The 49,686-nt window shown below is 58.7% G+C and carries 41 protein-coding genes, 6 tRNA genes and 1 pseudogene; 30 read left to right on the forward strand and 18 right to left on the reverse strand.

Annotated elements, in window-relative coordinates; genetic code table 11:
* Positions 1 to 331 precede the first annotated feature (331 nt).
* The 5 genes from PM2_RS25790 (at position 332) to PM2_RS25810 (ending at position 774) form a co-directional block, all read left to right on the forward strand.
* Positions 332 to 407 (forward strand) — tRNA-Asn (locus tag PM2_RS25790).
* A 4-nt stretch (positions 408 to 411) separates the two neighbouring features.
* A tRNA-Pro gene (locus tag PM2_RS25795) sits at positions 412 to 488 on the forward strand.
* Positions 489 to 494: 6 nt separating this feature from the next.
* Positions 495 to 570 (forward strand) — tRNA-Lys (locus tag PM2_RS25800).
* Positions 571 to 616: 46 nt separating this feature from the next.
* Positions 617 to 693: transfer RNA gene (locus PM2_RS25805), tRNA-Pro, on the forward strand.
* A gap of 5 nt (positions 694 to 698) precedes the next feature.
* Positions 699 to 774 (forward strand) — tRNA-Lys (locus PM2_RS25810).
* A 116-nt stretch (positions 775 to 890) separates the two neighbouring features.
* Here PM2_RS25810 and PM2_RS25815 read toward each other — a convergent pair.
* The 4 genes from PM2_RS25815 to PM2_RS25830 form a co-directional block, all read right to left on the reverse strand.
* Positions 891 to 2,186, reverse strand: a complete 1,296-nt coding sequence (locus tag PM2_RS25815; protein ID WP_028699900.1) for an NAD(P)/FAD-dependent oxidoreductase — start codon at positions 2,184 to 2,186, stop codon at positions 891 to 893.
* Between the two features lie 84 nt (positions 2,187 to 2,270).
* Positions 2,271 to 2,444 carry a DUF3094 family protein gene (locus PM2_RS25820; protein WP_013970765.1) on the reverse strand — a complete coding sequence of 58 codons (174 nt, stop codon included), beginning with the start codon at positions 2,442 to 2,444 and terminating at the stop codon, positions 2,271 to 2,273.
* A gap of 132 nt (positions 2,445 to 2,576) precedes the next feature.
* Positions 2,577 to 3,206 carry a DUF1780 domain-containing protein gene (locus tag PM2_RS25825; RefSeq protein ID WP_013970766.1) on the reverse strand — a complete coding sequence of 210 codons (630 nt, stop codon included), beginning with the start codon at positions 3,204 to 3,206 and terminating at the stop codon, positions 2,577 to 2,579.
* Positions 3,207 to 3,261: 55 nt separating this feature from the next.
* The gene (locus PM2_RS25830) at positions 3,262 to 3,693 is read right to left on the reverse strand and encodes a hypothetical protein (protein WP_028699901.1); all 432 of its coding nucleotides are present in this window, start codon (positions 3,691 to 3,693) and stop codon (positions 3,262 to 3,264) included.
* An 86-nt stretch (positions 3,694 to 3,779) separates the two neighbouring features.
* Here PM2_RS25830 and PM2_RS25835 point away from each other — a divergent pair, with 86 nt between their 5' ends.
* Complete coding sequence (locus PM2_RS25835; RefSeq protein WP_028699902.1) at positions 3,780 to 4,487, forward strand: energy-coupling factor ABC transporter permease; 708 nt, start codon at positions 3,780 to 3,782, stop codon at positions 4,485 to 4,487.
* A gap of 53 nt (positions 4,488 to 4,540) precedes the next feature.
* Here PM2_RS25835 and yacG read toward each other — a convergent pair whose 3' ends face one another.
* Genes yacG through PM2_RS25855 form a run of 4 tightly spaced genes read right to left on the reverse strand, consistent with a single transcriptional unit; the run spans position 4,541 to position 7,438 of the window.
* The gene (gene yacG / locus PM2_RS25840) at positions 4,541 to 4,741 is read right to left on the reverse strand and encodes a DNA gyrase inhibitor YacG (protein WP_016484797.1); all 201 of its coding nucleotides are present in this window, start codon (positions 4,739 to 4,741) and stop codon (positions 4,541 to 4,543) included.
* Positions 4,738 to 5,361 (reverse strand): dephospho-CoA kinase, encoded by a 624-nt coding sequence (gene coaE / locus PM2_RS25845; RefSeq protein WP_016713386.1) that lies wholly within the window; start codon positions 5,359 to 5,361, stop codon positions 4,738 to 4,740. The genes yacG and coaE overlap by 4 nt, the downstream gene beginning before the upstream one ends.
* Positions 5,361 to 6,227 carry a prepilin peptidase gene (locus tag PM2_RS25850; RefSeq protein WP_016713385.1) on the reverse strand — a complete coding sequence of 289 codons (867 nt, stop codon included), beginning with the start codon at positions 6,225 to 6,227 and terminating at the stop codon, positions 5,361 to 5,363. Before PM2_RS25850 ends, coaE begins: the two co-directional genes overlap by 1 nt.
* Positions 6,228 to 6,229: 2 nt before the next feature.
* A complete protein-coding gene (locus tag PM2_RS25855) occupies positions 6,230 to 7,438 on the reverse strand; it encodes a type II secretion system F family protein (protein ID WP_028699903.1) in 1,209 nt (402 codons plus the stop codon).
* A gap of 217 nt (positions 7,439 to 7,655) precedes the next feature.
* Between PM2_RS25855 and PM2_RS25860 the strand changes: the two genes are divergently transcribed.
* From PM2_RS25860 to PM2_RS30870, 6 genes and pseudogenes are all read left to right on the forward strand, one after another.
* Positions 7,656 to 8,066, forward strand: a complete 411-nt coding sequence (locus tag PM2_RS25860; protein ID WP_016713383.1) for a pilin — start codon at positions 7,656 to 7,658, stop codon at positions 8,064 to 8,066.
* Positions 8,067 to 8,137: 71 nt separating this feature from the next.
* A tRNA-Thr gene (locus tag PM2_RS25865) sits at positions 8,138 to 8,213 on the forward strand.
* Between the two features lie 164 nt (positions 8,214 to 8,377).
* A complete protein-coding gene (locus PM2_RS25870) occupies positions 8,378 to 9,706 on the forward strand; it encodes a tyrosine-type recombinase/integrase (RefSeq protein ID WP_028699904.1) in 1,329 nt (442 codons plus the stop codon).
* Between the two features lie 945 nt (positions 9,707 to 10,651).
* Positions 10,652 to 11,621 (forward strand): annotated as a pseudogene (locus tag PM2_RS25875) (integrase domain-containing protein).
* Between the two features lie 510 nt (positions 11,622 to 12,131).
* On the forward strand, positions 12,132 to 13,175 hold the full coding sequence (locus PM2_RS30865) for an FRG domain-containing protein (RefSeq protein ID WP_154670343.1): 1,044 nt from the start codon (positions 12,132 to 12,134) through the stop codon (positions 13,173 to 13,175).
* 167 nt (positions 13,176 to 13,342) lie between these two features.
* The gene (locus PM2_RS30870) at positions 13,343 to 13,948 is read left to right on the forward strand and encodes a hypothetical protein (RefSeq protein WP_141745110.1); all 606 of its coding nucleotides are present in this window, start codon (positions 13,343 to 13,345) and stop codon (positions 13,946 to 13,948) included.
* Positions 13,949 to 14,742: 794 nt separating this feature from the next.
* Here the strand turns inward: PM2_RS30870 and PM2_RS25885 are convergent.
* Positions 14,743 to 16,287 (reverse strand): SIR2 family protein, encoded by a 1,545-nt coding sequence (locus PM2_RS25885; protein WP_028699907.1) that lies wholly within the window; start codon positions 16,285 to 16,287, stop codon positions 14,743 to 14,745.
* Between the two features lie 1,176 nt (positions 16,288 to 17,463).
* Between PM2_RS25885 and PM2_RS25890 the strand changes: the two genes are divergently transcribed.
* Positions 17,464 to 18,168, forward strand: coding sequence for a hypothetical protein (locus PM2_RS25890; protein WP_028699908.1), 705 nt, complete (start codon positions 17,464 to 17,466; stop codon positions 18,166 to 18,168).
* Positions 18,169 to 18,808: 640 nt separating this feature from the next.
* On the opposite strand, the gene PM2_RS30365 is transcribed toward PM2_RS25890, so the two are convergent.
* Entirely contained in the window at positions 18,809 to 19,642 is an 834-nt protein-coding gene (locus tag PM2_RS30365; RefSeq protein WP_080694027.1) for a DUF4393 domain-containing protein, read from the reverse strand.
* A 671-nt stretch (positions 19,643 to 20,313) separates the two neighbouring features.
* Here PM2_RS30365 and PM2_RS25895 point away from each other — a divergent pair.
* The gene (locus PM2_RS25895; RefSeq protein WP_080694028.1) at positions 20,314 to 21,669 is read left to right on the forward strand and encodes a type II toxin-antitoxin system HipA family toxin; all 1,356 of its coding nucleotides are present in this window, start codon (positions 20,314 to 20,316) and stop codon (positions 21,667 to 21,669) included.
* Entirely contained in the window at positions 21,666 to 22,157 is a 492-nt protein-coding gene (locus tag PM2_RS25900) for a helix-turn-helix domain-containing protein (RefSeq protein WP_028699910.1), read from the forward strand. The genes PM2_RS25895 and PM2_RS25900 overlap by 4 nt, the downstream gene beginning before the upstream one ends.
* Before the next feature lie 139 nt (positions 22,158 to 22,296).
* On the opposite strand, the gene PM2_RS25905 is transcribed toward PM2_RS25900, so the two are convergent.
* Positions 22,297 to 23,373 (reverse strand): helix-turn-helix transcriptional regulator, encoded by a 1,077-nt coding sequence (locus PM2_RS25905; protein ID WP_027609773.1) that lies wholly within the window; start codon positions 23,371 to 23,373, stop codon positions 22,297 to 22,299.
* A 130-nt stretch (positions 23,374 to 23,503) separates the two neighbouring features.
* On the opposite strand from PM2_RS25905, the gene PM2_RS25910 reads away from it, so the two are divergent.
* Both PM2_RS25910 and PM2_RS25915 read left to right on the forward strand, forming a co-directional pair.
* The gene (locus tag PM2_RS25910; RefSeq protein WP_027609772.1) at positions 23,504 to 23,872 is read left to right on the forward strand and encodes a hypothetical protein; all 369 of its coding nucleotides are present in this window, start codon (positions 23,504 to 23,506) and stop codon (positions 23,870 to 23,872) included.
* 46 nt (positions 23,873 to 23,918) lie between these two features.
* The gene (locus PM2_RS25915; RefSeq protein ID WP_016713378.1) at positions 23,919 to 24,467 is read left to right on the forward strand and encodes a hypothetical protein; all 549 of its coding nucleotides are present in this window, start codon (positions 23,919 to 23,921) and stop codon (positions 24,465 to 24,467) included.
* Between the two features lie 143 nt (positions 24,468 to 24,610).
* Here PM2_RS25915 and PM2_RS25920 read toward each other — a convergent pair whose 3' ends face one another.
* Positions 24,611 to 25,996 (reverse strand): GntP family permease, encoded by a 1,386-nt coding sequence (locus tag PM2_RS25920; protein ID WP_028699911.1) that lies wholly within the window; start codon positions 25,994 to 25,996, stop codon positions 24,611 to 24,613.
* A gap of 387 nt (positions 25,997 to 26,383) precedes the next feature.
* Between PM2_RS25920 and PM2_RS25925 the strand changes: the two genes are divergently transcribed.
* Positions 26,384 to 27,313 (forward strand): malate dehydrogenase, encoded by a 930-nt coding sequence (locus tag PM2_RS25925; protein ID WP_016713376.1) that lies wholly within the window; start codon positions 26,384 to 26,386, stop codon positions 27,311 to 27,313.
* A gap of 235 nt (positions 27,314 to 27,548) precedes the next feature.
* Here PM2_RS25925 and PM2_RS25930 read toward each other — a convergent pair whose 3' ends face one another.
* Positions 27,549 to 28,370 (reverse strand): amino acid ABC transporter permease, encoded by an 822-nt coding sequence (locus PM2_RS25930; RefSeq protein WP_025754705.1) that lies wholly within the window; start codon positions 28,368 to 28,370, stop codon positions 27,549 to 27,551.
* Positions 28,367 to 29,188 (reverse strand): ABC transporter substrate-binding protein, encoded by an 822-nt coding sequence (locus PM2_RS25935; protein WP_016713374.1) that lies wholly within the window; start codon positions 29,186 to 29,188, stop codon positions 28,367 to 28,369. Before PM2_RS25935 ends, PM2_RS25930 begins: the two co-directional genes overlap by 4 nt.
* Positions 29,189 to 29,306: 118 nt before the next feature.
* On the opposite strand from PM2_RS25935, the gene PM2_RS25940 reads away from it, so the two are divergent.
* The 9 genes from PM2_RS25940 (at position 29,307) to PM2_RS25980 (ending at position 39,046) form a co-directional block, all read left to right on the forward strand.
* Entirely contained in the window at positions 29,307 to 30,191 is an 885-nt protein-coding gene (locus PM2_RS25940; RefSeq protein ID WP_028699912.1) for a homocysteine S-methyltransferase family protein, read from the forward strand.
* Positions 30,192 to 30,361: 170 nt separating this feature from the next.
* On the forward strand, positions 30,362 to 31,633 hold the full coding sequence (locus PM2_RS25945) for a cystathionine gamma-synthase family protein (protein WP_028699913.1): 1,272 nt from the start codon (positions 30,362 to 30,364) through the stop codon (positions 31,631 to 31,633).
* 143 nt (positions 31,634 to 31,776) lie between these two features.
* The gene (locus PM2_RS25950; protein ID WP_026020391.1) at positions 31,777 to 33,216 is read left to right on the forward strand and encodes an amino acid permease; all 1,440 of its coding nucleotides are present in this window, start codon (positions 31,777 to 31,779) and stop codon (positions 33,214 to 33,216) included.
* A 46-nt stretch (positions 33,217 to 33,262) separates the two neighbouring features.
* Positions 33,263 to 34,147 carry a LysR substrate-binding domain-containing protein gene (locus PM2_RS25955; RefSeq protein ID WP_028699914.1) on the forward strand — a complete coding sequence of 295 codons (885 nt, stop codon included), beginning with the start codon at positions 33,263 to 33,265 and terminating at the stop codon, positions 34,145 to 34,147.
* 24 nt (positions 34,148 to 34,171) lie between these two features.
* Complete coding sequence (locus tag PM2_RS25960) at positions 34,172 to 35,560, forward strand: threonine synthase (protein ID WP_016713369.1); 1,389 nt, start codon at positions 34,172 to 34,174, stop codon at positions 35,558 to 35,560.
* Positions 35,557 to 35,994: an Lrp/AsnC family transcriptional regulator gene (locus tag PM2_RS25965; RefSeq protein WP_016713368.1), complete on the forward strand. Its 438-nt coding sequence runs from the start codon at positions 35,557 to 35,559 to the stop codon at positions 35,992 to 35,994. Before PM2_RS25960 ends, PM2_RS25965 begins: the two co-directional genes overlap by 4 nt.
* 209 nt (positions 35,995 to 36,203) lie before the next feature.
* Positions 36,204 to 37,247 (forward strand): homoserine dehydrogenase, encoded by a 1,044-nt coding sequence (locus PM2_RS25970; protein WP_028699915.1) that lies wholly within the window; start codon positions 36,204 to 36,206, stop codon positions 37,245 to 37,247.
* A gap of 12 nt (positions 37,248 to 37,259) precedes the next feature.
* Positions 37,260 to 38,696 (forward strand): aldehyde dehydrogenase family protein, encoded by a 1,437-nt coding sequence (locus PM2_RS25975; protein WP_028699916.1) that lies wholly within the window; start codon positions 37,260 to 37,262, stop codon positions 38,694 to 38,696.
* Entirely contained in the window at positions 38,693 to 39,046 is a 354-nt protein-coding gene (locus PM2_RS25980) for a RidA family protein (RefSeq protein WP_016713365.1), read from the forward strand. The genes PM2_RS25975 and PM2_RS25980 overlap by 4 nt, the downstream gene beginning before the upstream one ends.
* Positions 39,047 to 39,069: 23 nt before the next feature.
* On the opposite strand, the gene PM2_RS25985 is transcribed toward PM2_RS25980, so the two are convergent.
* From PM2_RS25985 to PM2_RS25995, 3 genes are all read right to left on the reverse strand, one after another.
* A complete protein-coding gene (locus tag PM2_RS25985) occupies positions 39,070 to 40,023 on the reverse strand; it encodes an arsenic resistance protein (protein ID WP_016713364.1) in 954 nt (317 codons plus the stop codon).
* Between the two features lie 114 nt (positions 40,024 to 40,137).
* Positions 40,138 to 41,391 (reverse strand): serine hydroxymethyltransferase, encoded by a 1,254-nt coding sequence (gene glyA / locus PM2_RS25990; RefSeq protein ID WP_028699917.1) that lies wholly within the window; start codon positions 41,389 to 41,391, stop codon positions 40,138 to 40,140.
* A gap of 180 nt (positions 41,392 to 41,571) precedes the next feature.
* Positions 41,572 to 45,402, reverse strand: coding sequence for a sensor domain-containing protein (locus PM2_RS25995; protein WP_028699918.1), 3,831 nt, complete (start codon positions 45,400 to 45,402; stop codon positions 41,572 to 41,574).
* Between the two features lie 248 nt (positions 45,403 to 45,650).
* Between PM2_RS25995 and PM2_RS26000 the strand changes: the two genes are divergently transcribed.
* The 3 genes from PM2_RS26000 (at position 45,651) to gdhA (ending at position 49,527) form a co-directional block, all read left to right on the forward strand.
* Positions 45,651 to 46,058: a hypothetical protein gene (locus PM2_RS26000; protein WP_016713361.1), complete on the forward strand. Its 408-nt coding sequence runs from the start codon at positions 45,651 to 45,653 to the stop codon at positions 46,056 to 46,058.
* 240 nt (positions 46,059 to 46,298) lie between these two features.
* On the forward strand, positions 46,299 to 47,966 hold the full coding sequence (gene ettA / locus PM2_RS26005) for an energy-dependent translational throttle protein EttA (RefSeq protein ID WP_025754696.1): 1,668 nt from the start codon (positions 46,299 to 46,301) through the stop codon (positions 47,964 to 47,966).
* A 220-nt stretch (positions 47,967 to 48,186) separates the two neighbouring features.
* The gene (gene gdhA / locus PM2_RS26010; protein WP_016713359.1) at positions 48,187 to 49,527 is read left to right on the forward strand and encodes an NADP-specific glutamate dehydrogenase; all 1,341 of its coding nucleotides are present in this window, start codon (positions 48,187 to 48,189) and stop codon (positions 49,525 to 49,527) included.
* Positions 49,528 to 49,566: 39 nt separating this feature from the next.
* On the opposite strand, the gene PM2_RS30370 is transcribed toward gdhA, so the two are convergent.
* On the reverse strand, positions 49,567 to 49,686 hold a 120-nt coding region (locus tag PM2_RS30370; protein ID WP_162181830.1), incomplete at its 5' end, for a GreA/GreB family elongation factor.

Consider the following 49,686-nt stretch of genomic DNA (forward strand, 5'->3'; position numbering starts at 1 on the left):
CCGCTAACCTATACCGGCCCCAGTAAAATCGGGGTTTCGCGGATATTTTGGATAACCTGCTGAAATTTTTGAAATTTTTGCTTGCATCAATTTCCGAGTGCCCCTAATATACGCCGCGTTGTCAGGCACTAAGCGAATCACCAGCAACATCGGTGACCGCAAAACAACTTACAAATCAGTAAGTTGACTGAAAAAAAGTGGTTGACAAGCAAAACGAAGAATGTAGAATAGCCGGCCTCAGCAGCGACAACGCGAAAGCGAAGAAGCCAAAGAGTTCGAGGCGAACACAGTCTTCGGAGTAGCAAATCGGTAAGTTGTACCGAAGTTCAGTTCCGCGATAGCTCAGTCGGTAGAGCAAATGACTGTTAATCATTGGGTCCCTGGTTCGAGTCCAGGTCGCGGAGCCAATCTCGGGGTGTAGCGCAGTCCGGTAGCGCGCCTGCTTTGGGAGCAGGATGTCAGGAGTTCGAATCCCCTCACCCCGACCATTTTCCGGGTCGTTAGCTCAGTTGGTAGAGCAGTTGGCTTTTAACCAATTGGTCGTAGGTTCGAATCCTACACGACCCACCATGTAAAGAAGGGCATCTCAAAGAGATGCCCTTTTTTTTGAAAGACCCGGGGTGTAGCGCAGTCCGGTAGCGCGCCTGCTTTGGGAGCAGGATGTCAGGAGTTCGAATCCCCTCACCCCGACCATTTTTGGGTCGTTAGCTCAGTTGGTAGAGCAGTTGGCTTTTAACCAATTGGTCGTAGGTTCGAATCCTACACGACCCACCATGAACAAAGGGCATCTCGAAAGAGATGCCCTTTTTCTTTTGCCTGGCGAAAATGCTTGGCCAACAGCTGGTAAACGAGCAAAAAGAAGGGCCGCATCAGCGACCCTTGGCTTTCAATCAGTGCAGCTTCAGCCGCGGCTCGGTTCCCCGGCCAATCTTGCTGCCCAGCATCATCAACGCCGTACGGAAGAACCCGTACAACGCCATCTGGTGCATGCGGTACAGCGACACGTAGAACATCCGCGCCAGCCAGCCTTCCAGCTTCACGCTGCCCATCAGGTTGCCCATCAGGTTGCCCACCGCCGAGAAGCGCGACAGCGACACCAGCGAGCCGTAGTCCTTGTACGCGTAAGTCGGCAGCGGCTTGTTCTCCAGACGCGCCTTAAGGCTTTGCGCCAGCATCGAAGCCTGCTGGTGCGCGGCTTGGGCCCGTGGCGGCACATTGCGGTCGCTGCCTGGTTGCGGGCAAGCGGCGCAGTCGCCGAAGGCGAAGATGTTGTCGTCGCGGGTGGTTTGCAGGGTAGGGCGCACGACCAGCTGGTTGATGCGGTTGGTTTCCAGGCCATCGATGTCTTTCAGGAAGCCCGGCGCACGGATACCGGCCGCCCACACCTTCAAGCTGGCCTGGATCACTTCGCCGTCCTTGGTTTTCAGGCCGTCTTCGGTCACTTCACTGACGGCAGCGTTGGTCATCACCTTCACGCCGAGTTTTTCCAGGGTCTTGTGCACCGGCACGCTGATGCGCTCTGGCAGCGCTGGCAGCACGCGAGGGCCTGCCTCGATGAGGGTGATGTGCATATCCTTGGGCTGGATGCGGTCCAGGCCATAGGCTGCCAGTTCGTGTGCGGCGTGGTGCAGCTCGGCCGCCAGTTCCACACCAGTAGCACCCGCGCCGACGATGGCGACGCTGATTTTTTCACTGGCCACATCACCGGCATGGGCGCGCAGGTAGTGGTTGAGCAACTGTTGGTGGAAGCGCTCGGCCTGCTTGCGGGTGTCCAGGAACAGGCAGTGCTGCGCCGCGCCCAGGGTGCCGAAGTCGTTGGTGTTGGAACCCACGGCAATGACCAGGGTGTCGTAGCCCAGGGTACGCGCAGGCAGTAGCTCGCGGCCCTCTTCGTCGAGGGTAGCGGCCAGTTGAATCTGTTTGCCTTCACGGTCCAGGCCGCTCATGCGCCCCAGTTGGAAGTTGAAGTGGTTCCACTTGGCCTGGGCCACGTAGTTCAGTTCGTCTTCCGAGGAGTTCAGCGAGCCGGCAGCCACTTCGTGCAGCAGTGGTTTCCAGATGTGCGTGAGGTTGGCGTCGACCAAGGTAATTTCGGCCTGCTTGCGCTTGCCTAGGCTTTTACCCAGGCGGGTCGCCAGTTCCAGGCCGCCGGCGCCGCCGCCGACAATCACGATGCGATGAGTCATGGGGATATCTCATAAGGTTTACGGAATTCGTGGCCCAGGGGGCCGGCCGCAAACTGCACGAGGGGAGGGCGAGCGCGAAGCAGCTCATAGCACCAGTCCACTCAGCAGGCGGCTGATGAGACCCAACCCGATGGTCACGGCCACCACCAGCACAAGGAGCAGCCACGGCCGGAAGGGCCTGCGCTCGACTTGGTGCTGGGGGGCTCGCAGATACTCATCGACACGACGCTGATCTTCCGGATTCAGGCGGCTGGTCATGGTGGGCCTCGTCAGGTAGACGTTTGTGACTGCGCAAACGCTACAGCGTTCGCGCAAGCGCTTGAAACAAATGATAATGCTTTCTATCCCTGGCGCCGAGTGTACGCCATCGCAAACATTCGCTGCACTGGATCAAAGACTGATGCCCACGTCGAACACGATGCTGCGGCCCAGGTTACCGCGCAAGAAGTCTGGCGCGTCTGGGTGGGCGAACAGCACCCGGGCAAAGGTCGGCCCCACCAGCGACAGTGAGCGCCAGCCCTGGCGCAGGTATTCGGTAGGCGGCGGGAAGTGGGTGTTGAGGTCGAGCACTTCGCGCTTGAGGCTGGCGAAGGCGATGATGTCCAGCTCGTTCAGCTCCAGCCCGCGTTCCCGATAGTTGTGCGCCTTCTTGCGCAAGGTCGGCGCCAGGCGCCCCAGCAACTCGGTGGCACTGATGCGCCGGGGGCGCGCTTCGCGGCGCACCAGCTGCGCCAGGGAAAACGCACTGCGCCGGCGTTGCAGCTCTTCGCGCCATTCATCGTTCAGCCGGCGGCCTTCGTCGAGCACGAAAAACACCTCGAACGCCGCATCGCGGAACAGTACGTCTGGCGGCTCTTGGCCGGCCGGGGTGAAGTCTTCGCTGCGGTAGGGGATGTTCAGCCCCTGCAACAGACGCTGGCACACCCAACGCTCCCGCTCCCACTTGCGGGCGTTGGAGAGAAAGGCATTGGCTTGTTCGGCCTGGATGGTAAGCAGGCGCAGGTAGTCTGAGTCATCCATGCAGACAAGCTTAGCCGTTAATCGATGACGGTAAGATGCTGTTTAAGCGCGGGAATCAGCCCAGCACTGGCCACTGCTGCACCAGCCCGACCAGGTGCACCAGGCCGAAGCCCAGGCAGATCAGTGAACTGACTACGATAAAACGCTGCGAACGCCCGGTGCCCGCCAGCAATCTGGGCCCCAGCAGGCCGCGCAGCAGGTACACCAGGGTGATGAGGCAGATGGCTGGCAGCAGCAACGGCAGCCGCCCGATTGCCCCGGCAGCCGACAGCGCATAGGCCGACCAGGCCAGCAGCACGCAGGCGATGGCGGCAGTGACAAGTGCCGGGTACCAGCGGCCCTTCTCGGCGGCCACCGCCATACGTTCACCCGCCCCGAACAAACGGTACCAGCGTGGCCCAACGGCGATCACCGCCAGGTGAAGTAGGCCAATGATGGCGTTGAGTGCCGCTGCCAGCAGCAGGGTAGGGTTGATTCCTTCCGGCATGGCCAATGCTTCCCGCATCGAATGAGGGCGCCAGCCTACCGCAGCCGAATGAAACGGAGAATGGGTGTAGACTCGGGTTTATCCACATGGCTGCAAAGGGCATTGTTCAGGTGATCAGCGCGCAGGTGTTGTCCGGTACCACCCTTACCCTTGGCTGGCTGGGTTATGTGCCGTTGCTGGTGTGGGCGGTCAGCCGGGTGCGCTGGGTTGAACTGTTCACCGACCGGCGCCGGCAGCATCTGTTGTTTGGCACCGTGTTTTGTCTGTTTGCGTTGTGGCTGGTGAGGCGTGATTTCGATACCGGGGTGTCGTACCACTTCATCGGCATGACGGCTGTTACCCTGTTGCTGGACTGGCCGCTGGCGGTGCTGGGTGGGTTCATGGCTCAGCTCGGTTTGCTGGCGCTGGGGCGGCAGGATTTGGCGGCGCTGGGGGTGAACGGCTTGTTGCTGATTGGCTTGCCGGTGCTGATTACCGAAGTGTGCGCGATCGTGGTCGAGCGCGCTCAGCCGCGAAACCTGTTCGTTTATATTTTTTGTTCAGGGTTCTTTCCTGCGGCGCTGACTGTGCTTGTTTGCGTGCCTGCGGCGCTAGGGGTGTTGTGGCTGGATGGGCGTTTTGCCATGCCGGAATGGCTCAGCGACTTTGTGGGCTACCTGTGGCTGATGATGTTCCCCGAGGCGTTCATCAACGGCATGGTGATCAGTGCGCTGGTGGTGTTTTGCCCGGAGTGGTTGGAAACCTTTAACCGCACAAGGTATTTGCAGGCGCCCTGGAAGGAGGATGAGCGGTGAATGTGTGGTGGCCGTGCCGGCCTCTTCGCGGGCACAGCCACCTTGAAATCCGCTTAGTGCCGAGGCTCCAGGTCCCCCGAATACAGCTCATCCTCAGATTCTTCAGCCCCCGGAATCTTGTGTTCCTCAGCCGCCCAGGCCCCCAGGTCGATCAGCTTGCAACGGTCCGAGCAAAACGGCCGGAACGCGCTTTTCTCGTTCCATTCCACAGGTGCGCCACAGGTCGGGCAGTCGACGGTCAATGGCTGGCTCATGGCTGGCCTCCTTTCAAAGTCAGGTAAAAGTGGTGCAGGCGGTCAATCTGCTGATGCAGCGCGGCCAGGTCGCCGTCATTGACCACCACGTCATCGGCATGGCGCAGGCGATCCTCACGGGCCAGTTGGGCCTGTAAAATGGCCTGCACCTGCTCGGCACTGGTGTTGTCCCGTGCCAGGGTACGGGCTATTTGCAGTTCCTGCGGCGCATCGATCACCAGCACGCGCTGGGTCTTATGGTATTGCCCCGACTCGATCAGCAGCGGCGACACATATACCGCATACGGCGACTGGGCCTTGGCCAGGTAGCTGAAAATCTCTTGCCCGATCAACGGGTGCAGCAGTTGCTCCAGCCATTTGCGCTGCGCCGGGTCGGCGAAGATCAGCTGGCGCAGGGCGGCGCGATCCAGCTGGCCGTCGGCCTGCAGCACACCCGGGCCGAAGCGCTCGACAATGCTGGCCAAGGCCGGACGGCCGGGTTCGACCACCCAGCGCGCTGCCTGATCGGCATCGACCAGGTGCACGCCAAGCTCGACAAAGCGCTCGGCAGCGGCGCTCTTGCCGCTACCAATGCCGCCGGTAAGGCCGAGAATCCAGGGGGTAAAGGCTGCAGTGGCCATCAGTATCCAAGCAGTTGCATGTAAGAGGCGACTATTTCATCACCCCAGAGCACGGCAATCCACCCCGCAATCGCCAGATAAGGCCCGAACGGCATCGCCGTGCCCATGGCATGCCGGCGCAAACGCAGCAGGCACAGGCCAACCAGCGCACCCACCACCGATGACAGCAACAACGTCAGCGGCAACACCTGCCAGCCACCCCAGGCCCCGATCAGCGCCATCAGCTTGAAGTCGCCATAGCCCATGCCTTCCTTGCCGGTGACCAGCTTGAACACCCAGTACACCGTCCACAGGCTGAGGTACCCGGCCACCGCGCCCCACAGCGCGTCGGTTAGCGGGGCGTACAGGTTGAAAGCATTGACGATCAGCCCCAGCCACAGCATCGGCAGCACCAGCACATCCGGCAGCAATTGGTGTTCTGCATCGATCAGGCTCAGGGCCAGCAGGCACCAGGTCAGTGGCAGTGCCAGCAACGCCTCTACCGAAGCGCCAAAACGCCACGCCACCACCAGCGACAGCAGCGCGCTGGCGATTTCCACCATCGGGTAGCGCGGGCTGATACGGGTTTTGCAGGCTGAGCAATGCCCGCGCAATGCCAGGTAACTGATAACCGGAATGTTCTCCCACGCGCGAATCTGATGCGCGCAATGTGGGCAGCGGGAGGCGGGCAGGCACAGGTCGAACCGTTCGTGCTGCGTAACCGGCAACCCCAACACTTCTTGTGCCTCACGCTGCCATTGCCGCTCCAGCATGATCGGCAGCCGATACACCAGCACATTCAGAAAACTGCCCACCAACAGGCCGAGCAGCGTGGCCAGGGTGAGGAAGTACGCCGGCTGCTCTGCCAGCAAAGTCCATAAAGTCATGTTCAGATCAAGCTACCCAACTGGAAGATCGGCAGGTACATCGCCACCACCAGGCCACCGACCAGCAGGCCCAGGATCAGCACGATGGCCGGCTCCAGCAGGCTGGTCAACTGGTCCAGCGCCTGGCTGACCTGTTCCTCGTAATGGCTGGCGGCCTTTTCCAGCATCTGGTCCAGCGTGCCGCTGGATTCACCGATGGCCGTCAGTTGCACCAGCAACGGTGGAAACAGCGGATCACCCGCCATCGCCTGGTTCAGCCCCTGCCCATTGGCCATGCCCTGGCGCAGCCGCAACACCGCCTGCTCGTGCAGATCGCCACCGGTTACCCGGGCCACCGTACCCAACCCATCCAGCAACGGCACCCCGGCGCTGTAGGACGTTGCCAGGCTACGCGCAAACCGCGCCAGCGCCGCCTGCCCCAGCAATTTGCCGAACACCGGCAAACCCAGCACCTGCCGAGATATCCACAGGCGCGCTGGCGCATGCTGTCGGTACACTTGGCGCCCGGCAAAACCTAACACCGCAGCGATCACCAGCAACAGCGGCGCAAATCGACTCAGCCCTGTGGACAAGTCGATCACCCACTGGGTAAATGCCGGCAAGGCTGCCCCTACACCCGCAAACAGGCTCTCGAATTTCGGAATAACCTCTAGCAACAAAATGGCCGACACCCCCAGCCCGGTCAGCAACAACAGAAGCGGGTAGATCATCGCCTTGCGCACCTTCTTGTGCAGCGCCCGCCGCTGTTCCAGCATGCCCGCCAGCTGCTCCAGCTGCCGGTCGAGCGTGCCAGACTGCTCACCCACCCGCACCAGGTTGCAATACAGCGCATCGAACCATGCCGGGTGGCGCTGCAACGCATCCGCCAACCCCAGGCCCGAGGCCACATCCTGTTTCAATCGCTCCAGCAACGCCGCCTGCGCCGCATTGCAGCCACTGCGCCCCATCACCTCGAACGCCTGCAAAAGCGGCACACCCGCCTTGAGCAAGGTCGCCAACTGCCGGCTGAAACCTGCCGGGTCGGCCTTCTCGCGGCGCTTCGGCAAACTGACCGTCAGCCCGCTTGCCGGCCGTAAACTGGCCACCATGATGCCCTGGCGAATCAGCCCGGCCCGCACATAAGCCGGGCTGCGCCCAGGTGTTTGGCCACTGACCGGCGTGCCGTTGGCGTCGGTGCCATGCCAGCTGTAGAGCGGGGAAGATGAAGTCATGCAAAGGTCCTTTTTTTTGCCCGTGCGACAAGCCTGGAAACAGCTTGCCGCGTCCATGCAAGGGCGCGCGTCCGTGATGCTCACTAGAGTAGTTCAGCGAAGATGACGCCCAAGCGGGCAGGGGTGACAAAAGGTGTCTGTTCAGGCCTACTGCGCCGCTGCCGGTTGGGGCGCAACCGACCTCAACGTGTAAGCGAATGAAAAAGGAAATACGTTCATGAAAGGGCAACGCGGTATCACCCTGATCGAACTGATGATCGTTGTCGCGATCATCGGCATTCTGGCGACCATCGCCTTACCGATGTACACCAACCACCAGGCACGCTCCAAGGCGGCGGCCGGGTTGCTGGAAATCAGCGCGCTGAAGACGGCGATGGACCTGCGCCTGAATGACGGGAAAGACGTGGGAGGCGTGGCCGAACTGGGTGGCCAATCTGCCACGACGCATTGTGCGATCACCGCCGGAGGCAAGGCGGCGGATGGCAGCGGGAAAATTGAATGTACGCTGGTGGATGCGCCGGCCAATGTGGTGGGTAAGGCACTGACCTTGACGCGCTCGGCCAGTGGGTGGGTGTGTACTACCGACATCGAGGAAGACCTGGCGCCCAAGGGTTGCAAGGGGGCTTGAGGGTAAGGGATTAAACTAGCGGAAACAGGGGTTTGCGTTGCGGGTGTGAGCAGTGGTACGTTGCGCTACACGCCGGTGTAGCTCAGTCGGTAGAGCAGCGCACTCGTAACGCGAAGGTCGCAGGTTCGATTCCTGTCTCCGGCACCACATCCAGCTCCACTGCATTCCACGGAATGCTTTGGAAGCCCTCTAAACCGGCCTTTTGGCCGGTTTTTCATTTCCACGACCCTCCGTCGGGAACCAACAAAATCCCCAATAACCGGGGGTATTTTTGGGGTACAGCGTCTTTCCTGAATGGAGAACGTACCCCTATGCCACGCCTAGCCACTCCGCTCAGCGACCTCAAATGCCGAACGGCCAAACCGCGTGATCGCGCCTACAAACTGTTCGACGGCGGGGGCATGTACCTGTACGTCGCACCCAGTGGCTCGAAGACTTGGCGGCTGCGGTATTTCAAACCCAACGGCAAGGAGGGCACGCTGATCATCGGTAAATACCCCATCGTTTCGTTGGCCGTCGCGAGGACCAAGCGAGATGAGGCTAAAGCTCTGTTGCTCGACAACCTTGATCCGATGGAAGAAAAGCAGAAGGCCAAGATCGCCGCTCAGCGGGCGAGTCTTCTATTTGAAACCGTCGCTCTGGAGTGGCATGTCGAAATGTCCCGACGCTGGACAGAGGGCCACGCGAAGACAGTGCTGAGCAGGTTGCGCACCCATGTATTTCCACTGATCGGCCAGCGGCCTATCGCTGAACTCGACACCCACGATCTCCTTGAGGTCACCCAGCGAGTCAAAGATCGCGGCACGATGGATGTTGCGCTGCGTGTGCAGAACTACTTATCTACTATCATGCGGGGCGCTAAGCGAGCGCGACAGATCACTCAAAATCCGGCACTCGATCTGGCCGGCTCGATTCAAGCGCCGCGAACTGTGCACCGTCCAGCTCTCTCGCTAAACCGCCTTCCTGAATTGTTGAGCCGAATAGACAACTACACCGGTCGCGAACTGACCCGGCTCGCAGTGCTACTGACGCTGCATGTGTTCGTGCGCTCCAGCGAACTGCGCTTTGCACGATGGGATGAATTCGACCTACAACGGGCGATGTGGGAGATCCCCGATACCCGTAAGCCAATTGAAGGCGTCCGCTATTCCACACGCGGGACCAAGATGAGTGGAGACATTCAGATAGTGCCGCTGTCGCCTCAAGTCATCGAAATCCTTGAGCGGCTACGCAGCTTGAATCGGTTCTCTGAACTGGTGTTGCCCGGTGACCACAGGTACTGGAAACCCTTATCGGAGAATACGGTTAACCAGGTGCTGCGCAATATGGGGTACGACACCACCAAGGACGTGTGCGGCCATGGTTTCAGGACCATGGCTTGTAGTGCCTTGCTCGAATCAGGGCTGTGGACGGACGCGGCGATTGAGCGGCAGATGAGCCATCAAGAGCGTAACCGCGTGCGCGCCGCTTACATCCACAAGGCCCAGTTTCTGGAGCAGCGTCGGTTGATCATGGCGTGGTGGAGTAACTACATCGATGCCAACAGATCGGGCCATGTCACCCCGCATGAGTTTGCCCATCCGGTAGGCGACAACGTCACCGCCTTGCCAAATGGCCATGGCGCATTCAATCGCGGGTGAGCCTGCAAGATCAGCGCTGGCTGCTCTCTCACGCGGGTCCATCCAAACAGGACTGCAAAGCAGCCCTGTTTGGATGGACCTCACTTTGAAAAGCTAAAAGCCACGACATTGTCCGGGAGTTACCACGGAATACCACCGGTGGATAACCGCTTTTCACGTCCCCAAGAGCACTGAGTTTCGGCCCTTGACCGGGTTTATCCACAGGCGTAGAACTGGCCATGCAAGCGCTGTCGATGACAGCACCCCAGGTGACCCGAGCCTTCAAGGTCACGCCGCTCCCGCGGTGGTTCTTCCCAAGGGCGATTCGCATCCGGCAGCTCGCCCGGTCACTACCCATGTGATGGATGCTCTTACACATATAGCGCTCGTGCGCCAGATACACCGTACCTCGCTGTCCTGCAGCAACCTATCCGCTTGGCTGAATATTGCGCCAACCTGTGCCCGTCTCTTTCTTATGGAAAGAGACGGGCACTTCTACCACTGCTGCAGCCCTGATCGCACATGGCTTTGCGGCTTTCCCCCTCGTGACAATCGGCGTGACAAACGCCGATGTCACCAGCAACAGCCTTGTAGATGATGGTGCTGCAGATCAAGGAATGGACTGCACCTGACTGACAGTCAGGCATGCCCCGGTCATCGCATTGCTGCTTGCACCTGGCTCAGGATCTTCAGGCGCTGGTCTCGTCAGCCAGTGCTGCCTCCACCCGCCCACCGGTAACGGTGTTCAGGAGGCCAGATCATGAGATGCCCTGGCTCCCGGACGTAAGGAGCCGCCAGTCCCGCGTTAGAGGACGTCCCCACAGGTCGCAGGGGCCTTGATCCCTGATAACACTCAGCATTCTTGGCGGGATGACGTGGGGCGAGGATTGGAGATTGGAAGATGAGGTGATCGATATGGCATTGGTAGGTAGACGCGAAGGTCGTAATTTCGGTTACGGCAGGTAATTGAGCTACGCAGGACTGCAGGCGCTTAAAGACATGTTCGGCGGCGGCCACTACGGCACGGTCAAAGCGCACTGTGGTCGGTGGCAGGCATTCGTGAAGTGGTGCCGCTCCGAACAAGGGCCCGGTATCAATGATGCGCGGCACATTGATCGAAAGGTGTTGGCCGACTATGCGGCGTACCTACGCGATATGGTTGGGCGCGGTGATCTCGCCGTCAGCACCGCACAAAATCGGCTGTCCAGCGTGATCAGTACCATGGCGGCGCTTCGGTGATCAGCACGTGAAATTGCCCAGTCCGAGCAAGGTGTTGGGTATGCAGCGCAACGGGGTTCGGCACTTGGTGCCCCAGGGCCAAGACCGCGAACAGGTTAGGCAGATCGTCGATACGCTATGCAGCCGTGATCAGAGGCGGGCCGCAGCGATCGTTCTGTTGGCCCGAGCTACCGGAATGCGCTTGCGTGAGGCCGTCTTGGCTGATCTGCCACGGCTAAGCAGAGAGGGTAACGAACTCGGCAAGATTAACATTCAGGATGGCACCAAGGGCGGCCGCTCCGGGGCCTTAGCGCCACGTTGGATTGGGGTGGACGACCATGTTCGAGGAGCACTTGGGCTTGCAAGGCAGGTGTCGCCTGTGGGTAGCCGCAACCTGATTGCGCCACACGAAAGCTACCTGAGTCTTCTGCAAGAAATCATTCGCCCTGCGCGGGAAATCCTCCATGCCCACAACCTTAAAGGCTTCCATGAGCTACGAGTGGCGTACGAATGTGAGGGTTATGAGCAAATCATCCAACACCGTGCGCCCATCAACGGCGGCCAATGTCGCCGGGTAAATAGGCACCTTGATCTTGAGGCCCGAAGCCAAATCGGCTGTAAACTGGGGCATGGTCGAATCGACGTGGTCGCTGTTTACGTTGGGGGTCGGACACAAGTAAGTCATTGGATCTGGAGTTATTCTTGGCTGGCGCGCTGACGGGTTCGTACTCGACACGGAAACGCCATTTGCGGCAAGTGAAGACCATCCAAGCTGAAATCGCCGAGCGCTAGCAGCGGGTCACCCCCAGTGCCTGGCAGCGAAAACATTTAGCTTGATTTTTGGAACATTGTCTTGCCGGGCGAAGTGAGGAAGCTAAGTATTAATATTTGCTAACCGTACATCTGCTCGCAAGTCGATAAAAAGGCATGGGTATTTAATTGCTAGTTGAAGATTTTGTGCTTTTTAGGGTGATTAAACTCAGTTCTCTATGCTGTATTTAAAAGTCGGAAAATACCCCGGCATGATACTTTGCGAGTGGCTTAATCAGTCAGCAGAACGCTAGGGATATTTTTTGGTAATGGGAAGTGATGGTGAAGTTGGGTAATAATCTAGTTCCAGTTTGTTGAATGCCTCTAAGGGTTGTAGATTTCTGGTGTGTCGAAGTTTTGTGTGTTATGTTTTGCCGGGTGAGTTTTGTGAGAAATCGTGGAAAGGAAGCAGCTAAAATTGAATAAAAGAGATGAAAGGTTTAGAGGGCTTTTAGAAGCTCGTGGTGTTTGTGATGAGAAGATTGTTGACGTATTGGAGTCTGGGTATACGCTTGGAATGGTTCCTGGAACTATAAGCGATCAGATGTATGGGAATAAGATGTTCTCAAGCTGCTTTGGTATTCATGAATTTGTTGAGTATGTCAAAGGGAAACATGAATTTCAAAAGCTCCCTGGGTTTGTAGAGTATGTCGCAAAAAATATAGATGATATAAAAGGCGTACTGCTTGATGCTCGACGACAAAGGTACATGCGTGATGGGATTTTGTCCTTCCGAGGTCAAACATCTCAGTATTATTATAAGCGAAAGGTTCCGAGCCCTGTTCGGGCTAATGAGCGAGGTGAAGAGTTATCCATATTTCCAGGGCTGTTCAGGCAAAAAGGTGAGTACTATACATTTTATGATGTGCCTAGCGAGCAACGTACCCTGGCTTACTTCCTTCATGAGCTAGAACCTAATAATGCTGAAGTTTACTTGGATAGCTCGCATGCATACGATATGATTCGCGTTGAACAGCACTATGCGACTCAGACTTCCGGGTTGGATATATCATTCGATATCGAGACTGCAATTTTCTTTGCTACATATAAAATGAAGCGTAATTCTTCTGGTGTTGCCTATTATGAGAAGATAAAGAAGGGTGAGCACAAGGGAGTGATATACGGATTCTGTTTTAGAGATCCTTTGGTGAAAAGCGCCGAGTATCTGATTTCTGAGTTTGATCTCTTCAGAACATATAAGCCGCAACGAGTGTTAAGGCAGAGTTGCGGGCTTCCTCTATTTGGGTCTCATGAGCGAAATATCGCAGTGACTGACCTGGATTTCGTGATTAAGCTAGATAAAGACTTTGATTATGAAGGGCTTAGGATGCCAGAGTATATGTTTCCTAATGTGCTGGAGGATAAATTCTATGGAAAACTTTTAGAGCTTAAAGATCGTTATCCGAAAGAGCTGTCAAATATCGTAGAATATCAGGGGAGTAGAGGCGGAGTTACAGGCTGATTATATCTTGAAGATGTCTGGTTATCGTTGTTTATATGGGGTTGAGTCATCGCAAGAATAGTGCCAGTAAGCTGTTGGTTGTTATCGAATTTCCTGAGTATTCCAATGTGGGTTTTTCGTGAAGCTCTTTGCGGTTTCCTGTTCTATGAATTCTCCAAGGAGGAATTATGCAGTTTGCAGTAGCTCTTATAGAATACCTGATTTCCGGAATTGTTGCTTCGGTTTGGGTCGCGTTGGTAATCAATAATTTTGTTCCGCTTCCCCTTAATAAGATAAATGATTATAAAGAAATATTTGTCGTAATTTACTTCCCCGTTGCCTATGTGTTGGGGATATACGTTGACACTACGTCATCATTTCTGATTAGGCGCGCGAAGTCTTTGGATTCTAGTTTTGAAGGTGCTAGTAAATTATATTCTTGGTTTCGAAAGTTTTTTGTGAGTGCATACAATTTTTTTGCAGGAAAACCGAAGCAAGACTCGTATGAGCGAGGCGCCGAAATTCTTTCTCAATCAATTCCTGACACTGTTAGAACGATGGAGGCATATGTAAGTAGGGACCGAATTGCGCGAGGTGCTGCTCTAAATTCGTTGGCAGGTGCGATTAGTGTTTTTTTCTATGCACCTACTGATATTAGAGTACCAGTTTCTATCGGTTGCCTAATAATGTTCGTGTACTCATTGTTTATGTACAAAAGGTTGCGGCGCCTTTCGTCTCGTTTTAAACGGGTAGCTATTTCGAAAATTAAGAGTAGGCCTAGTGCCGGAGGTTGAACTTTGGCATAGAATTTTCCCGAGGTTTCAGCTCTAGGTTTGAATGCGAGCAAGATTAGCGTATGATCCAGTTTCATTTGAGTCACGACATCGCCTGCATTCATTCCGCTAAATAACTAGATCTTGCGCCGTTATCAAGATTTTTCGCGTTTTGTTAAACTTCAATACTTGAGGTGGTTAGGCATCGCTTTGTCCTGGATAAATGAGCAATACCATTGCCTCCACAATGGCAGAATTCGGTCGACTGTCGAAGTTCATGACGCCTTAAAATGCTTCCGGAGACCTTGCTCTAGCTTTTCAATAGTCTCCGCTGCCACTATTATGGCTCAGTAGGCGGAAAGTACTCAGCCAGTATAATGCACCGTCTATTCGAGCTAGCTTGCTTGCCAAGTTCTTGAACTCATCATTAAAATGATCGCGCTATGCAGCTTCAGAACATGGGGCGAACGCACTTTTTACTCAAGCCAATACCATCCCAACTCTTGTAGGAGTAATTGTCTTGCTCAATTTCTACAAGCTGGTGCGTTCCGTGTAGGTGCGGGTTAACCCTCGAACACGGGCGCAGCCCGTGCCATCCACGACTACGCTAGGCCAAAGCCCTTTAGTTTCTTCCGCGCAATCCACAGATAGCTGGTTTGCTCGCTAAAAAAGTCTGCAAATTAGACTAACTGCTACTCTTCGTCCAGTCTCTGAAATCCCTGACTAAGGAAAATAAATCCGCCCCCTTTTCGCGCATCACTTGCGTCGAACGGCTCATTAACTTTTGAAAGGCCTGAGGATTCAAAGCAGGCCCGCTACCAGACCCATTTAAGGCGATCATACAAGGAAACTAACTTCTTAAAATATGACGCGTAATTATTGTTTTCTAGCTTGTCCTCATTTGTTATGAGAAAGCCGTGAAGGAGGTCGAGGTCAATTTTTTCAGTTTGAAGGAATGGTATAATTGCAGCAGCGACTTCAGGCGGGCAACTTCTTATAATTTCTTCCATCGACTGATCTTGGCGCTTAGCAAATCCCGATTTGTAGGTCTTGAGTCTTAAGTTTTCAGGGTTATATTTAGCCCATTTATCCAAATTGAATCCGCTTTTTTTGTATGACTCTTCGTCATGTATTCCGATTTCGTTTAAATACTTGAATACTGGAACATACGGAGTGCCTCTTCCAGCGCGTGGTATCGCCGATTGCAAAATGCGAGTGGGGTCGTAATTGCGATTTTGGTGGAGGGCGTCATGAATCAAGTCTCGCACCTCAATAGCGTCATACCCTACTTTGGCAATCTCTGGGGCTTCAGTTGTGGCGAGGCTGACGCCTACTAGGAATTCAACGTCCTCTTTGTTTTCTATTTCATCAATACCGACTACGCACAGTTTTTTTTCTGGTTCCAGCGATCGCACTAGTTCGTACATTTGCTCTTTGCAGTATCGGAGAACACGGGCGGGAATTTTTCTTCTGGTCGCAGCAAGCGCTTTATAAATTTCTGTGAAATCATTAGTCTTAATAAGGACGAGAGGGATTTGAACCTTGTCAATTGTTAGGTATGTATCAGATATGCCAGGATCTTCACCATTTTTGGGGCGCTGAACAAAAATTAGATTTTTGCGCAGTTGTTCAATTTGGTCCTGACCTATACACAATGAAATTGCTCGTAGTAAGCCTGTAATGTTAGTGTCAGTAAGAGAGTATCCTAAGAATATTACTGGATGCTCGACGAAGACGGTGATGAGCTTGGCGGCTAAATATGCATTTCGTTCGTTGAATGTAGTGTAGTCATCAGAGGTGAGTACTAGCGATTGAGGCTCGGTTGCGCAACCGTGAATTTTATATATTTCGCATATTTCTTGCGGGTTAGAGAACAAAAGCTCGTTCTGTCCGATGAATACCTTATAATCAGGAAATAGACCCTCTAGGAAAAGATCCCAATTTGTGGTGATAATTCCGTCGACATTTAGGCTTGAAAGTAGTTCTACTTCTTCACGATACCCGTCGGTAAGTGCTGTCGCAGAATCTAGGTTGGCCAAGTAATTGCATATTTCAATGCGCAGAGCTGAGCTGCTATCTCTTATCTCATTTTTATTGATCTGAACGCTTTCGGCGAACTCAGGAGCTGACCACCAGTATGAGTGAAATTCGTTTGCGAGAAGCTTTGCGGCGGCGGGAGTAAGGCCGTCAGCACTTCCGCGATAGTATTCATACGGTTTATCCATGAGACAGAAGCGGGAGAGTAGCCCCTCCCAGTTTTCCAGCCCAATGTATCTGCGGGAAAATCCTGAACCGATGAAGAGGAATGCACCTGCGGCTCTTGCCTTCAGTATCTGCGTGAGGTCTCGCTCAATCGTCATGTGGGTTTCCTCCTGTCACATTTTGGCGCGCTTCTTTAGGGAGCGCAGGGCAAAACGAGAATCTAATCTGAAACGTGCGTGGCTGGATAGCGTCGGGGCTTCGAATCAGGAATAAACTTCCAGCCGGATGTTGCGAAAATGGTACGAAAGATCGGTTGAGTTGGTGGATGTCACAAAAACAAAGGGTTGGAGCGGAGTGGGACCCACCCATCTAACGGAGCTTTTTCATGGTGCACCCGGGATGTCTGTGGGGTAGGGCGCTAGCGGACCGCTGAAAGTCCCGCTTTTGACACGAACGTGGCGTTGAGCCTAACAGCAATCTTTGTGGGAGCGGGTTTAGTCGAGAACACCGCACAGCCATTGCCATCCAGTGCCGCGCCTGGTTCGCGGCTAAATCCCACAGCAGGCCCGTGGCGCTCACGAAGCCAGTTCTTTTCAGCGGCAGCTTCGGGTTCATAGCTGCCATTCCCTTGAAGAGCCTGAGACTGGCTTTGGCGAATGGATGGCAGAATGCCTCAGCGCATTTCATCACCCTGTCAGGGTTTTTCACCGGGGCAGGAGCCTGAGAATAGGCTGAGGATAATTTTCAACTGAATGGGGACAGGCCCATCTGTCCCCATTTCTGCCAAGGGAGTGCCGACGTCCAGAGCTTCCCTCCAACTAGTGAACTATGGCCCGGCACGTTCAGCGCAAAATCGAGCAGCGTCAAGCAACGAGCCCAGACTCATGGTATTCCCTTACTTGCACGCCTCTGCGTGCTGGTAAAGGAATACGCTTGAGCAAACGCGGGAATCATGTCATTTTAATATCAACATGGGTGAATTTGCAGTAGGGTTTAGGCGCAAAATTTGGCAATGACTCTGTAAATGGGCCTGCGTTTAAGGCTGAAGTACACTAGCCCGCACAATGAAGAACATCACAACCTCAGAAATACACTTTCCGTGGAGATGGAAAGATTACTTCGCTTATAAAAGGAGCGGCGCATTGCGAGTAGCAGACTTTGAAGAGTCCGAATATAGGGGCCCATTGTATAATCAGTTAGAGTGGGGAAATCATCTGCTGTGGGAGCCCGGGCAAGTATTTGAGAAACACATTGGCATCGACCGCGCCTCAATGTGTACTAACTCGTACCTATGGTCAATGCATGGCTTTTCTTCCCCTTTAGGAGGAACGCTGATGCATCGCCGTCACTGGGGATTTATTTGGTCTCGACGCAAGAAGAGAAAAGAACTGCCTAATTTCCAGCTGAATTTATTTCTTCAAGCCAAAAGGCCGTATAGGCTTTCAAGTGGTAGCAAAGATCTCAAGGCCAAGGGGATTAAAGCGGGGTGTTGGAAATTTGAGATCACAGCTCACCAGCAAATAGCGCTTGAAAAACTTGATGCGAAGCTTGCAGGAGATGCCTTGGTTTGTTATGCATCACCATCGTTTCACATTCAAAGTGATCTGTATAAACACACGATATCTAAAACCATTGTTGAAAACTCCACATTTCCATCAGCGAAGTGCCTTCGTAATCACTCCGCGTGGTATTACGATCAGCCAGGGGCTACCGGCTGCGCGAATCCAGAATTCGAGTCAATTCAAGAGGCTGGTCTCGAGCAGAGAATTCGTACGCTTATTGAACGATCTTCAGAAAAATTTACGGGCGGTGAATTGGAGAATAGAGAGTCGCTTCTCAAGTTGGCCAATCTTGTGTACGAGTTCGTTGTCGAAGACGGCCCTTCTTTCGCGAGCGCGAGGTTTTCAGAAGAAATTCAATATATATCCGATTACGTCGATGCGGCGGGGCTAGACGATAATGCTGACTATGTTAAGAGCTACCTATCCGTTATTGCATTTTGCTATTTCTACAAGCTTCAATGGTTCGTGATTGGTTAATTTCTAAATATAGGCAGTTCTCGGATGCTGAGCGATTGTTAATGGGTCAAAAGTCGGCGTTCTCGACAGACGGTAGTCGATCTAAAACTGTCTTTCGCGAGAGACGGCTTACGGTTGAATCCATAACCCAAAACATACATTCAATACCGAAGCCGTCATGAGTCGAAATTAAATAGTAAAAAATCAGACGGCAGGCCTTTGGCGGCGCATAATTTTAATCAGAGCGGCAGAGGGGGCGTCACCTGTGTCTACATTGCCAGGTTTCTGTCGTTCCCAACCTAGCGTTTGAAGCGGGTGGGCGTAGCTCTCATTGGATCTTCCCCAATTTCCGATTCGATTCCATCGAAAGCCATAACCAGCTGATTTTCTTATAGATACCGTATGAGGTACACCAAAAAATCCACCAAATTCCAGCCCCGCGAAAACCGTGCCCTCACGTCCAACAACCGTCCGTCTGTCTCCGCACCATTCAAAAGCGCAATCAGGCTGCAGGCAAAGCACGCCCCGCCCAGCCTCCCAAACAGCACCCACCTCCAGCCCAACGCCGCTCCGCTCCACCCCCCCCCCGAGAACGGTGCTCAGGAGGCCAGATCATGAAAGCTGCCGGTTGCGAATGTTAGTAATCGGCAACTTGAGTTGTCTACACAAATCCTGGGGCGTCGGACGGCGAGGCTTTTAGTTTAATGCAGGCATCTAAAAACAAGCTTCCCAGCGGAGAGATTTTAACGCCGCCGCGAATTACTCTAGCTTCATATTCGTTTTTTCCTGAAATATCGAGGAGTATTTTTTGGGTTTCTTCGCTACTTTCCAATCTGCTATATCCATCAGAGTCGTGGAGGCCATATACAGGCAGAATCTCTACAAGCCCCAGGCGCCGCAAGTTGTCTATGTAGTAAGGGCTCATGTTAGGTAGTTCGCACTGTGCATCATCACCGAGGAAATTTATTAGTATTGTGTGGTCGTATCCCGCATGGCTCTCTTTAATTTCTGCCCGAATATTGATTGTTGGGAAAGCATTTCTGTCTAAAAACAATTTCATTATTTTTGCTTCATCAGCCGTCATCTGGCGAATTATCTCAACGAATGCAGGATGAGAAGATTCTGCTGTTGCTCTATCCATGGCTGTGGCCAAAAGATTGGCATATAAATCACTAAGTGCTTCTTCATGACCAATGTATCGAAGGGCATCCAATGCGGGTCCTGCTACATTAAGCTTAGGCGGTACTATGTTCTCAATCGGTGTGTCTTTAAGCTTTTCTGCTACTTTTGTCGTCACAAATTTACTGAGTTGATCATAACCCCAAACTAGACTGCTTAGGGGCGATAATGCGATATTAACTGTCTTGGCTACAGTGTGTAATCCTTTCCCGATTTCTCGAACCGAGGGCTGCAGCAAGTCTTGATAAATCGGAACTTCTTTGACTAGGCCTGTGACTGCATCAATCGTGTTTTTGACATTTCCTGATTCGGACATATATTTCTCTCAGTATTCATGTGATTAACGATTGTGCCATGCATTGCGCGTAATGCGCACCGCTTTATCCTTTTTTCTTCCAGTTAGACAACTTGCGAGCAGTTGTCTTGAATGAGCGTCGGCTTTTGGCCGAAAGCAGCCTCTGGCGCACGTCCGCAATTGGTCGAAAGCTGTCGCTCGGGAATGACCTCTCTTGCCCGTATTCTGCCTTCCACTGAAGGCCGCTGTGGGGCGTTTCTGTCGTACCCAACATAGCATTTGAAACAGGAGGGAGCAGCTCTTACTGGATCTTCCCCAATTTCCGCTTCGATTCCACCGAAAGCCATAACTAGCTGATTTTTTATAGATATCCTAAGAGGTAAATCAAAAAATCCACCAGATTCCAGTCCCGCCAAAACCGTGCCCGCACGACCAACAACCGTCCGTCTGTCTCCGCACCAGTTCAGGTTCCAGCGAAGGCTACCAAAATCTCTGGAACCCCCGTAAAACCCGCCTTCTGGCGGGGGGGCGTTATGGCGTTCCGTCGGAATCCAACAGCTCCCTGCCGACTTAGGGTGTTGCGTTTGTGTGAGGATAAATTGCGGTGAACACATAATCGGTAGTGGGGTGCCGGTTTTTCGCGTGCAAGGTTTCTAATCAGCAAGACATTGCCGGTTCCTGCCGTGTGCACTATGATAATCAGCATTAAACTGCTGATTAATGGTGTGGCGATGCCGCTCAGACTCACGATCCAAGCTTTCTCAGAGGGGGTATGGCGCGATGCAGCGACGCTCACGGTTGAGAACCCCGAGCGTGTGGCTGATGGACGTTGTCTTGTCGCATACGACAGCGACTACATCATCGCGAACTTTGATCGCATGGAGGATCGTTGCGAACGGGCCCTAAGCGTTAACCTTCCGTTGAACTGGGACCACCATGACGTCAAAGGGTATCCCGCATTCCTCTACGACATCATTCCCTCTGGTGCTGCCAAGGACTCTCTTGAAGCCCGCTACGGGCGTCTCAAGCCCGAAGGCGTGGAACTGGAGCTGTACCTGCTAGAACGCTTCACGCCGGCCCCTGTTGGGCATCTGCGCATCAAGGAGTCGGTGGAAGGCCTTCAACCGGATCGGAGCGAGGCTTTCGCGCATGCTGAGGTCGTGAACAGGACGAACGAGTTTCTTGAATATGCCTACGAAACCGGCGCGGCATTGGGCGGCGCTACCGGTGCCAACGGTCAAGCCCCCAAACTGGTCATGACCGAAGCACACGACGGTGCTCTGTACGCTGATGCGATGCTTCCCGATGACCAGGCGTGCCGTCACTGGCTGATCAAGTTCGCGCGTAATCGAGGCGGCGAGCGCGACAAAGACATCCTGCGAACAGAGTTTCATTACTACAAGGCGGTTGCTGCCCTCGGTCTTGATACGGTTCCCACTGATGGTCTGGCGCTTGAAGAGGCAGTGAAGCCAAGCCTCTGGATGCCACGGTTTGATCGCCAGGTAGTAGATGGCGTGGTGGAGCGGATACCGCTGGAGTCGGTGTACTCGATCTGCGGCATTACCGGCTACGCGCATCCGATGGCGCACGTCGAAGTGGTTCACCGGCTGGTAAGTCTATGGGTCGATAACGGCCAGCAGGATGAGGTGGACGACCTGGTGTTCGAGTATGTAAGGCGCGATCTGCTGAACCGCATTCTAGGGAACACCGATAACCACGGTCGCAACACCTCCATCATGCGTGTGGGTGGGAGGTTTCGTTTGGCCCCAATCTATGACCTCGCGCCAATGATCCTGGATGAAGAGGGTATTACGCGGACGACGAAGTGGGCTGCGGAGCGTAAGGGGTCTTCTAACTGGAGCGACAACTGCGCTGAGCTTATTGGTTACACGGATCCCGATGTTCTGCTGCAACGGTTGATGAATGCGGCTGAGGAATTCAGGGCGTTGCCCGATCTGCTGATTGATGTTCCTGAATCGATGCGCAATGCAGCCTCTCTACCCCTGAATAACCTGGACAAGCGACTCGTGGAGTGGGGACTGCGATGAAAAAACTACAGCCTGAAGAGCGCGCTCAGCTCGTAGAGGAAATCGTCAAGCGCAATGCGGCGGGGCTCGATCCAATTGGGATATCCATCCGCCGTCTGCGGCTCGAAGTGACTGGGCTTGACCAAGAGACCTTCGCTGCCATGTGCAAGATCTCCACGAAAAGCCTGTACGAACTGGAGAGCGGGAAATCGAATCCGAAGCTCAGTACTTTAGAGGCCGTGCTGCGTCTCTTTGGCATTCGGATGGGTATGGTGATGACTGCCAAAGATGATCCCACTGCAACGGTCGCCGGCAACACTGTCGGCCAGTTGAAGGCGGGTGGGCCAATCGCTGTGGTTGCGCGGCCGGTGGCGAATCTTTCGCCCCTGGCCAACGCTTACGTGGTGGCCGGACCGAAACGCGGGAAAAGCCCTGCGGCAGCCAAAGCGATGAAGGAAGTGTCGAGGCCGGCATCGCCACGGGCACGGAAAAGCAGTCAGGAAAAGTGAGATTGATTTATGACGGTGGTGCGCGGGACACCTTCGGGTGTGCCGGGCTCCTTTCGTCCCGGTCGGCCAACCCGCGTATTGCTGCCACCTTAACTTGCTTGGCCGCGAGCGGTGGCAGTTCCATCACGGAAGGAACTCATCACCGTTCGTAGGTTTTCAGCGCCACGGTGAGCATTTCATGGATATGCGCCCTCAGGGCCAAAGGTTCCAGCACCTCGATATCGGCAGCGTTCGCCATCAGAAACAATCGTAGCCCTTGGGTGTCGCGAATCCTGCAGGTCAGCAACCATTTGTCCCCGTCTTGCAGCAGCTTCTGGTTTTTCTCCAGCGGGTTCTCAGAAAGCCGGTTGTACAGGTTGGGGCTTAGCCGAAGGCGTGTTTTCTGTGCTGTTGAATGGATGGTCACCAAGTCTTTCTGGACTTCATCAGCATGAATGTCGTAATCCTCCGGGTCATCGATGATGCGCTTGCCCGGCTCTACCTTGGTAATCCTGTGTAGCATCAACGCACAGAGTTTATTGGGGCCGTTGCTGCTGTACTTGCCCCGCGGCACGCCGGGGCCAGGTGCTTCGCCGAGCCACTGCTCTTCGGCAACATATGCGGAGAGGTAAATATTGGAGTCCTGGTGAGATAAACCCAGTGGCTTGAGTTGGTAAACACACTCGACACCGTCGGCGGCGAGCGGGCGGTACCAGACCTCAAGGGGCTTGCCTTCGAGGATTGCCATTTGCAGGCGCTCAAGGTGTTTGGCGTTGTACTTGCCCGGCTGTAAAACAGTGAACCGCGTTCCTGAAGTAATGCGCTTGCTGAAGTTCAGCTTGCGCCGGGAACCATCATGCATGACCCGTTCGGTGTAGTCCTGCAGGCCCTTCAACTCGTCAGTCGCTGCTTGCAGGCCGAATCGTTCGGCATGCTTGAAAATCGCCGAGAGCGACATGGCGTCTGAAGGCGAAAGCACCAGCGAGTGGCTTCGGCCCACCGCAGACCAGAGCAAACTCCGTTTATCTGCCTCGTTGATGGTCGATCGAACGTAATCCAGGTCCTCCAGCACCTTCAAATCCCTGATGGTGGTTTTTTCATGCTGTTCGTCATCGTCATCCCCATGCCGACGAACCCACGCAACCAGCTTCGCATGCACTTTCGCGGTGGTCAGTGGCTTACCCGCTGCATTAAGAATCTGCCGCAGATAGTCACGGCGATGAGCTCGGTTGATCATTTAGTTTCAATTCGGACAAGAAGTGTCCCTATTGGAGTGCAACATGCTTCTCGTTGGCAAGGGAAAGACCTTGATCATGCCACTCACACCTCCATCGCAGAGGGTGTGGCAGAGAAAAGAGGGCACCGCGATGAGCGACATCGAGAGCGTCAAAGCACTGATTATTGAAAGCGCAGCCGACGGCATCGACGCTGTTGAGCTGCACCGGCGGTTGATGCAGGCGGATGTGAGCCTCGGTGAGGCTGAGGTTCAGACGATCCTGTTGGCATTGCAGGAAGAGGGTCGCCTGATCGGTCAAGAGGTAGAAGGCCAATGGCGGTACACCCGCTTCGGCAACAACGACGCTGCAAATGCAGCCCTGGAATACAGCCCGCAATTCGCGGAACGGATCCTCGCCGCTTCGTGCGATGAGTTTGTAGAAATCGATGTAGACGACATGATCCAGATGCTTGATGACATGCTCGCTCAAGCAAGATCTCGCCGAACCGATACCCAGTAAGTGCCTGCTACCGGGCATTTGTCAGCCATCTGAGGAAGTAAACACCATGGTAACCAGTGATGTGACGTCTGCCATTGTCAACGCCAAGCCGGGTATCCAGAAGTATCTGGCTTTGATGAGCCAAGTGGAAACGGTAGACGTTTCGACTGACGCACTGTTTCAGCGAGCGTATAACGGCTTCTATCGTGTGCAGCGGCGTGAGCGTTCCTGGTATGGCGCCTACTACCAGCTTATGGAGCAGTTGAAGGGATCGAAGCCCACGTTTGCCGAGGTTCTCGATCATATGCACCAGGCTACCGGGCGTTATGAGCCGTCGTTCTCCAGCAAGCTGGTTGCTACGTTGAACCCGCAAAAGCCGGTTTGGGATACGCATGTACTGCGCAACATCAACCGCAAGGCACCTTCCTACCAATCCCGTAAAAAGATCGAGGACGCCAAGAGCTGTTATGCGTACATGGAGGATTGGTACCAGACCTTTCTGGCGTCCACTGAATGCGCAGGTTGGATAGGGCAATTCAACGAACGGGTGCCCGAACACGGCAAGCTGACCGATTTGAAGAAAGTTGACTTCATTCTTTGGCAGATGCGCGGCTGACGGGTTGATCTGGGCTGGGTAGGGGTCAAGACGGTATCTACAACGCCCGCGCAAGCTGCTGAGGTATGTGCTTGCGCGGGCGGCCTGTATAGCCTGTGGAGGCAACTGTCTTCTTGTGGCGGTCAGGCCATTTCGAACCTGGCTCAGCTCACCGTAATCGCCGCATTCAACACCAACACCACCACCAACCCGACCAAAGCCACGATGGACTGCACCACCGAAATGGTCTTGGTGGCTTCGCCCATGGTCATGCCGAACGACTCCTTCACCATCCAGAACCCTGCATGGTTGGCATAGTTGAAGAACAGCGACCCGCAGCCGATGGACAAGGCCAGCAACGGCAGGTTGAGGCTAGGGTCTGCCCCCGCAAGCGGTGCCAGCAAGCCGGCAGCCCCGACGATACCCACCGTGGCAGAACCGGTAGACACCGAGAGCAACATCGCGATCAACCACCCCAGGATCAAGGGCGGGAACGCCGATTGCTGGGTCAGGTGCACAATGGCATCACCCACCTTGGCGCTGGTCAGCATCTCCTGAAAGGCGCCGCCGCCGGCAATGATCATGATGATGGAGGCGATAGGCTTGAGGCTTTTGCCCAACGCATCGCGCAGCTGTTCGGCGTCGCCGCCACGCGCCAGTACCAGGCTGGCGCCGGCGAACAGCACGCCCAGCAGCATGGCGATCAGCGGGTTGCCCAGGAAGCTGGCCATTTCCAGCAGCGCGTTGCCTTTGGGCAGCAGCATCTCGGCAACGGCATGCACCAGCATCAGGATTGCCGGCAGCAGCGCGGCCAGCATGCCGATGAATACGCCGGGGCGGGGCTGGTTGTCGGCTTTTTCAGTCAGGGTGAACTGGTCCAGCAATGCCTGATCAGGCCGCGTGCTCATACGCTTCGAGATGAACATGCCATACAGCGGGCCGCCCAGAATCATTGCAGGGATAGCGGCCAGGAAGCCGTAGAGCATGGTCGGCCCCACCGAGGTCTTGAGTACGGCAATGGCGGTCAAGGGGCCTGGGTGCGGGGGTACCATGCCGTGCATGGCGGCCAGCGCCGAAATCACCGGCACACCAACGTACACATACGCCGAGCCTTTGAAGCGCGCCTTGCCTTCCAGCTTGCGTGCCACGCTGAAAATCAGCGGCAGCATGATCACCAGGCCCACTTCGAAAAACATCGGGATGCCGATGACAAAGGCAACCAGCATCATGGCCCACGGAATCAAGCGGTCCGGGGTGCGTTTGAGGATCACATCCGCGACCTGCTCGGTGACGCCCGCGTCAGCCAGGATTTTGCCAAGCATGGCACCAAGCGCGATCACCACCCCGACTGCGCCCAGGGTCTTTCCGGCGCCTGTGAGCAGGTGGGAGACGATGCTGCCGGGCTCCATGTGGGTAGCGAAACCCACGCCGATGGACACCACCAGCAAGGCCAGGAGGGGATGCATCTTCAGGCGCGACACAATGAGTGCCACCAGCACCAGGACACTGACCAAGGCAGTCAGCAACAGCTGTATATCTAAAGGAGTCATGCAAGGAATCTCGGTTGGGCAGGCGCTCTGGCGGCACTCAGGATTTGAAGGCGGACGATTCGACGTCGAGAGGAATGGCACTGAGGCCTGCGGGTGGGGGTTCCGCACACGGCAAATGAACATTGTTTGGTGGGGTATTCATGGACCGATTCACCTTGTTATTTGGTCATCTATATGAATCGTTTCAAAGTATTTCGGTTGTGACCGGACACTGTCAAGCGCAGGTGGTGGTCTCTAGAGAAATGCACAGAGCCATTCCTGTGGGGGCGGGGAGGGGGCGCTCTGTTGTCAGGCATCACATTCGAGTGGCCTTTTAGCCCCGGCGGGCAATACTTCTCTCTATACGCAGGCGTGTTCCTGGTGGCACGCGCCGCTGGGAGGTGTCTGGTGAACAAACTTTCAATCGTGGGTGCCGGCCTGGTCGGCGAGGCGGCGGCGCAGATCATCGCCCGGGATGAGTTGTGCCGTGAGCTGGTGTTGATGGACGTGCAGGGTGAGCTGGCGCAGGGCAAGGCGCTGGATGTGTGGCAGGCCGCTGTGGAGTCCGGCTCCGATACCCGTGTGTACGGCGGGGCCAAGGCTGAAATGCTGGTGGGCTCCGAGCTGGTGGTGATCACCGCAGGCGTGCCGCGCAAGCCCGGCCAGTCGCGCCAGGACGTGCTGAGCATCAACCTGCCGATACTGGATGGCATCATGGCGGACATCAAACGCCATGCCCCGGCGGCAACGGTGCTGGTGGTGTCCAACCCGGTCGACGTGCTCACCTACCGTGCTTGGAGCCTCAGCGGCCTGGGGCGCGACAAGGTGTTCGGGCAGGCGGGGGTGCTGGATACTGCGCGCATGAAGTGCTTCATTGCCGAGGCAACCGGGTTCTCTGCGCGAGACATCACGGCGTTGGTGCTGGGCGGGCATGGCGACAGCATGGTGCCGCTGATGCGCTACTGCCAGATCGGCTCGGTGCCGCTTTCCCACTTCCTGTCCAATGAGCAGATCGAGCAAATTGTGGAGCGCACGCGTAAGGGCGGCGGCGAGATTCTGGGCTTGAAGAAGATGGGCAGCGCCTGTGATGCACCAGGCGTGGCCATTGCGCAGATGGTGGATGCCATCGCCAATGGGCGAAACCGCATTTTGCCGGCAGTGGCCATTCTGGAAGGGGAATACGGGCGCAAGGACATTGCCATGGGCGTGCCCTGTGTACTGGCGGACGCGGGGCTTACGCGGGTGATCGAGTTGCCGCTGGATGCGCAGGAGCAGGCGATGTTTGACCATTCTGCTGATCAGGTAGCGCGGGATATTGCTGAGATGAAGGCGTTGTGAACGAGGAATGTTTCTCAGATTCAATGCATTCGCCACAAGGTTTTTAGCGCCTATGTGAACGAGCGCCGCCTGCGCGGCGCATCGCGAGCTGCGCTCGCTCCTACGGCTAGCGCTTCGGCAACCTCGACGGCCAGGCAGAGCAGGCGCGGCAACTGGACTTACGGCGAGCCGTGCGATTTCAACCTGGCACTACGGGCCAGGTTCTGACTACGTAGCCCACGGCTGGGCCTGTCAGCTACCGCTGATAGGCCTTGCCAAAATGCCGCTCCAGCCGCGCCTGCACCAGCTCCAGCAGGATCGACAGCACCCAGTAGATAACCGCCGCCGTCGTCAGCATCTCCAGGTAGCGATAGCTCGATCGTCCATACGATTGCGCAAGGAACATCACTTCCCACACCCCCATGACTGAAATCAGCGATGAATCCTTCAGCATCGAGATGAACTGGTTGGCCGTAGGCGGAATGATCACCCGCATGGCCTGGGGCAGGGTGATGTACCAGAAGATCTGTGGCGTGCGCATACCCAGGGCCAGTGCCGCTTCACGTTGGCCCCGCGCTACGCCCAGGATGCCGGCGCGGAAGATCTCGCTCAGGTAGGCGCCATAGTTCAGCGACAGCGCGATGATGCCGGCACTGATGGCGCCGGGTACCAGGCCAAGTTGGGGCAACCCCAGGTAGATCAGCAAAATCTGGATAAGCAGTGGGGTGCCGCGGAAGAACGAGGTGTAGAAGCTGGCGATGCCCACCAGCACCGCGCTGTTCGACAACCGCGCCAGTGCAGCGGCAAAGCCGAGCAGCACCGATACCACCATCGAGCACAGGCACAGAAACAGGGTCAGCGCTGCGCCTTGCAGAAAGCCGTTAGGCCCCAGCCGGAAGCCGGCAAGGTTCGGAAACTTCTCCAGAATGATCGAAAACTTCAGATCGAAGCTGAGGAAAAACGCAACGAACAGGCCGAACAATGCCAGCCAGGTCAGCAATAACCGGGTGCGAAAGCCGAACAGGCCGGCGCCCGTGGGCTTGACCACAGGCTTGGGGGAGGGGGGGAAGGTGCTCATTTGCTGATATCGGCGCCAATCCATTTCTGCGAGAGCTTGGCCAGGGTGCCATCAGCCTTCAGCTCGGCAAACACCTGGCGCACTTTGGCATCCCACTCGGGGTCGCCCTTTTCGATGGCCACCGAGTTCGGCTCTTCATACAGCGGGGCGCCGGCCAGCTTGAAGCGCTTGTCCTGGTCCAGGCGCGGTTGCGCGGTTACCAGGTTGGTGAGAATGGCGTCCAGGCGTACACCGGCGCCCAGGCCCAGGTCCTGGAAGGCGACGTTGTCGGTGTCGTATGGCGCAATCTGCACGAAGTCGAAGGGGTATTCGATTTTCTTGTCTTCGTCGCCTTCGATGACCAGGTTCTTGTTCAGGTAGCTTTCGTAGCTCGAGGCGCTGGTCAGGCCCACCTTGCGGCCATCCAGGTCCTTGGCGGTGTGGATACGTTCGTCCTTGGCATTGACCACGATCACCGCAGGGGAAGCGTAGTACTCCACCGGGAAGTCGAACACTTCGCTGCGTGCCTTGCTCGGGGTCATCGAGCAGATGCAGATGTCGTAGCGTCCGCTCCAGCGGCCCGCCGCGATCACGTCCCAGGAGGGGGTTTCGAGGCGCAGCTTGACGCCGAGTTTGTCTGCCACGGCCTTGGCGACGTCCACGTCAAAACCGTCCAGCTGGTTCTGGTCGTTGAGGAAGGAAAACGGCGGGTAGCTTTCCATCAGCACGTTGACCAGCTCCTTGCGCGATTCAACCCGCTCGAGCGTGGCGCCGGCAAAGGCCTGGGAAGCAGTGGCGAGCAGCACGAGGCCTGCACCGAGCACGGTAGAAAATCGCATGTACATACCTGATATGTTGGGCAAAGGAGTGATAGGGTATTTAATAGTTATAAACGTCCGTGAACTAATGAATTTAATTCATAAGAACCTTCAGAGTAGTTATATGAAACAGCGAGCGATGGTGATTCTTGACGGCGGCATGGGCCGTGAGCTGCAGCGCAGTGGTGCGCCGTTTCGCCAGCCCGAATGGTCGGCACTGGCGCTGAGCGAAGCGCCCGAGGCGGTGGTGGGGGTGCACGCAGCGTTCATCGCCGCCGGTGCGCAGGTCATCACCAGCAACAGCTATGCGGTGGTGCCGTTCCACATCGGCGAAGAGCGCTTTGCCAAAGAAGGGCGGCAACTGGCCAATATCGCAGGCCAACTCGCGCGCCACGCGGCAGATGCCGGCCCGCACCCGGTCCGGGTGGCGGGGTCGCTGCCGCCGCTTTTCGGCTCCTATCGCCCAGACCTGTTCCAGCCCGAACGCGTGGCAGAAGTGCTGTCGCCGCTGCTGCAGGGCCTGGCGCCCCATGTCGACCTGTGGCTGGCAGAAACCCAGAGTTCGGTAGCCGAGGTGCGGGCCATTCGCGCCCACTTGCCGGCAGACGGCAAGCCGTTCTGGGTGTCGTTCACCCTGCAGGACGAAGAGGTTGATGAAGTCCCGCGTCTGCGTTCCGGTGAGCCGGTGGCAGATGCCATTGCCGCCGTGGTCGATCTGGGCGCCGCCGCAGTGCTGTTCAACTGCAGCCAGCCCGAGGTCATTGGCGCTGCGGTCGATGTGGCGCACGCGTTGATCGAGCAACGCAACGCCGACATCGCGATCGGCGCCTATGCCAACGCCTTCCCGCCGCAGCCGAAGGAGGCCACCGCCAACGACGGCCTGGATGAGCTGCGCGAAGACCTTGACCCGCCGGGCTATCTGGCCTGGGCCAATGACTGGCGTAAACGGGGCGCCAGCATGATCGGTGGCTGCTGTGGTATCGGCCCGGAGCATATCGCCGAGCTGAAACGCAATTTGGCGTAAAGCCTGGCAGGTGGCTGGGCGGCTGCTGCGAGCGCCCGGTCCCCAGCCATTAAAAAAAACGCCACTCAGACCCGGATTCCATCGTTTTTCAGTCTCCCGCCATGTCCCTATAGTCCGCTGAAGGCCGATCCTGAATCGGTGTACACAACTCAGCTGTGCGGGAACCGGATATGAACAACAACGAAAAAATCGAGGGTAATGCAGCGGCCGGTGTCGGTACGCGCGTGGTGTGGGGCGGCGAGCAGGTGCAGCACCCGTACAATGCCACTCAGACCCCGATCGTGGTCAGTGCCGCCTACGGCTACAACGACATCGACGCCTGGTACGACGTGGCTCAAGGCAAACTGCCGGGCTACATCTACAGCCGCATGAGCAACCCTACAGTCGCCACCCTGGAATCGAAGCTGTGCGAACTGGAGCAGTCGGAGTCGGCAGTGGCATTCAGTAGCGGCATGGCGGCCATCAGTGCCGTGCTGCATACCTTCCTCTCCAGCGGTAAACGCGTGGTATCCACCCGAGACAGCTACGGCGGTACCAACAAGATTTTTGAAGAGTTCCTGCCCCGCATGGGCGTGCAGGTGTGCCTGTGCGACACGCTGGACACCGAGGCGCTGGAACGCGAAATCGCTGCGGGCTGCGACCTGCTGTACCTCGAAACCCCCACCAACCCCACCTTGAAAGTGCTGGACATCCAGCGCTTGAGCGCTGCCGCTCGGCAGGTGGGCGCTGTAGTGGTGGCCGACAATACCTTCGCCACCCCGCTGAACCAGAACCCGCTGGCCCTGGGCGTGGATGTGGTGGTGCACAGCGCCACCAAGTTCCTGTCCGGTCACGGTGACGTGCTGGGCGGTGTGGTCTGCGGTGCGGAGCCGTTGATGGCGCAGGTACGCCACTACCGCGAGATCAACGGTGCGGCGCTGGACCCGTTTTCGGCCTACCTGATCATCCGGGGCATCAAGACCCTGGCTCTGCGCCTGCGCCAGCAGCAGGCCAGTGCGCTCGTGTTGGCGCAGTACCTGAGCACCGAACCCTTGGTCGAGGCGGTCAACTACCCCGGTTTGCCCCAGCACCCTGGCCATGCGATTGCCAAGGCGCAGATGCGTGGCTTCGGCGCCATCGTCAGCTTTGTGCTCAAGGGCGGTATGCCGACCGTTGCGCGTTTGCTGCCACGGCTCAAGTATGCCCACCGTGCCGGCAACCTTGGCGCGGTAGAAACCATCTACGGCCCGGCCCGTACCACCAGCCATGTGGAGAACACCCTCGAAGAGCGGCTGGCCCTGGGTATTTCCGAAGGGCTGGTGCGCGTTTCTGTGGGTATCGAGGACACCGAAGACCTGCTGGCAGACCTAGCACAGGCCTGTGCATCGGTGCGCCAGGAGTTGGCCGCAGCAAAGGAGTTGCACGGTGACGCGTATGCCGGCCTGGGCCAGGCGCAGGCCTGAGGCTGGCGTGTAGCACTCACCCTTTGCGGTGAGTGCCACTTCATGAAGTCGAACAAAAACAATATGCAAGGCCATTCGCTTCGCTCTGCCAAGACGAGGTCGTCGTAACGTCCTTGCCCGCCCACTTTCATGAGAAACCCACAATGTCCCTGCAAACAACGACAACGAGAAATGCTTCGGCGCATGGCTTCAAACAGGACATGCAAACCCGCCATATCGTCATGCTGGCGCTGGGCGGTGTCATCGGTACCGGCCTGTTCCTGACGTCGGGCTACACCGTCAATCAGGCGGGGCCGCTGGGCGCGGTCATCGCCTATGTGCTCGGCGCGATCATGGTTTACCTGGTGATGATGTGCCTGGGCGAGCTGGCGGTACACATGCCGGAAGTCGGTTCGTTCAGCAGTTACGCCACCCGCTATATCGGCCCAGGCACCGGTTACATGGTGGCCTGGATGTACTGGCTGACCTGGACGGTAGCCATTGGCTCGGAGTTCACCGCCGCCGGCATTCTCATGGTGCGCTGGTTCCCGGACACGCCGGTATGGATATGGAGTGCGCTGTTCGGGCTTGCGGTATTCATCAGCAACATCATTTCGGTACGTTCGTTCGCCGAGACCGAATTCTGGTTGTCGTTGGTCAAGGTGCTGGCGGTAATCGCTTTCCTGGTGGTGGGTGGCGGCGCCATCCTGGGCGGCTTCGAGGTTGCCCACGCGCAGAGTGTCGGGCTGGGTAACTTTACCCGCGAAGGGCTCTTCCCCACGGGGTTCTGGTCGATTGCCATGACCTTGCTGGCAGTGGCCTTCGCCTTCTCCGGCACCGAGCTGATCGGCATTGCTGCCGGCGAAACCCAAGACCCTGAAAAGAACGTACCCAAAGCCATCCGTACCACCGTGCTTCGCCTGGCGTTGTTCTTCGTCGGCACCATCTTCGTGCTCGCCACCTTGTTGCCGCGCGAACAGGCCGGTGTGGTGGAAAGCCCGTTCGTGATGGTCTTTGAAATGATAGGGATCCCCTACGCGGCGGACATCATGAACTTCGTCATCATCACCGCGCTGTTGTCGGCGGCCAACTCCGGGTTGTACGCAGCCGCGCGCATGCTCTGGACCCTCAGCGACCAAGGCAACATGCCACGCCGGTATGCCTCGCTGTCCCGTCGCGGCACGCCCTTCAATGCCATCGTGCTGAGCATGGCGGGCGGTATGGCTTCACTGCTTAGCAGCGTGTTTGCGCCCGATACCATCTACCTGGCGCTGGTGTCCATTTCCGGGTTGGCGGTGGTTGTGGTGTGGATCAGCATCGCCGCCAGCCAGATTGCGTTCCGCCGTCATTACATCGCCAATGGCGGCAAGCTCGAAGACCTCAAGTGCCGCGTGCGTGGTTACCCGTTCGTGCCGCTGGCAGCCATCTTCTGCTGTGTGCTGGCCTGTGTGGGTATCGCCTTCGACCCGGCCCAGCGTGTGGCGCTGTACTTTGGTTTGCCCTTTATCGCCTGGTGTTACCTGGCGTTCTGGCTGACCTGCAAATTCCGCCAGCGTCGTCCGTTGCCGCTGGAAACCGTGGCGCCCGGTTCCGAGGCCGCCTGAGCAGGGTGATACTAGGCCACCGGAACGTTGCTACGAGAAACCGCCGATGACCCAGAAAACCCTGCCCCCCTTGAACTGGCTCAGAGCCTTCGAAGTGTCGGCGCGCTACCTGAACTTCACTCATGCAGCAGAAGAGCTGCACCTCACCCAGGGGGCGGTGAGCCAGCAGATTCGCCACCTGGAGAGCCAGTTGGGGGTAGCGCTGTTCAAGCGACTGCCGCGTGGGCTGGGGCTGACCGAAGAAGGGCAGTCCTACCTGCCGGTGGTGCAGGACGCGATCAGCCGGCTGGCGGTAGGCACCAACGAAATCTTCGGGCAGCGCCAGCGTCGGCCCTTGAAGGTGCGTGGCAGCCTGTCGTTCCTGCACTTCTGGCTGGCGCCCCGGTTGGCCGATTTTCGGCGTTCGCATCCCCAGGTGGACATCCGCTACATCAGCAACCTGTGGGTCAAGGAGCTGGATGCCGAGGACGACCTGGAAATCCGCTGGGGCAGCGGGCAGTGGGCCGGTGTGGAGGCGCAACGCCTGACCCGCGACGTGCTGGTGCCGGTCTGCGCGCCCGCGCTGGCCGCCGATTGCCCGCTGCGCGAGCCGCGTGACCTGGCCCGTGCCCCGTTGCTGCATGTGCTGGGTTACGAGGAAGGCTGGGGCTACTGGCTGGAGCGGGTGGGGGCCGATCAGGTCGACTCTTCGAGCGGCCTGCAATTCGACACGCTGGTGTCGACCTTGCGCATGGCGGAGTTGGGGCTGGGTGTGGCGCTGGCGCGCTCGTCGCTGGTAGAGGACTTGCTGCAGGAGGGGCGGCTGGTCGCGCCCTTTAACCCGCGCATCGAGGCGAGCGAATCGTTTTACCTGGTACGCGGCCTGGGTGAGGCGTTGTCCCCGGATGCCCAGGCGTTCAGCCACTGGCTGGTGGCCATGGCGCACCGTTAATTCAAGTACCTGTCTGGAGCACCGATGCAGTACACATCCACGCGCGGCAACGAAACACGAGTCGATTTCCGCACAGCGTTGCTTTCTGGCCTGGCCGACGATGGCGGGCTTTACGTGCCCACCTCGGTGCCGGTGTTCAGCCCGCAGGAGATTGCCAGCTGGTCGTGGTTGCCGTTCGACGAACTGGCCTGGCGGGTGATGGCACCGTTTGTGGGCGATACCCTCGACGAACCGACCCTCAGGGCGCTGGTCAGCGACAGCTATCGTGGGTTCAAACACCGTGGCATCGCGCCGTTGCAGCAGCTGGGCCATAACGAATGGATCCTGCAGCTGTTTCACGGGCCTACCCGCTCCTCGAAGGACTTTGCCGCACAGTTGCAGGCACGGCTTATCCGGCACTTTTTGGGGGCCGATTGCGAGCGGGTCATGCTGGTGGGTGCCAGCAACGGCGATACGGCGGTGGCGGCAATCGAAGCCCTGCAGCATTGCCCGGCAGCGGGCTTGCTGGCGCTGTATCCCAATGCAGGCACACCCGCTGACCGGGCAGCGGTGATGCGCCGTGCCGCGTCCGACAGCGTCAGTTGCGTGGCCGTGGATGGCAGCTTTGACGACTGCCAGTCGCTGGTGTCGGCGCTGCTGCGTGCCTGGCCATGCCCCGGGCTGATTCCGGTGAGTTTCAATTCGACCAACTGGGTCGGCGTGCTGGCGCAGATCGTGTTCTATTTCCATGCGGCGCTGCAGCTGGGCGGGGGCACACGCCCCGTGGGCTTCAGCATCCCCACGGCCAGCTTTGCCGAAATCTACGCAGGGTTCATTGCCCAGAAGATGGGCCTGCCCATCAACCAGATCATCGTCTCCACCAACCGCAACGATGCCTTGCACCGGTTCATTCATTGCAATCGCTACAGCCGTGGCTCAACCCGTCAGACGTTGTCACCGGTCATGGACTTCTCGCTGTTCTCCAACCTGGAGCGCTTCGTCTGGGAGCTGTATGACCGCGATGGCGGGGCGACCCGCGCGCTGATGGAGCATTTCGAGGCCTGTGGCGAGCTGAGCATCGGCAACCGCCAGTGGTTGCATGCACGCATGCTGTTTGACTCCTACGCCGTGGACGACGCGTTGATTCGCGAGGAGATCATCACGCTGTTCCACGAAACCGGCAGCGCAGTAGACCCGCATGCCGCAACAGGGGTGTTCGCCGGGCGTTTACACCGGCGCAACATCGGCGCGCCCATCGTCACGCTTGGGCAGTTTGCCCCGGAAAAGTCTGCCGGGCTGCTGGCGGAGCTGGGGGCCTGGCACGGTGAGGTGCCGGCCGACGTCGAAGGCACTGCCGGCGCCGGGCCACTGCTGAAACCAGAGGACCTGGCGGGGGTTCATGCGTTGTTGGCACGCTTGCAGGCCGGGCGATGAAGCGCATCCTCGACCCCCTGGACGAACGCATTCTTGCCGAGCTCACCGCCAATGCGCGTATTGCCCATGCCGAATTGGGGCTGAAGGTAAACCTGTCGCGCAATGCGGTACGCCAGCGCATCGAGCGACTTGAGCGCGACGGGGCCATCCAGGGCTATACCTTGCGCATCGGTGAGGGCCGACGGCCGACGTCGCTGATCAACGCGGTGATATTCGTCTACCGCTATGACCGCATGCGCGGTGACGCGGTGCTTGATGCGCTGCGCCAGATCCCCGAGGTGATCCAGTGCGAAGTGCTCAGCGGCGAATTCGACCTGCTGCTGCGCGTCGAGGCCTCAAGCCCGGAGCGGGTACACCATGTGTGGAAGGAAATCGCCGCCATGCCCGGGGTCGAGAACACCGTGACATCGTTTGTGCTGGCCACGGTGATCTGAGCTGCGCTGTTGCGTTTGATGACCCGCCTTACACCCACGCCGCCCGGGCTTGCACCCTGGCGGCGTTTTGCATTCCAGCGGGCGCTCAGGCGTGCAGGGGGCACTGGCCAGATTGACCAATAAATACAGCGGATTGCCATATTCAACTGGCATTGCACGGCTCTTACGCTTGTCCTCATCGACCAACCGCCTGGAAAGGACAGCAAACCATGACCGAATACAAAATTGCACTCGTTGGCTTTGGTGGTGTGAACCGTGCCCTGGCCCAACTGATTGCCGAACGCAACGCGCGCTGGCAGCAAGAGCTGGGCTTTGGCTTGAAGATCGTTGGCGTCACCGACCTGTTCCTGGGTTCGGCAATCGACCGCGATGGCCTGGATGCCGCCACGCTGGCCGCGTTGCCGGCTCAAAAGGGGGCGCTGGCGCAAATCCCTCAAGGTTCGGCTGAAGCCTTCAATGAGGCGGTGATCAAGCAGTCTGGCGCCGACATTATCGCCGAGGCCACATTCACCAACCCAACGGACGGTGAGCCAGCGGCAACCTTCTGCCGCTGGGCGCTGGAAGCGGGCAAGCACGTGGTCACCACCAACAAGGGGCCGATCGCCTTGCATGCCCAGGCGCTCAAGGCATTGGCCAGGGCCAATGGCGTGTCGTTCGAATACGAAGGCGCGGTGATGAGCGGTACGCCAGTGCTGCGCATGGCGCGCCAGACCTTGGCAGGCGCGGGCCTGGTGGGGTTCGAGGGCATCCTCAACGGCACCTCGAACTACGTGCTCACACGCATGGAGGAGGGGCTTGGTTTTGCCGAGGCAGTGGCCCAGGCCCAAGAGCTTGGGTATGCCGAGGCAGACCCGACCGCCGATGTGGAAGGCCATGACGTACGCCTGAAGGTGGTCATTCTGGCCAATGAGTTGCTCGGCGCCTGCCTGCAGGTGAGTGATGTCGCCTGCAGCGGTATCAGCGCCATCGACAGCGCGGCTATCCAGCAAGCGCAGGCCCAGGGCCAGCGTTGGAAGCTGATTGGCAGCGCCAGCCGGCAAGCCGATGGTTCGGTAAGTGCCCTTGTCGAGGCCCGCCTGTTGCCGGGTCAGCACCCGCTGGCGGGCATTTGCGGTGCGATCAATGCGGTTGCGTTCAACACCGAGCTGCTGGGCGCGGTGACCGTGTCCGGCCCGGGTGCAGGGCGTGTCGAAACCGCATTTGCCCTGCTGTCGGATATCGTCGCCATTCACACCGCCGGCCGTTCGGCCTGAGGAGCAACGTTCATGAGCCTGACTTCCGTGTCCCAGGTCGCCAATTGCCAACCCGACTTGATCGATGTGTTCAGCCCCTTCGACGGCAGCCTGGTGGGGAGCGTTGCCAACCTTTGCGCCGACGCGGTGCCAAGCCTGCTCGCCCGTGCTCGCGGCGGCGTGCGCGAAAGTGCCGCGCTACCCCGGCATCGACGCGCCAGCATTCTGGAGCAGGCTGCCCGCCTCATCGAGCGCGACGCTGCAGATTTTGCCGGCCTGATTGTCGATGAAGCAGGCAAGACCCTGCGTCAGGCCGAGAAGGAGGTGAAGCGCTGCATCAATACGCTCAAGCTGTCTGCAGAAGAAGCGCGGCGCAATGCCGGTGAAGTGGTGCCTTTCGATGCCTATGAAGGTTCTGAGTCGCGCCAGGGCTGGTTCACCCGCGAGCCGCTGGGGTTGATCCTGGCTATTACCCCGTACAACGACCCGCTTAACCTGGTTGCGCACAAGTTGGGGCCAGCCATTGCGGGCGGCAATGCAGTCATTCTGAAACCCTCGGAGCTGGCCCCGCTTTCTGCCGTGAAGCTGGTGCAGTACCTGATTGATGCAGGGCTGCCGGAGGCTGTCGTCACGGTAGCCACGGGGGGCGCCGAGCTGGGCAAGGCCCTGGTGGCCATACGTGAAGTACGCATGATTTCCTTTACCGGAGGCTTCGCTACCGGCGAACAGATTGCGCGGGGGGCTGGCCTGAAAAAGCTGGCGATGGACCTGGGCGGCAATGCGCCGGTGCTGGTACTGAAGGACTGCGACCTCGAGGCGACTGTCGAGTCGTGCGTGTCGGGCGCGTTTGGGGCGGCGGGCCAGAACTGTATCGGCACCCAGCGCATCCTGGTGGACGCCGCGATCTATGAGGCGTTTCGCCAGCGCTTCGTCGCCCTGACCCAGGCAATGGTGCTGGGCGACCCGGGGCAGCGCGCAACCGACATGGGGCCGATGATCACCGAAGCCGCTGCACGGCAGATCGAAGAACGCGTCAACCAGGCCCTTCTGGGTGGAGCTCGCCTGCTCTGCGGCCATCAGCGTCAGGGTGCTGCCTATGCCCCGACAGTGCTGGAGGGCGTTGACCACGCCAGCAGGCTGTGGCGTGAAGAGGTGTTTGCACCGGTGGTGATGCTGGCGCCGTTCGAGAGCATCGAGCAGGCGGTAGCGCAGGCCAACGCCCCGGATTACAGCCTGCATGCCGGCGTGTTTACCCGCGACCTGTCGCTGGCGTTGAGCCTGGCCCGGCGTATTGAGGCTGGTGGGGTGATGATCAACGACTCGTCCGACTACCGCTTCGATGCCATGCCATTTGGTGGCTCCAAGTATGGGAGCCTTGGGCGCGAAGGGGTGCGGTTCGCCTATGAAGACATGACCCAGCCCAAAGTCGTCTGCCTCAACCAGATGGGCGGTGGGGAGGCCGCTTCATGATCACTCGTTTCGGGGCCGGCGAGCGGATGTCCCTGGCGGTCAGCTACAGGGGGCTGTTCGAAACGGCGGGGGTGGTGGCGGGCAACCTGCAGGAAGATGTGCAGGGGCAGCTGCGTCAGGCGCTGAGCACGATCGACGGCCTGATGGCAGAGGCCGATATCGGCAAGGCGCAACTGACCAGGGTTCAGTTGTGGCTTGCCGACTACCGCCATTTCGACCTGGTCAATGAGGTGTACGACACCTGGCTGCAGGGTTTTCCTAAACCGCCACGGGCGTGCGTGGGCGCAGACCTGGGCGAGGGGTACCTGGTCGAGGTGCAGGTGTTTGCCGCATACCCTTGGCGCTCTTGACCAGCGCGATCCTTACCCACGGGTCAGCGTATGGCCCGTGGCACCGCTCTTACATAGACAAGCTCGCTCACCAATTCCACCAGTGTCTGCGTGATCACCGCCGCAGCCGCCAACCCGCGTATCGTTTCGGGCAATGCCAATGCCAGTGGCAGCACCACCAGCGAGTTTCGCGTGGCGGCGCTGAAGGTGACCGAGCGTGCTTCAGCAGCAGGCAGGCGTAGCAGTCGCGCCGAAATGAACCCGAGCACGGGCGCTAGCAACATGAAGCCGATGTACACCGGAATGACCGGTAGCAAACGGTCGAAATCTCGCAGCACCACAGCAATCTGCGGGGCGATCACAACCACCAGCACCAGGGCCATCGCCGGTACGGGCAACCACGCCCAGGCGTCGTTCCAGGCCGAAACCGCGCCTGAGCGACGAGCCCCGGCACTGGTGAGCACGGCCAGGATCATTGGCAGCACAATCAACACTACAAAGGCTTCCACGAACGGGGTGATGGAGATGGCCACGTTGCTGCTGTCTCCCAGCATCCAGGCCAGATACACCGGCAGTAGCACCAGTTGCAGCAACAGCAGCACAGGTGTAGCGGCCAGGGTAAGGCGCGAGTCGCCTTTGCCGATGTGGGTGAACACCACCACATAGTCGATGCACGGCGTAAGCAGCACCAGCAAGGCGCCGACGAGGACCGCCGGGTGTTCCACCAGCCCACGGGTAATGGCCCAGACCAGTAGCGGCACGAGGATGAAGTTGGCGAGCAGCAGCGCGGTGATGAAGCGGCGGTTGCCCAAACCCTGACGCAGGTCGAGGAAAGGGATCTGCAGAAACATCGCATACATCAGCACGGCAATGGCGGGGGTGACCAGGGCTTCCAGCTGGCTGGCGCTGTCGCTGGCCATCAAGCCGAAGGCTACGGCAGCAAGCACGGCGGCGAAGTAGATCGGGATCTGGTGGGTTTCGAGTTGTTCCCTGGTCAAGGTGCGGCCTGTGCTCGATGAGTGAATGGGGGCACAGGGTAATACGTGATTGCAGCGGCGCAAACGAAAAAGCCCGGCACTAGGCCGGGCTTCTTCACATCAGGCAAACGCCAATCAGTTGCCGTAAACCGGCAGCTTCTTGCAGATGGCCTTGACCTTCTCACGTACAGCGTCGATGACCGCTTCGTTGTTCAGGTCAGCCAGGATGTCGCAGATCCAGCCGGCCAGCTCGCGGCACTCGGTTTCCTTGAAGCCACGGGTGGTGACGGCTGGGGTGCCGAAACGCAGGCCCGAGGTGACGAACGGGGAACGTGGGTCGTTCGGTACCGAGTTCTTGTTGACGGTGATGAAGGCTTTGCCCAGGGCAGCGTCAGCATCTTTACCGGAGATTTCCTGCTTGATCAGCGACAGCAGGAACAGGTGGTTCTGGGTGCCACCGGACACCACGTCGAAGCCACGCTCGATGAATACGCTGGCCATGGCCTGGGCGTTTTTCACGACCTGCTGCTGGTAAGCCTTGAACTCAGGCTGCAGGGCTTCCTTGAAGCAGATGGCCTTGGCTGCGATGACGTGCTCCAGCGGGCCGCCTTGGGCGCCCGGGAAGACAGCGGAGTTCAGCTTCTTCTCGATGTCGGCGTTGGCACGGGCCAGGATCAGGCCGCCGCGCGGGCCGCGCAGGGTCTTGTGAGTGGTGGTGGTGACCACGTCGGCGAACGGAACAGGGTTCGGGTACACGCCAGCGGCAACCAGGCCGGCAACGTGGGCCATGTCGACGAACAGGTAGGCACCGACCTTGTCGGCGATGGCGCGGAAGCGGGCGAAGTCCAGAACCTGCGAGTAGGCCGAGAAGCCGGCAACGATCATCTTCGGCTTGTGCTCGACAGCCAGGCGCTCGACTTCGTCGTAGTCGATCAGGCCGTTGCCGTCGATGCCGTACTGGATGGCGTTGTACAGCTTGCCCGAAGAGCTTACCGAAGCACCGTGGGTCAGGTGGCCACCGTGGGCAAGGCTCATGCCCAGGATGGTGTCACCGGCCGACAGCAGGGCCAGGTAGACGGCAGCGTTGGCTTGGGAGCCGGCGTGCGGCTGGACGTTGGCGTAGTCGGCGCCGAACAGCTCCTTGGCACGGTCGATGGCCAGTTGCTCGACGACGTCGACGTACTCGCAACCACCGTAGTAGCGCTTGCCTGGGTAGCCTTCGGCGTACTTGTTGGTCAGGACCGAGCCCTGAGCTTCCATGACTGCCGGGCTGGTGTAGTTTTCCGAAGCGATCAGCTCGATATGCTCTTCCTGGCGCAGAGCTTCTTGCTGCATGGCTTCGAAGAGCTCGGCGTCGTACTTGGCAATGGTCAAATCACGGCTGAACATGGCGGTCCTCAAGGATCGGGGTAATTTGGGGGGGCATTCTAACCGATTGATTCGCGGCTGGCATATGAAGTGGCATCAAGTCGCGGACCAATGGGCTTCATGTTGCATCCCGCGCCGTGTCTGGGCTGCGCGGGCGCGGTAGTTGACCCGAAAGTCCGCTTTTGAGGGGCTTTGCACCCCTCAATGGAACATGAACAGGGTCTCGTTGGAGAACTGCGCCTCGAACTGATGCGCCGGCATCGGCCGTCCGAACAGGTAGCCCTGTACTTCGTCGCAACCATGCTCGCGCAGGAACTCCAGCTGTTCGTGGGTTTCCACGCCCTCGGCGATGACCGCCAGGTTGAGGCTGTGGGCCATGGCGATGATCGCCCGGGCAATTTGCGCATCCTGCTCACCTTCGGGCAGGCCGTCGACGAAGGTGCGGTCGATCTTCAGCACGTCGATGGGGAACTGCTTGAGGTAGTTGAGCGACGAGTAACCGGTGCCGAAGTCGTCGACCGCAATGCTCAGGCCGAGGTTCTTCAGGCTGGCAAGAATCTGCAGCGCCTCGTTCACTTCGCGCATCAGGATACTTTCGGTCAGTTCCAGCTCCAGACACGCAGGCGGCAGGCCGCTCTCTTCAAGGATGTTGGCAATGCGCGTGCCCAACTGGCCGTCGGAGAACTGCCGGGCGGAAATGTTCACCGACACCTTGGGTACTCGCACTTTGGCCTTGTGCCAGGCCTTGAGCTGCCGGCTGGCCTCGCGCAGCACCCAGTCGCCCACATCCACCACCAGGCCCAGCTCCTCGATCACCGGGATGAAGTCGCCCGGTGGCACCAGCCCACGGGTCGGATGGCGCCAGCGCAGCAGCGCTTCGGCGCCGGTCAGGCGCTTGCCGTCGCCGCTGAACTGCGGCTGGTAGTAGAGGATGAACTCGTTCTGCTCCATGGCATGGCGCAGGTCGCTTTCCAGTTCCAGCCGTTCCAGGGCGCTGGCGTTCATTTCGGCCTGGTAGAACTGGAAGTTGTTCTTGCCGCGTTCCTTGGCGTGGTACATGGCGGTATCGGCGTTTTTCATCAACTGGCTCAGCTCGCCCCCATCCTGCGGGCTGAGGGCGATGCCGATACTGGCGGTGACGAAGAACTCGCGGTTTTCCAGCACGAACGGACGCACCAGGCTGCCGAGGATGTTCTCGGCCACGTGGATGGCGCGGTTAAGGGCCATCTCGCGGGTGGGGCGCGGTTGCAGCAGCAGGGTGAACTCGTCGCCGCCCATGCGCGCCACGGTGTCGTCGTCATCCACGCAGGCCAGCAGGCGCAGGGCCATGTCCTTGAGCATGCGGTCGCCGGCGGCATGGCCGAGGGAGTCGTTGATCGGCTTGAAACGGTCCAGGTCGAGGAACATCAGCACCACCCAGGCCTTCTGCCGCTCGGCTTGCTGCAGGGCGTTGTACAGGCGGTCCTGGAACAGTGTGCGGTTGGGCAGGTGGGTGAGGGCGTCGTAGTAGGCCAAGCGGTGGATGCGCTGTTCGCTGGCCTTGCGCTCGCTGATGTCGGTGAAGAAGCACACGTAGCTGGCCAGGTCGCCCTCGTCATCGAGTACGGCGGTAATGCCGACCCACGCCGGGTAGTGGTCGCCGTCGCGGCGCTTGAGCCACACCTCGCCTTCCCAGCTGCCGCGCTGGTGCAGTTGCTTGACCACGTAGCGCAGGTGGCCTTCCTGCTGTTCATCGACGGTAAGCATGCCCGGAAGCTGGTCGAGCACTTCGCTGACGGCATAACCGCTGACACGGCTGAACGCCTCGTTGGCCTGGACGATATAGCCGGCCGGGTCGGTGATGAGGATCGCCGACGTGGAGTGCTCGAATACCGTCGCGGCCATGCGCAGGTCTTTTTCGGCGCGGCGTTGCTGGCTGATGTCGCGGCCCACGCCAAGCACGCCTTCAAAGCGTTGGTCATCGTCCCACACCAGCACCAGGCGCAGCTCGATCGGGATCTTGCGGCCATCGGCGCGCAGGCAGTCGAACAGGAACAGCTGGGTTGGCAGCTGGCTGCGCAGCTGGGCCAGTTGTGCCGGGTCGCCCATGGCGTTGCTGACGCGTTCCATCAGGCTGTAGATGCCGGTGAGCTGAGCCGGGTTGGCGATGATCGATTGCCAGCCGTTGGCAAAAATCCAGTCAGCCTGGTAGCCCAGCACGCTCTGCACGGAGGGGCTGACATAGTTGAGCTGCAGCAGGCTGTCGGTGGAGAAGATCACATCGCTGATGCTTTCGGCGAGCATGCGGTAGCGCTGTTCGCTGTCGCGCAGTGACTGGCTGGCCTCAATCTGCACCGTCACGTCCTTGCCCACGCCGATGATGCGCGTTACCAGGCCATCGGCGTCACGGGTCAGCACCTGTTCGCGGATATCGTAGCAGCGCCAGCCGCCATCACGGTGGCGGAAGCGCAACTGGCAGTGCAGCGGTTGATCATGGCCGTTGTCACGCTGTTGCTGGCGCAATGCCTGGTAGTGCGCGGCATCTTCGGGGTGCAGCAGCAGCTCCCAGAAACGGTCGCCCATCTGCGCAAGCTCGGTACGGTCGTAACCCAGGGTCTGCCCCAGGTGGCGGTTGCTGAAGATCATCCGCTGGCTGATTACGTCTTGCACATACAGCTGATCGGGCACGGTACGCACCACGTCCGACCAGAAACTTTCGCGCTCCAGCAACGACAGCTCGACCTGTTTGCGGCTGGTGATGTCGCTGATGCTGAGGATCACGGCCTGGTAGTCGCGGCGCTGCTGCGGCAGGCGTGCCATCAGCCACAGGTGCAACTCGCCACCCAGCGGAGCCGGCAGGCGCACTTCAAGCTCCAGCACCTGGCGTTGTTCGATCAGCGCGTCGATCAGTTGCATGCCGACGCTGTCGCGGCCATCGCCGCTGCCGTCGATCAGCCGCTGCCAGGCCCCTTCGTGGCATTCGATGTTCAACAGCTGGCGCGCTACCTGGTTGACCTCGGTAATCTTCAGCTCCAGCAACAGCGAGCGGCGCAGGTTCGGGTCCAGTGCCAGGCTGTGCCTGAGTGCGGCGTGGTTGCGCAGGTGGTAGCGGTCGAGCTGGCCGGGCAGGCTGGACAGGTCGAGCACGCACAGGGCCACGCCGGTGCCTTCGAAGATTTCCTGGTAGCGCCGGCGGTCTTCCTGCAGCGCGCGCTGGCGGCGGCGCATGTTGATCAGCGCCAACACCGGCAGCAAGGCGCAGAACAGCACCAGCAGGCATTTGCCGATCAGCGCAGGCAGCAATTTTTGCTGGGTCAGCTTGGCGTCGAACAGGCCGCGCAGTTGCCAGGTGCTGTTGTCGATGAAGGCCAGCATCACGCTTTGCAGCGGCTCGTGGCTGGTGTCGGTTGGGGCGTGCTGCTGCAGCACTTCGCCGCTGCGGCTGTTTTCCAGCAGCCACAGCGGGTGGCCGCCGCCATCGAGGTGAGTGGTGAGTTCGCGGTAGTAGTCCGGTGACAGGCGCAGCAGCCAGTAGCCGCGGTCCTGTTCGGCGGCCTGGCGCAGCAGCAGGTACAAGGTTCGATTGTCGGCCGAATTGGTAAAGAAGTACGGGCGCCCCTGGTTCAGCGTGAGCAGCTCGTCAAGCGCCTGGCGGTCTGGGCTGCCTGGCAGGCTGTCACTGCGCAGCTGCCCGGCGCTGTCCAGCCAGGCCATGCTCTGCAGGGCGGGCAGGCGTTGGCGCAGGGTATTCAGCAGGCTGGGCAGGGCGGCAGGCGTCGGCGCATCGACGTAGGGCTGTACCACGTTCACGGCCTGCTGTGCCTTGAACGCCATGTTCAGGCTCAGGTGGTCGGCCAGCTCTGCGGTGCCGTCCAGGCTTTGTTTGCGCAGGTCGGCCTGGGTGTGGTTGAACTGGGCGAACAGCTGCCACAGCAGCAGGCCCAGCAGGATCAGGGCCAGCAGCGCCAGCGCACCCTTGATCGACCCGCCCAGGGTAGCGGCGGGCGCTTGTGGCGCGGAACGCAATGACGACGGATGAGTTAGGTTGGTCAAGCGTTGATCCTGCGATTGGGCTGGCGATGGCAGGGAAGGATCATGCACGGTGTGTGCCGGTACCTGGCTGGCGCAACGCGGTGGCGCACTATAAGGCCGGACACCTGAAACCGGCTAGCATGCCTAGGATTGTGGCAAAGTGCCAGCCGTGTTGACCGATGGTGCCTGCTGGGTGGTTCGGCAAGCCCCTGCAACCTGTGCGAGAATAGCGCCCGCTTCACATGACAACGCATCGGAGATGTTCGGTTTTGGTTACTCACTTTTCCTCCAATGGCCTCGATTCCGCCTGCGGGCGCAGCAGTCAGACCCTTGTCAGCACTGCCGTGACCGAGGACGTATCCTGCAAGTCTTGCCAGCGTTCGCTGAGCAAACCCGAGGTGGCCAACGCCGCCAAAAGCAAGGCCCCATCGCTGGCTGAACTGCGCAAGACCGCCCAGGCGGCAGCAGAGCCGGCAGTTGCAGTTGCTGCGGCCAACAAACCGGCAGCCAAGGTGGTCAGCACGGCGCCTGCGGCCGCCAAACCCGCCAAGGTTGCCGAGCAGCAGCCTGCCCGCAGCGGTGGCTTCAGCGTGAAGTCTGCCTGGGCTGCGCGCCTGGCCGAGCAGGGTGACCGTTGCCGGTTGCCGCGTGGCAAGGCCAGGCAGCGTCACGTCTGAGCCATTTTCGGCTGCTGTGCCGGCCCTTTCGCGGCTAAAGCCGAGAAGGGGCCAGCACAGGCAATACGTTTCTCCCAGGGATCACTCCGATCCCGGCCCACCATCGCCCCCTCCTATGCAACGCCGTGCGTTGGCGTAGAATGGTCGACTTTGTTCAACGACACCCAAACACACATCTCCCTGGCCAGCGCGCCGGGGCGATCGTCGATGTCTTTACCTATCTGATTAGAGGGCTTGGTTTTGGCTCAATACGTCTACACCATGCATCGGCTGAGCAAGGTCGTGCCGCCGAAGCGGGAAATTCTCAAGAACATTTCCCTGTCGTTCTTCCCGGGCGCCAAGATTGGCGTGCTCGGCCTGAACGGCGCCGGTAAATCGACCCTGCTGCGGATCATGGCGGGCGTCGACAAGGAATTCGACGGCGAAGCCCGTCCGATGCCCGACATCAACGTAGGCTACCTGCCGCAGGAACCGCAACTGGACCCTAACAAGTCCGTTCGCGAAGTGGTCGAGGAAGCCGTCAGCGTGATCAAGGACGCCCAGGCGCGCCTGGACGAGGTCTACGCCGCCTACGCCGAACCGGATGCCGACTTCGACAAGCTGGCTGCCGAACAGGCCAAGCTGGAAGCCATTCTGCAAGCCGCCGATGGCCACAACCTAGAGCGCCAGCTGGACGTCGCCGCCGATGCTCTGCGCCTGCCAGCCTGGGATGCCCGCATCGAGCACCTGTCCGGTGGTGAGAAGCGCCGTGTGGCCCTGTGCCGCCTGCTGCTGTCGGCCCCCGACATGCTGCTGCTCGACGAACCAACCAACCACCTGGATGCCGATTCGGTCGCCTGGCTGGAGCGCTTCCTGCACGACTTCCCGGGCACCGTGGTTGCGATTACCCACGACCGTTACTTCCTCGACAACGTCGCCGGCTGGATCCTGGAACTGGACCGCGGCGCCGGCATCCCGTACGAAGGCAACTACTCGGGCTGGCTGGAAGCCAAGTCGGACCGTCTGGCGCAGGAATCCAAGCAGCAGAGCGCCCACGAAAAGGCCATGAAAGAGGAACTGGAGTGGGTGCGCAAAGGCGCCAAGGCTCGCCAGTCCAAATCCAAGGCCCGTCTGCAGCGCTTTGAAGAAATGCAGTCGCAGGAATTCCAGAAGCGCAGCGAAACCAACGAGATCTACATCCCGGCTGGCCCGCGCCTGGGCGACAAGGTCATCGAGTTCAAGAACGTCACCAAAGGCTACGGCGATCGCGTGCTGATCGACAACCTGTCGTTCGCCATGCCAAAAGGCGCCATCGTCGGCGTTATCGGTGGTAACGGTGCTGGTAAGTCGACCCTGTTCCGCATGCTGATGGGCAAGGAACAGCCGGACTCGGGCAGCATCGAGATCGGTGAAACCGTGCAACTGGCCTGCGTGGACCAGAGCCGCGAAGACCTGGACGGCGCCAAGACCGTGTTCCAGCAGATTTCCGACGGTTCCGACATGATCCGCATCGGCAACTACGAGATCCCGTCGCGTACCTACGTTGGTCGTTTCAACTTCAAAGGGGGCGACCAGCAGAAGTTCGTCAAGGACCTGTCCGGTGGTGAGCGTGGCCGCCTGCACTTGGCCCTGACCCTGAAGGAGGGCGGCAACGTCCTGCTGCTCGACGAACCGTCCAACGACCTGGACGTTGAAACCCTGCGTTCGCTGGAAGAAGCCCTGCTGGACTTCCCGGGCGCCGCGATCGTGATTTCCCACGACCGTTGGTTCCTGGACCGTGTGGCTACCCACATCCTGGCGTACGAAGACGACTCGAACGTGGTGTTCTTCGAGGGTAACTACACCGAGTACGAAGCCGACCGCAAAAAGCGCCTGGGCGATGCTGCTGCCCAGCCGCACCGTGTACGGCACAAAAAACTGGCCCAGTAAGCAGGTTTGAGATGCACAAGAATGGGGCTCTGCGGAGCCCCATTTTTGTGCCTTGGTGAAACGTGAAAACGGCTTTTTCGGCAGGTGATTTGTATACACTTACATAAATCGCACCAAATAATTTCAAAAAAACGACATCGCGCCCTATTCCAGTGCGATTGCTTCTTGGTACATTCCTGAAAAAACCAATAAGTCCAAAACCTTCGGTGAGATGTCTACCATGATCGAATCTGTCGACAATTTCCTTGCACGCCTGCAACAGCGTGACCCAGGCCAGCCTGAATTTCACCAGGCGGTGGAAGAGGTGCTGCGCACCCTGTGGCCATTCCTTGAAGCCAATCCGCATTACCTGCAATCCGGCATCCTCGAACGTATGGTCGAGCCGGAGCGTGCTGTGCTGTTCCGCGTTTCCTGGGTCGATGACCAGGGCAAGGTGCAGGTCAACCGCGGCTACCGCATCCAGATGAGCAGCGCCATCGGCCCGTACAAGGGCGGCCTGCGCTTCCACCCGTCGGTGAACCTCAGCGTGCTGAAGTTCCTGGCCTTCGAGCAGGTGTTCAAGAACTCGCTGACCTCGCTGCCCATGGGTGGCGGCAAAGGTGGCTCGGACTTCGACCCGAAAGGCAAGAGCGACGCCGAAGTGATGCGCTTCTGCCAGGCGTTCATGAGCGAGCTGTACCGCCACATCGGTGCTGACTGCGACGTACCGGCCGGTGACATCGGCGTGGGTGCCCGCGAAATCGGCTTCATGTTTGGCCAGTACAAGCGCCTGGCCAACCAGTTCACCTCGGTGCTGACCGGCAAGGGCATGACCTACGGCGGCAGTCTGATCCGCCCTGAAGCCACCGGTTATGGCTGCGTGTACTTCGCTGAAGAAATGCTCAAGCGCCAGGACAAGCGTATCGATGGCTGCCGCGTGGCGATTTCCGGCTCGGGCAACGTAGCCCAGTATGCGGCGCGCAAAGTCATGGACCTGGGCGGCAAGGTGATCTCGCTGTCCGACTCCGAAGGCACCTTGTACGCCGAAGCTGGCCTGACCGACGCCCAGTGGGATGCGGTGATGGAACTGAAGAACGTCAAGCGTGGCCGCATCAGCGAGCTGGCCGGGCAGTTCGGCCTGGAGTTCCGCAAGGGCCAGACTCCGTGGAGCCTGGCGTGCGACATCGCCCTGCCGTGCGCCACGCAGAATGAACTGGGCGCCGAAGACGCCCGCACCCTGCTGCGCAACGGCTGTATCTGCGTGGCCGAAGGCGCCAACATGCCGACCACCCTTGAGGCTGTGGATATCTTCCTGGACGCTGGCATTCTGTACGCCCCGGGCAAGGCCTCCAATGCCGGCGGCGTTGCCGTGTCGGGCCTGGAAATGTCGCAGAACGCCATGCGCCTGCTGTGGACTGCCGGTGAAGTGGACAGCAAGCTGCACAACATCATGCAGTCGATTCACCATGCGTGCGTGCATTACGGTGAAGAGGCGGATGGCCGTATCAACTACGTCAAAGGTGCGAATATCGCAGGCTTCGTGAAAGTGGCCGATGCGATGCTGGCTCAAGGCGTGGTCTGATTCGAGATCACCTGGGGCCGCAACACGGCCCCAGGTTTTTCAACCACCAATCTCGATAATCTCGATTTCCTGATCCCCCACCGGCCGCCGCCAAACCACCTCATCCCCAGGCCCTGCGCCCAGCAACGCCCGCCCCAACGGTGAGCCCCAATTAATGGG

It is taken from the genome of Pseudomonas monteilii NBRC 103158 = DSM 14164, from assembly GCF_000730605.1.
GTDB lineage: Bacteria > Pseudomonadota > Gammaproteobacteria > Pseudomonadales > Pseudomonadaceae > Aquipseudomonas > Aquipseudomonas monteilii.

Bases quoted from the DNA above. Each gene is read 5' to 3' on its own strand.
- PM2_RS25815 (WP_028699900.1), bottom strand. From the start codon at position 2,186: ATGACTCATCGCATCGTGATTGTCGGCGGCGGCGCCGGCGGCCTGGAA.
- PM2_RS25820 (WP_013970765.1), bottom strand. From the start codon at position 2,444: ATGACCAGCCGCCTGAATCCGGAAGATCAGCGTCGTGTCGATGAGTAT.
- PM2_RS25825 (WP_013970766.1), bottom strand. From the start codon at position 3,206: ATGGATGACTCAGACTACCTGCGCCTGCTTACCATCCAGGCCGAACAA.
- PM2_RS25830 (WP_028699901.1), bottom strand. From the start codon at position 3,693: ATGCCGGAAGGAATCAACCCTACCCTGCTGCTGGCAGCGGCACTCAAC.
- PM2_RS25835 (WP_028699902.1), top strand. From the start codon at position 3,780: ATGGCTGCAAAGGGCATTGTTCAGGTGATCAGCGCGCAGGTGTTGTCC.
- yacG (WP_016484797.1), bottom strand. From the start codon at position 4,741: ATGAGCCAGCCATTGACCGTCGACTGCCCGACCTGTGGCGCACCTGTG.
- coaE (WP_016713386.1), bottom strand. From the start codon at position 5,361: ATGGCCACTGCAGCCTTTACCCCCTGGATTCTCGGCCTTACCGGCGGC.
- PM2_RS25850 (WP_016713385.1), bottom strand. From the start codon at position 6,227: ATGACTTTATGGACTTTGCTGGCAGAGCAGCCGGCGTACTTCCTCACC.
- PM2_RS25855 (WP_028699903.1), bottom strand. From the start codon at position 7,438: ATGACTTCATCTTCCCCGCTCTACAGCTGGCATGGCACCGACGCCAAC.
- PM2_RS25860 (WP_016713383.1), top strand. From the start codon at position 7,656: ATGAAAGGGCAACGCGGTATCACCCTGATCGAACTGATGATCGTTGTC.
- PM2_RS25870 (WP_028699904.1), top strand. From the start codon at position 8,378: ATGCCACGCCTAGCCACTCCGCTCAGCGACCTCAAATGCCGAACGGCC.
- PM2_RS30870 (WP_141745110.1), top strand. From the start codon at position 13,343: ATGCAGTTTGCAGTAGCTCTTATAGAATACCTGATTTCCGGAATTGTT.
- PM2_RS25885 (WP_028699907.1), bottom strand. From the start codon at position 16,287: ATGACGATTGAGCGAGACCTCACGCAGATACTGAAGGCAAGAGCCGCA.
- PM2_RS25890 (WP_028699908.1), top strand. From the start codon at position 17,464: ATGCATCGCCGTCACTGGGGATTTATTTGGTCTCGACGCAAGAAGAGA.
- PM2_RS30365 (WP_080694027.1), bottom strand. From the start codon at position 19,642: ATGTCCGAATCAGGAAATGTCAAAAACACGATTGATGCAGTCACAGGC.
- PM2_RS25895 (WP_080694028.1), top strand. From the start codon at position 20,314: ATGATAATCAGCATTAAACTGCTGATTAATGGTGTGGCGATGCCGCTC.
- PM2_RS25900 (WP_028699910.1), top strand. From the start codon at position 21,666: ATGAAAAAACTACAGCCTGAAGAGCGCGCTCAGCTCGTAGAGGAAATC.
- PM2_RS25905 (WP_027609773.1), bottom strand. From the start codon at position 23,373: ATGATCAACCGAGCTCATCGCCGTGACTATCTGCGGCAGATTCTTAAT.
- PM2_RS25910 (WP_027609772.1), top strand. From the start codon at position 23,504: ATGAGCGACATCGAGAGCGTCAAAGCACTGATTATTGAAAGCGCAGCC.
- PM2_RS25915 (WP_016713378.1), top strand. From the start codon at position 23,919: ATGGTAACCAGTGATGTGACGTCTGCCATTGTCAACGCCAAGCCGGGT.
- PM2_RS25920 (WP_028699911.1), bottom strand. From the start codon at position 25,996: ATGACTCCTTTAGATATACAGCTGTTGCTGACTGCCTTGGTCAGTGTC.
- PM2_RS25930 (WP_025754705.1), bottom strand. From the start codon at position 28,370: ATGAGCACCTTCCCCCCCTCCCCCAAGCCTGTGGTCAAGCCCACGGGC.
- PM2_RS25935 (WP_016713374.1), bottom strand. From the start codon at position 29,188: ATGCGATTTTCTACCGTGCTCGGTGCAGGCCTCGTGCTGCTCGCCACT.
- PM2_RS25940 (WP_028699912.1), top strand. From the start codon at position 29,307: ATGGTGATTCTTGACGGCGGCATGGGCCGTGAGCTGCAGCGCAGTGGT.
- PM2_RS25945 (WP_028699913.1), top strand. From the start codon at position 30,362: ATGAACAACAACGAAAAAATCGAGGGTAATGCAGCGGCCGGTGTCGGT.
- PM2_RS25950 (WP_026020391.1), top strand. From the start codon at position 31,777: ATGTCCCTGCAAACAACGACAACGAGAAATGCTTCGGCGCATGGCTTC.
- PM2_RS25955 (WP_028699914.1), top strand. From the start codon at position 33,263: ATGACCCAGAAAACCCTGCCCCCCTTGAACTGGCTCAGAGCCTTCGAA.
- PM2_RS25960 (WP_016713369.1), top strand. From the start codon at position 34,172: ATGCAGTACACATCCACGCGCGGCAACGAAACACGAGTCGATTTCCGC.
- PM2_RS25965 (WP_016713368.1), top strand. From the start codon at position 35,557: ATGAAGCGCATCCTCGACCCCCTGGACGAACGCATTCTTGCCGAGCTC.
- PM2_RS25970 (WP_028699915.1), top strand. From the start codon at position 36,204: ATGACCGAATACAAAATTGCACTCGTTGGCTTTGGTGGTGTGAACCGT.
- PM2_RS25975 (WP_028699916.1), top strand. From the start codon at position 37,260: ATGAGCCTGACTTCCGTGTCCCAGGTCGCCAATTGCCAACCCGACTTG.
- PM2_RS25980 (WP_016713365.1), top strand. From the start codon at position 38,693: ATGATCACTCGTTTCGGGGCCGGCGAGCGGATGTCCCTGGCGGTCAGC.
- glyA (WP_028699917.1), bottom strand. From the start codon at position 41,391: ATGTTCAGCCGTGATTTGACCATTGCCAAGTACGACGCCGAGCTCTTC.
- gdhA (WP_016713359.1), top strand. From the start codon at position 48,187: ATGATCGAATCTGTCGACAATTTCCTTGCACGCCTGCAACAGCGTGAC.